This window comes from Pseudomonas sp. P4_B4 (assembly GCF_056402255.1).
This window is the reverse complement of record NZ_JBFUHS010000008.1, coordinates 57,672-114,930: the sequence shown is the minus strand read 5'-3', so window position 1 is coordinate 114,930 and position 57,259 is coordinate 57,672. Positions and strand designations below refer to the sequence as shown.

Below are 57,259 nucleotides of genomic sequence, written 5' to 3'. Positions count from 1 at the left end.
GCCACAGTTGTTCAAGGCCGATGTCAGCCTGCTGCTCGATGGCGATGAAGTGTTGCAAGAGGAAGTGTTCGGTCCGACCACTGTGGTGGTTGAAGTGGCGGATCCTGCACAACTGACGGCCGCCTTGAACGGCCTGCACGGCCAGTTGACCGCCACCGTCATTGGCGAGCCGGAAGACTTCGAGCAGTTCGCCGGGCTGACGGCGTTGCTGGAACAGAAGGTCGGACGCATCCTGCTCAATGGCTATCCGACGGGCGTGGAAGTCTGCGATTCGATGGTCCACGGCGGGCCTTACCCGGCAACATCCGATGCGCGCGGTACGTCGGTGGGCACACTGGCCATCGATCGTTTCCTGCGCCCGGTGTGCTTCCAGAACTACCCGGACAGCTTGCTGCCGGATGCGCTGAAGAACGGCAATCCGCTGCGTATCCAGCGACTGGTGGATGGGCAATCGTCCCGCGAGGCGCTTTAACTGTCAGTCACAATCCCACAGGTTGGTCATTCCAACCGAGGGAAATGGGGTGCTATGAGCTATCATTGCGTCTTTCTCATTCAAAGACTGATTGCCATGACTGCCCCAACCGACACCTTGCTCAATGCCCTCGAACACTGCGGAATGGTCGAAATCGACGGGCTGCATGCCTTCGAATTCGCCCTCGACGAGTTCGATAACCTGCACATTGAATGCATGGATGGCCGTGCGGCCAAACACTGGGAGTTCACCCCGGCGCAGATCCAGGCCGCGACCTTCGACACCACGCTGCAAAGCTGGTTGATCACCGGTGACTCGGGTGAACACCGTTTGGTGTGCCTGGGTGATGTCGTCAGCGGTGACAACGAAGATGACGACCAGGACGATGCGTAACCTCTGGCCACTGTTGATGGCCGGCAGCATCGGCGCCATGGGCGTCCAGGTCGCATCCGCCGATGACTATCAACTGCTGGTGGGCTCCTACACCGCCGGTCAAAGCCAAGGCATCTACCGCCTGGCTTTCGACAGCAGCACCGGGCAGATCGATGCCAGCCCCCTGCAAGTGATCAAGAGTGAAAACCCGTCGTGGCTGACCCTGTCGAAGGATCAGCGACACCTGTTCGTGGTCAACGAAAACGGCCCGGGCCAGACGGACCCGGTAGGGCGCGTCAGCAGTTTCGCGATCGATCCCAAGACCCATGCGCTGAGCCTGGTCAGCCAGGCCCAAAGCCTGGGCAACGAGCCGACCCATTCCAGTCTCAGCGCCGATGGCAGCCATTTGTTTGTCAGCAATTACTCGGTGGCCGAAGACCCGGGCGGCACCCTTGCGGTATTGCCGGTGGCGGCCGATGGCAAGCTCAAACCGGTGGTGCAGATGAGCAGCCACCCGGCGAGCCGGGTCAATCCCGAGCGCCAGGCCTCGGCCCACGTGCATTCGACCATCCCGTCACCGGATGGCAAATACGTGTTCGCCAATGACTTGGGCGCTGACAAGGTGTTTGCCTACCGCTTCGACCCCAAGGCCAATCCGGAACGGCCGTTGACCCCGGCCACCCCGGCATTCGTGCAGCTGCCGCCGGGCAGCGGGCCGCGCCACCTGCTGTTCAGCGCCGATGGCAAACACGCCTGGCTGACCATGGAAATGAGCGCGCAAGTAGCGGTGTTCGATTACCACGACGGCCAACTCAAACAGACGCAGATGGTCGATCTGGCTGCTGGGCAACCTGTCTCGGACAAGGCTGCGGCGGCGTTGCATGCCTCGGCTGACGGCAAGTTCCTCTACGTCAGCAACCGTGGCACGGCCAATCAACTGTTGGTGTTTGCCATCGATCCGGCGACCGGCCACCTCAGTGAGCTGCAACGGCGGGCGGTGGAGGGCGATCATCCGCGGGAATTCAGCCTCGATCCGAGCGGCAAATTCCTGTTGATCGCCAACCAGAAAAGCAACCAGATTGTCGTCGTCGAGCGCGATGCCAGGAGCGGTCTGCTGGGCAAGACCGTGCAAAAACTGCCGATGGACGCCCCGAGCGACCTCAGGTTTCTGCTGCGTCAATAAGCCGCAGGCCCCGGTTGATGGGGCCTGCCTGCTTTTATCAATGACGCTGATATCTGGTACTGCTACAAAGCATTTCAAGGCACGAACCCTCGAGGGTTAAGTTTGCTTCACGGCCCCACCGGGCAAGCAAGCCAACTGAATCCGAGGAATACCGCCATGAACTTCAACATCTTCTCTGTCATTGCCGCTTCCGCCATTTCTGCCACCGTTGCGCTGCCAGCCAGTGCCAACGTTGAAATCAGCGACAAAAAAGCCCACACCCAGAGCTACACCCAGAAGTACCTGCAACAGAGCGCCAACTTCTACGCCGCGCTGGATCACAAAACCCAAGCCTGAACGTTCAACCCTGCCTTTATGCAGGAGCGAAGTCACTGATGATCGAAGACCCTGATGTTGAAACACGGGTGTTGAAAACGATCAGAGTGATGTTGCTCCTGCATAACGCATTTGCGACAGTATCAGTTTGCCATCAATGTCGCGCTTGATATCACATAGCCATACGTTTAAATTGACGCTGATTCTTTGACTCCCCCTCACGGCAAGGATCGGCAGCATGGTGACGCGTCTGGCATTGGTTCTTCTGTTTCTCTATTCCACTCCCATTCTGTCGGCAGCCGACCCTGTCCCAGGTGAGCCGGAGGCTGCGCGCGAGCGCTTGATAAGTTTTATTGAAGACTGAAATAGTCTGGCTTAATGATCAATGAGGTTGATGGTCACTATGGATAACCCTGAGTGGTTACCCAGGCTTTTTTGATCGATTCTGTGGGCATTGAAACATGCCTGCGGAGAACATCATGGCCAGCACAATTCTCACTTCTGCCAAACACGGCGCCTATGTGGCGATCGGTCTTTACCTTGCCATGGTGCTGGTGGTCAGCCTTTCAGCGCAGTCGCAATCCACCTTTGAAGCGCCGATCCAGGTTGCTTATCCCGGCATCCAGTTTGAACACCGTGCGCAAAACGCGGACGTTGATCAGGCTGAACTCGCAGGAGTCGTCGGCGCATGAAAGGGCACAGACTCTGGGTCATCGCCTTCCTGGCGTTCATGACCAACGGATCCTCCCTGTTGGGGATCGGCCAGGGCTCGGCGGGCTCGGTGGCACGGGCCATCGAAGCCAACCACAACATTGCCCGCAGCATCGAAAACGCCAATGCCCAGGGGATGTTGGCCGGCAATCCGCCGATCAGGAATGAAGGGGTGGTTTTCGGGCCGTTCCAGGTGGATTGCACGGCGATCGGGATGTGTGAGGTGTTGGTCTGAAGCCTGCTGTCGATGAAGGGCTTTTGTGGCGAGGGAGCTTGCTCCCGCTCGGCTGCGCAGCAGTCGCAAATCGCCTAACGCGGTCTGCCTGGAAAAACCAACCGCCTGACATTGGGGCCGCTTCGCAGCCCAGCGGGAGCAAGCTCCCTCGCCACAGTGTCGGTGTTTTTACTTGCGCATCACACCGGTAAACAAGTCCGACTCCAAAAACCGCTGCAACCAATCCTGCAACCGCCGATACGGCGTCTGCGCAAACCAGTCGCGGTCTACATGGGCGAACTGCCGCACGAAGGGCATCAACGCCGCATCGGCCAGGCTTGGATGATCGGCCAGCAAGTAGTCGCGTCCCTCCAGCAACTCATCCAGCCTTTGCAAAAACACCTCGCCCTCACCGCGATAAACCTCCATCGGCTGCTCGGGATAACGCTCGGCGTACTTGTAGCGATTCAAGTGCACCTTGAACACCTGATCGTTCTGTTCGATCAGGGGGGCGATTTGCGCCGCTGCGGCAGGATCGTCCTTGAGCAGCCAGTCCTGCGGATCGTTCTGTGCCAGGGCCCAGCGCATGATGTCGAGGCTTTCGTCGATCACCCGGCCATCGGCGCTCAGCACCGGCACCGTGCCTTTACTCGACAGCGCGAGCATCTCGGCGGGCTTGGCCTTCAGGCTGACTTCGACAATGTCCACGGCCACGCCCGAGTAGCGCAGGGCCATGCGTGCGCGCATGGCGTACGGGCAGCGGCGGAAGGAGTACAGCGTGTTCATTTCACCTCCAGGGTGCTCAGGCCGTTGCCCTGGCGTTGGACCTGAATCTGCACCGGAATCCGTTCATGCATTTCCTGTACGTGGGAAATCACCGCGACCTTGCGGCCCTGGGCCTGCAAGCCGTCGAGGGCGTCCATGGCCAGTTGCAGGGATTCCGGATCGAGGCTGCCGAAGCCTTCGTCGATGAACAACGACTCGATTTTCAATGTGCTCGACGCCATCGACGCCAGGCCGAGGGCCAGCGCCAGCGAGACCAGGAAGGTCTCGCCACCGGACAGCGAATGCACCGAGCGCAGTTCGTCGCCCATTTCGGTGTCCATCACCAGCAAGCCGAGCATGCTGCCGCCGCGCTTGAGGCGATAGCGGCGCACCAGTTGGCGCAATTGCACGTTGGCGTGGTGCACCAGCAGGTCGAGGTTGTAGGCCTGGGCGATCTTGCGGAAGGTGTCGCCGGTGGCGGAACCGATCAACGCATTCAGGCGCGCCCAGCGTTGATACTCGTTGTAGGCGTCGGCAATCCGCTGCGCCAGGGCCTGATTGGCGTTCTGCCGGCGCTGGTCCTCGGCCTGCTCGGCGCGCAGTTCAGCGCAGTGTTGCTCGCTGGTGGCGGCGAGGTTTTGCAGGTCGATCAGCGCACTGGCTAACTGCTCGGCATCGAGGTTGCCGTTGTGTTGCGCCTGGTGATCGAGCAGGCGCTTGTCGCGCTCCTGCACCAGGACGCTGGCCTGTTCGATGGCTTTTTCGCTGTGCTGCAAGCGCTGGCGCAGTTCGCTGACCTGGGTGTCGTCGACGCGCAGCAGGTCTTCGAGGCCGCCGTCGTCCAGTTCGGGATGGCGGGCGCGCCAGTCGCCGATCTTGCCGGCGAGTTCACGGTCCTCGTTTTCCAACACGTGCAAGTGCTGTTGCTGGGACTTGAGCTCGGCGGCGATTTGCACTGACTGCGTGAGGACGTTCTGCAGGGCCTGGCCGGTAGTGGCTTCGGCGCTGCGCGCCTGTTCCACGGCCTGTTCCAGTTGCTGCTGCCAATGCTCGGCGCTGCTGTGTTCGCCGAGTAATTGCCCGAGCGTGTGCTGGCTCGCCTGTTGCTGCTCGGCCAGTCCAGTGAACTGCTGTTCGGCGGCGTGCAATTGCTGCACGCGGCTGTGCTGGCGATCCTGTTCCTTCTCCAGGTTTTGCTGGCGCTGTTGCTGCTCGGCCAGTTCTTCCTTTTGTTGCTCGAGTTGCGCCAGGCGTTCGGCGATCTGCCGGTCGAGCTGCATGAAGGTCGCGGCCGGTTCGACGCGCAGTGCTTGCAGGGTTTCGGCCGGCAGCAGGTTGGCGAATGCGCTGAGTTCTTCGTCCAGGCGCTGGCGGTCGTTGCCCAGCTCGCGCTGTTGATTGCTCAGGTGCTGGGCCGCTTGCTGGTGCGCGGTTTCGGCATGGCGCAGTTGCTGGGTCAGGCGTGCGGCATCCTGTTGCAGGGTGAGCAGCGCGCTCTGCCGTTGCTCGTCCTGGCTGATGCTCTGGTTGAGCTGACTGTTTTGCTGGATGAGCCAGGCATCGCGTTTGGCGGCATCCTGATTCAGCAGTTGGACAGCCAGCGGATGCGCTTCCAGGCTCGGGGCGAGGGCCTGCTGCTGGGTCGCCAGTTGCTCCTGTTGTTGCAGCAGTTCCTTTTGCTGGGCGATCAGCCCGCCGACCTCAGCTCGCAAGTCAGTGAGTTTTTCCTTGAGCAGGTCGACGGCCTTTTGCGCGTTGGCCTGTTCGCTTTCATCAAAACGGCCGAGGCTCTGCAGCAGGGCTTCGGGCTGATGATAGGGATGTTCGTTACTGCCGCAGACCGGGCAAGGCTGGTCGTCCTGCAACTGCGCGCGCAGCTCTTCGACACTGGCACTGCGCGCCAGACGCTGACGCTCCAGCAGTTCGCGCGTAACGTTGAGGGTCTGTTCGGCAACGCTCAGATCAGCCTTGGCCTTGACCCCGTCCTGGGTCAGGCGTTCGCGTTCCTGCTGCGCGGTGAGCTGGCGCTGTTGCAGCTCGGCGCCGCGCTTGTCCAGGTCCTGCTGGCTGGCCCACAGGCGTGCAAGGTCTTCGACGGCGCGCAGTTGCTTGCGGTTGTCCTGCAACAGGCTGCCCAGAATGCCGATCTGCTCGGCGACAGCGTCCGGTTCGGCACCAGCCTCCTTGAACAGCAGCTCCAGTTGCTGTTTGTGCGCGGTGAGTGCCTGGTCGGTGCTCGCGGCGTTTTGTTCGAGGCTGGCCAGTTCGGCCTGGCCCTGATTCAACCGGTTGCCGATCAACATCAACTGTTGCAGGCGATCACGGTAGGCATTCCAGGCATCGCTCAACGGAGCCAGATGCGTGCTTTGCTCCAGCCCGGTGGCGATGCGCTGCAAGTCCCCGGCGCCACGTGTTTGCTGATCGAGCAAGGTCTGAATCGTGCCCTGGCCCTGAGTACAGGCTTGTTGCGCCTGTTGCCTGGCTTCGGCGCTGAGGGCGGTGTCCTTGGCCAGGCGGGCGAGGGTGCTTTGCGCTTCGAAGGCCTGACGCAGCAACGGCGTGCTGTCGGCTTGTCGTTGTTGGGTTTCGCTCAAGGCGATCCGGGCGCTGCTCAGCAGTTGCTCAAGCTGTGTCTGGCGCTCGCCGAGTTCGCCGTGCTGCTGCGCATGCAAGGCAATTTGCGCCGCCAAGGGTGTCAGCAGCGCATCGACCTCGGCCTTACGGGCGAACTGGTGCCGTTGTGGGGCCAGCTGTTCGAGGCGGGTGAACCTCAAACGCTCGCTGGCCAGGGCTTCCCAGTGGGTCTGCGCCGATTGCAGTTGTTCGCTGGCGGCCAGATGTTCGTCCTGCAATCGACGCAGGTCCTTGAGCCAGGTGTCCTGCAGTTCAAGCTGTTTGAGCTGCGCCTGTCGGGTCTTGAGTTGTTGCTGCGCCTGGTTGAAGCGCTCATCCAGTTCTGCGCGGGCTTCGGGTGACAGCGGCGTCACACCGCTGGCCTGATCCTGCAGCAGCTTGTGCGCCTCGCGAGCCTCCTTGGTCTTGTCGAAGGCCCGACGACCGAGGCGGGTGTAGAGCGCCGTGTCGGTGAGTTTTTCCAGCAGTTCGCTGCGGTCGTTGTCATCGGCCTTGAGGAATGCGCTGAACTCGCTTTGCGCCAACATCACCGCGCGGGTGAACTGCTCGAAATTCAGCCCCAGCGCGGCTTCGAGCTGAGTCTTGTATTCGCCTTTCTGGCTGGCGAGCAATTGATCCTGATCGATATCACGCAAGCTCTGGCGGCTGGCCTGCAGCTTGCCAGCGGCCTTGTCCCGGGCGCGATTGGCTTCCCAGCGGGCACGGTAACGACGGCCGTCGACACCAACGAAATCCACTTCCGCATAGCCTTCACCCGTGCCGCGACGCAGCAGGGTGCGCGGGTCGCCAGTAGCGATTTCGCCGTCGGCGTCCGGCACCTTGGCATCGCGGCCGGTGTTGTTCAGGCGCGGTACGGCGCCAAACAGCGCCAGGCACAGGGCATCGAGCAAGGTGCTTTTGCCGGCGCCGGTGGGGCCGGTGATGGCGAACAGTCCGGCACTGGCCAGGGGTTCAGCGGTGAAGTCGATTTCAAACGGCCCGGCCAGGGAGGCGAGGTTTTTCAGGCGGATCGCGAGAATTTTCATGGTTGTTCGCTCTCCATTTGCACGTCCTGCAACAGCTCGGCAAAGTCCTTGAGGGTCTGCTCGTCGACCTCGCTGCCGTAGTTGTCCTGCCAGGCGCGGCTGAACAGTTCCTGAGGCGTGAGCTGGTCCAGTTCGATCAGCGTGTTGCCGTCCTCGACGCCGTCACGGCCGCCGTTGCCGGCGTACTCGGCGGCGATGCGCACCAGGCGCACGGCCTTGCCTTGCAGGGCGTTTTCCATTTGATTGCGCAGGTCGGGCTGCGGCTCGTCGAGGCGCACCCGCACCTCCAGCCATGGCTGGCGCTGGATGTCGGCCAACAGGTCGATGTTCGGCAGGTCCGCCAGTTGCAGCAGGATCTCGCTCAATGGCGCCGGGCCGATGCGTTGCAGGTTGACCGCGCGGGGGATCAGTTTCGGCTCGACGCTAAGCAGGGTTTCGCCGTCGAGCTTGATGTCGAGAATCTGGTGCTGATAGCTGATCTCGGAGAATGACAGCGGAATCGGCGAGCCGCTGTAGCGGATGCGCTCCTCGCCGTTGACCTTCTGCGGCTTGTGCAAGTGGCCGAGGGCGACGTAGCTGATGCTCGGCCCGAACAGGCTGGCGGGCAGGGCTTCGGCGTTGCCGATGATCAGGCTGCGCTCGGAGTCTTCCGACACCGAGCCGCCGGCCATGTGCGCGTGGCTGATGGCGATCAGTGCCTGACCCGGCTGGCGCTTGGCGTTGGCCGCTTCGATCAGCGACTCGTGCACCTGACCGATCCCGCGCAGGTAGTTGTCGCCCAAGTGCGCGCCGGTGACTTCCGCCGGGCGCAAGAATGGCAGCGCCAGGCACCAGCCGGCGATTTCACCACTGGCATCGGGCAAGGGCAGCAACAGGCGTTCGGCGTCCAGTTGACCGTCGTCGAGCCACAACACACGACCGAGGGCATGAGTGCGCAAGCGACGCATCAACGGCGCGGGCAGTTCGATCCGCGAGCCGGAATCGTGGTTGCCGGCGATCATCACGATGGTCAGCAACGGCTGCTGTTCGTGGGCGCTAACGATGAAGTCGTAGAGGCGTTCCTGGGCTTTGACCGGCGGATTGACCGTGTCGAAGATATCGCCGGCAATCAACAGCACATCCGGTTGATCCAGTTTCAGCTGGCGCAGCAGCCAGTCGAGAAAACAGCCGTGTTCGAAATCGCGATCCTGGCCGTGCAGGTTCTGCCCGAGGTGCCAGTCGGAGGTGTGAAACAAGCGCAAGGCGGACTCCGCTACAAAATAGGTAATGGCCGCGGGAAAAATGAAGGCGGCGAAAGGGGAGAGAGTTTACTGGTTTAAATGCCCGGTCGCGCAATGGAATGCTTTGTGGCGAGGGAGCTTGCTCCCGTTGGGCCGCGAAGCGGCCCCAAGTTTTTTCTGGTACACCGAGTTGCCCGGATTTACGGCCGCTTCGCGACCGAGCGGGAGCAAGCTCCCTCGCCACAGGCAATCGCCCTCGCCACAAGGGTCGGTGTTTATTTGGGGTAAAGCGGCGGCAACCCACTGTCACCGACCGGGTCCTGCGCCCGTTCGGCAATCGGGATCGCCTTGATCGCCCGCCACAACTCGTCACCCTGCCAGTACTGGCCGGTTTCGCTGTACAGCGCGCCGTTCAGGCCGTCGAGGGCGTCGGATAGAGGCACAAAGCGGGCGGCCATGTCGGCCAGGGTTTCCGGCTGTTGGCGGGCCCAGGCGTCGAGGGCCTGGCGAGTGGCGTGGGAGTCGTTGGCCTGGCAGGCGCGCTTTAGGTCGTCGAGCACGGTGCGCGGGCTAGGGCCGGTTTGAGCGACACGCGCCACCGCCGGTTGCCAGCGGCCACGCCACCAGAGGCCGAAGCCGAGCAGGGTGGTGCAGGCCAGGATCAAAGTACTGAGCTTCCAGCGCCAAAGTGCTTCGCTGTCGGCGCTGGCATCGATCGGTGAGGCGCCGGACGGGGTGTCGACCATCAGGCTCGGGTTGGCCGCCACGTGCAGCGTGCGGGCAGGCAGGCTGCTGTGTTCCAGATGGTCTTCGAGGGTGTTCCACCAGACTACGTCGACGGTGGGTAACTCGATGGCGCCGGTCCGTGTAGGCACCAGGGCTTCTCGGTCTTCACGGCTGCCGACCAGGCCGCGTTCGCTGTTCTGGTTGCCGAGCACCGGTTGATCCGGGTAGCGACGCAGACCGCCGACTTCGGTGCCGGGCAGCGGTGGCAGTTGGGTGCTGGACAAGCCTTCGGCTTTCACCGTCAGGCTGCGGGTCAGTGAATCGCCGACCTGGGCGTGATCCGGTTCCGGGTTCCAGCTTTCGCTCAGGGTCAGGCTGCGTGCAGGGAGCCAGGGCGCGTCGGCCGGATAGGTGATGGGTTTGGCCTTGACCGTCAACAGCAGTTCGGTCGAGGTGACGCGCATCAACTTGCCGGCTTTCGGCCCCTGGGCGGTGTCCTGTACCGGTTGTGCGTCGACCAGCGCGGCGTTGAAGACCTGCGCCGGAATGATCAGTTCGCCACTGTGTTGCGGGTAGATCGCGTAGCGCATTTCGATCACGCCATGGCGCTGGCCGTCGATGTCTTTTTCGTAGGTGCGTGATTCGCCCAATTGTTCGATGCGTGCGTCAGGTATCTGCAAGGGCGGCAGGCTGCTGTCGTCGTACAGCGACACCGAATGGTAGATGCGCAGGGTCAGGACTGCCTGAGCCTGAACGTAGACGCTGGTTTGATCGAGGCTGGCATCAATGAACACCGGGGCCCGCTTGTCCGGGTTGTCCGGTGTTTCGCTCTCGACCACTTGCAGGGTGATCGGCTGGCTCTGCAGTTCACCCAGTTGCAGTGACGGAATCACCACGCTGCCGTTTTGCCGGGGCAGGAGGGTGACGATCCAGCGGGTAGTGGCCTGGTTTTCACCGCTCAGGGTGTTCAACTGGTTGACCTGGCGTGTGCCGCGCACTTCGAACAACGGCTCCAGCGCTGTCAGGTCAGGTTTGCCGAACTGAGTGACATCGCTGGATTCCAGGGTCAGTTCGACCGTCTCGCCCGAGCTCAGGCGACTGCGATCAACACTGGCGACCAGTTCTGCTGCCTGTGCCTGAACCGTGCAGAACAACAGGCCATGCAGCAGCGCGAGCAATAAAACGGTGAAGCGGGTCATCGAGTTTCTTCCTGATCCTGATGTTGTTGCTGTTCGTACCAAAATTTGCGCCTGAGCAGTTCACCGGGGTCATCCGGGATCTGTCGCAGCCACTGCTCCAGTGCCTGGCGCTGTTCACCTTCGATGCTGTCGGTGGCCGGGCGCAAGGGCGGTGTGGTGTGTTGTTCGTCATCCAGTTCGCTGCCCGGTACTTTGTTGGTCCCCGGTTTTGGCGGTGTGGTGGGCGATTGTTCTTCTCCCGGGCGGGGCGGTTGCCCCTCGGTTTTCGGTTCGCCGCTGCTCGAGGGTTGGGCGGCGGCGCCGGGCGGTGGCTCCTGGGATTCGGCTTCGGGTCGGGCGTTGCTGGCTGCGTCTGGCTCAGGAGCGGGTGGCGTGTTTTTCTCCTTGAGCAGACGTTCGACCAGCGCCTTGTTGGTCAGTGCCGGACGCAAATCCGGTTGACGTTCCAGTGCCTGTTCGTAAGCGTCCAGGGCTGCCTCCAGCTCACCGCTTTTGGCCAGGGCATTGCCTCGATTGTAGTGGGCGTGGGCATTGTCGCCTTCGGCAAACCGCTCGGCGGCGCCTGCGTAGTCGCCGGCCTCATAGAGCGCCACGCCTTGCCACTGATGGTCTTCGAAGCGCCGGGAGGCCTCCGCCGGACGCTTCTGTCTGAGTAAGTGCACGCCTTGTTGATCAGGACGCAGCCACAGGTCCGCGAGGTCGAAGGCGTAGCTCGGTTGAGGCAGCGCCAATAGCAGCGGCAGGCACAGCAGCCAACCGCGACGTCCCGCGCAGGCCGCGAGCAGCAACAGTGGCAGCAGCAACCAGTAACCCTGATCGGCCCAGGTGTCCAGGCGCAAGGTCTGACCGTCATTGCGCAAGTTGCGTGGACCGTCGAGCAGGCCAAGGGCGTGCAGGTCGCTATCGTCCAGGCGCGCCTGGCGATAGCGACCATCCAGGTCGTTGGCAAAACTTTTCAAGCCAGGCTCGTCGAGGCGCGGCACGAGAATGGCGCCTTGTTCATCCTTGAGGAAGCTGCCGTCCTCCTGAGTGATGGGCGAGCCTTCGGCGGTGCCGATGCCGAGCATCAGGAATTGAGTCGATTTGCCGTTCAGCGCGCGACGGATGCCCAGCCGCTCTGGTTCGGTCAGGGACGAACCAATCAGCAGGATCCGGCCGTCGCCCAAAGCCGCCTGTTCGAGCAGCGCCAGGGCCTTGAGCACCGCCAGATCGGCGCGATGACCGGCCTCTGGCATCAATGACGGTTTCAGTGCATCCAACAGGTTGCGGCTGGTGGAAAGATCATCTGACAGCGGTACCAGCGTGTGGGCACTACCGGCGTAGACGACGATGGCGGTTTGCGCGTCGCTGCGGATCTGCAGCAGGTCAAGCAGCTTGCGTCGTGCCTGTTCGAGTCGGTTGGGCGTGACGTCGGTGGCGAGCATTTCCGGGGTCAGCTCGAGAATCACCACCAGCGGGTCGGCAGGCTTTTGACTGGTCTGCTCGACACGCTGCCAGCCCGGACCCAGCAGGGCGAGCACGGTCAACAGCCAGGCGAGGCCGAGGGCGATCCAGGGCAATTTACTGTCACGTCCACTGCCACCGCTGAGCAGTGCCGTGTGAAAGGCTGGAGGTAGAATCATCTGCCAGCGTCCGGCGCGCTTCTTGCGGTGCCAGAGTTGCCAGAGCAACCAGCCAAGCACCGGCAGCAACAGTAGCCACCAGGGGCGGAACCAGTAGGGCCACAGCGCACTCATCGGCGCCTCCGCAGGCGCAGGCGTTTGAGACGCTGGCGCCAGTCGGGCAGCAATTGCGTTTGCAAATACAGATCCTTGGTAAACAGGCGTTGCAACGGGTTGTCCGGCCAGAGTACGGGGGCCAGCAGCAGCATGCTCAACCACAGAGCCAGGGCCAGCGGCCAGTGATACAAGGCTTGGGTCGGGCGGGCCTGGGTCGGTTGCTGGGCCACGGGCTCCAGTTGGTCAAGGGTGTCCTTGATCGTCTGCAGTTCCTTGCCGTCGCGCGCACGGAAGTACTGGCCACCCGTGGCCTCGGCGATTGCCTTGAGGGAAGGCTCGTCAAGGTCCAGGCTCGGATTGACGCCGAGAAAGCCGACCGTGCCGCTTTGCTCCGGATCGGCACCGATGCCGATCGGGTAGATTTTCACGCCTTCCTTGGCCGCCAGCCGCGCCGCGGTGAGCGGGTCGATTTCGCCGCCATTGTTGGCGCCGTCGGTGACCAGTATCAGCACGCGGCTTGTTGCCGGACGCGAGCGCAGGCGCTTGAGGGCCAGGCCGATAGCATCGCCGATGGCGGTGTTTTTGCCGGCAATGCCGATGCGTGCCTCATCGAGCCAGACGCGCACGGTGTGGCGGTCGAAGGTCAGCGGTGCCTGCAGGTAGGCCTGGCTACCGAACAGGATCAGGCCGACCCGGTCACCTTCGCGGCTTTCGAGAAAGTCTCCGAGCAGATGCTGGACCAACGCCAGTCGGCTCACATCTTCGTCCTGCCACTGCATGTCAGGGAAGTCCATGGAACCGGAAACGTCCACTGCCACCAGCAGATCGCGGCCACTGGCGGCAATCGGCAAGGGTTCGCCGAGCCACTGCGGGCGCGCCGCCGCGACCAGCAGCAACATCCACAGCAGTATGAACGGTGCCTGCTGACGCCATGCCGGCAGGTTGGCCCGGGCGCGACGCCCGGCGAGGCCTTCCAGGTCGCTGAGGAAGCTGACCTTGAGCGCCGGTTCGCCACTGTCGGCCACCGGCAATACGATGCGCATCAGCCACGGCAGCGGCAACAGGGCAAAAATCCACGGCCAGGCGAACTCAAACATGCTTGCGAATCCATGTTTCGACGGCCTGGGTCAGGCCGGCGATGGCCTTGTCGTCGAGTTTGCATTCGGGTTTGTAGGCGCCTTCGACCAGCACCATCCAGCGGGTCAGCCCGGCTGCCGGGCAGCGATTGTCGAGGAACGCCAGCCACTTGCGCCCGTTGAGGGTGTGGCTCTGACTGTAGGGATAGTGGTTGCGGCACAGGCGCTTGAGCAAGCCATTGAGTTGCTGCAGCCAGGCACCGGCTGGCGCACCGTCGTAGGGTTTGGGCATCAAGGCCAGCTCTGCCAGGGCGGCCAGGCGCACCGGGTCAAGCGGTTGTTCGGCGCGTACCACGGGGCGTTTGCGTGGAATGAAGCGCCACAACTTCCACAGGCCCAAACCGATCAGTGGCACCAATAGAAGCAGCAACCACCAACCCGGTGCCGGAGGCCAGAATTCCACCGGTGGCGGGGATATCAATGGTTGCAGTTGATCAAGGCTGCTCATCGACCTTTCCCCGGTTTCTGTGGGTTCAGGTATTCGCGCAATTGCTCGACCATCTCGCTCTGGGTACTCAGGGGCATCATCAACACCCGCAGTTTCTGTGCGAGCAGCTCCCAGCGCGCGATGCGTGCTTCGGCCTGTGCCCGGTAAGCCTGGCGCAGGTCGAAATTCAGCGTGTCGAGTTCCAGTTTCGCACCGCGTTCGGCGAAACGTAAAAGGCCAGCAGCGGGCAGGGCATGATCCAGCGGATCGGACACCGGCAGCAGCAGCAGGTCGCAATGACGCGATAACAGGCTCAGCTGTTGCTCGGCGCTTTCCGATAGCGCGCGTTCATCGCAAATCACAATGACAAGGCTGCCCGGGCGTGACACCTCCCGCGCTCGGCGCAAGGCAATGCCAAAGGCGTCGCGGTCCGGCTCGCCTTCGGTGGTCAGCGACTGGTTGACCCGCACCAGCCGGTTGAGCAACTGCAGCAGGCTTTGTTTGCTGCGCCGAGGCTTGATTTCGTAGTGCACATTGTCGCCATACACCAGGCCGCCGACCCGGTCGTTGTGCCCCAGGGCTGCCCAACCGATCAGGCTCGCGGCCTGGGCGGCGAGCACCGACTTGAACATCAGGCCCGAGCCGAAAAACAACCGGCGGCTTTGTTCGACCATGATGAAAATCGGCCGCTCACGTTCTTCGTGGAACAGCTTGGTGTGGGGTTCCTGGGTGCGCGCAGTCACGCGCCAGTCAATGGTGCGCACATCGTCGCCGGCCTGATAGACCCGCACCTGATCGAAGTCGACACCACGCCCGCGCAATTTTGAATGGTGCAGGCCGATCAGCGGGCTGCGTTGGCTCGGCGTGGAAAACAGCTGCACTTCGCGCACGCGATGGCGCATCTCGATCAGGTCGGCGAGGCTGACACGGATGCCCGGCTCGGGCGGCAGGCTGGCGTTCATCGGGGTCAAGCGACGGCTACGACGTCGAGAATCCGCTGGACCACCCGGTCCTGATCGATGCCAGCGGCTTCGGCTTCAAAGGACAGAATGATGCGATGGCGCAGCACGTCGAACAGCACGGCCTGGATGTCTTCCGGGCTTACAAAATCACGCCCGGCCAGCCAGGCGTGGGCGCGGGCGCAGCGGTCCAAGGCAATCGAACCGCGCGGGCTGGCGCCGTAGGCGATCCACTCGGCCATCTCCGGATCGAACTTGGCCGGGGTGCGGGTGGCCATGACCAGCTGCACCAGGTACTCCTCCACAGCGTCGGCCATGTACAAACCGAGGATTTCCTTGCGTGCGACAAAAATCGTCTGTTGAGTAACCCGACGTTCAGGCTTCGCTTCGCCGTTCAGGGCTTCTCCACGGGCTTGCTGCAGAATCCGGCGCTCAACAGTGGCATCGGGAAAGCCGATTTTCACGTGCATCAGGAACCGGTCAAGTTGGGCTTCTGGCAGCGGATAGGTACCTTCCTGCTCGATGGGGTTTTGCGTGGCCATCACCAGGAACAGCGGCGACAGCTCATAGGTGCTGCGCCCGACGCTGACTTGTCGCTCGCCCATGGCTTCGAGCAAGGCCGACTGAACCTTGGCCGGTGCGCGGTTGATTTCGTCCGCCAGTACCAGGTTGTGGAAGATCGGGCCTTGCTGGAACACGAAACTGCCGGTTTCCGGGCGGTAGATTTCCGTACCGGTAATGTCGGCCGGCAACAGGTCAGGGGTGAACTGGATGCGGTGGAACTGAGCTTCGATGCCTTCGGCAAGTTCTTTGATGGCCTTGGTCTTGGCCAGGCCAGGGGCGCCTTCGACCAGCATATGGCCGTCGGCGAGCAGGGCGATAAGCAAGCGCTCGATGAGCTTTTCCTGGCCGAGAATCTGCGTTGAAAGAAAGGTTCGCAGCGCTAATAGCGCTTCACGATGTTCCATCGATGACTGTTCCTGCAAAAGGGTGGCCGAGGACGTTCGAAGTACGCCAAGGCTGGGGGCGTTACTTTAATCCATCGCGGGGGGCGGCGACTAACGGCATTTTGCGCAAAGTGCGGGAAATGGTTAGCAATAGTTGTAGGGATTTTCTACAGGTCACAGGGTGGCGGTGCTCTCTCGGGCCTCTTCGTCGGAACAGACACTGAGAACTCAGAGCTGACTGATATAGGTGCCAGTACCCTTAAGAATGTTCTGCAACGTTTCTTCTACTTCCGCCAGATCACCCGCATCGGTGCTATGGGTAATTTCCAGCACATCATCCCCATTCAACGCATCAGCATCCGCCGCCGCAATTTCAATCTTCAGCAGGGAAGGGCTGAGGGTGACTTTCACGCCATCCAGGGTCGAAGGCTCGCCGTCCAGAGTGATTTCCAGCTCGTCTTCATCCGGGTAGCGGCTCATCAGGAACATGTCGCCCTGGTCGCTGTGGCAGCAGAGCATGGCCATGTTGTCTTCTTCGTCGTCGCAAGGGTTGACGATCAAGAGGGCGGTTTTCATTTTCATGGGAAATTCCTGGCTCGACGGGCGTGGTAAACGCAACAAAGGGCGATTCTGCCAGCCCGCGCACATTTCTGCTCGTCCGAGTGTCGACGAGCGGGTCGTGGGCGGCCAGAGTGTTACTGGTCATTTCTGGTACGAATGTCCCGTAAAACCGGACGGAAAACCGTCATTTTCCTGTGCGAATGCTAGTGTTGTTCGATGCGCATGCCTTGAGCTGCGTACCGATGACCGAATATGTCGCAGCACCGCAAGCACGGGCCTTGCCGCACTGGTTAAGCTGCGCAACGGATGAGCACCCGTAAAGACATTGCGCTGCATGTGGCCCAGTCGTTTTTGCAGATGCCCATTCACGGAAGGTGAATGTGACCTGAGTGTCTCGTCCAGCTTCACCCACCTGTCACCCTGTTTCCTCTGCCCGAGAATCAGGACCAGGGTGACGGGTAGCCCCGAACAGGGGTTTTGCACGCGACGCTTCCATCAATAACAAGCCCAAGCGGAGTACCACAGATGGCGTTCTTCACCGCAGCCAGCAAAGCCGACTTCCAGCACCAACTGCAAGCGGCACTGGCGCAGCACATCAGTGAACAGGCACTGCCACAAGTGGCGCTGTTCGCTGAACAATTCTTCGGCATCATTTCCCTTGACGAGCTGACCCAGCGTCGGTTGTCCGACCTTGCTGGCTGCACCCTTTCTGCGTGGCGCCTGCTTGAGCGCTTCGATCACGCGCAGCCGCAAGTGCGCGTCTACAACCCCGATTACGAACGCCACGGCTGGCAGTCGACCCACACCGCGGTCGAAGTGCTGCACCACGACCTGCCATTCCTGGTGGACTCGGTGCGTACCGAGCTGAACCGCCGCGGCTACAGCATCCATACCCTGCAAACCACCGTGCTGAGCGTGCGTCGTGGCGGCAAGGGCGAGTTGCTGGAAATCCTGCCTAAAGGCACCCAGGGCGACGACATTCAGCAAGAGTCGCTGATGTACCTGGAAATCGACCGCTGCGCCAACACCGCCGAGCTCAATGTGCTGAGCAAAGAGCTGGAGCAGGTGCTCGGTGAAGTCCGCGTGGCCGTCGGCGATTTCGAGCCGATGAAGGCCAAGGTCCAGGACATCCTGACCATGCTGGACAACAGCCAGTTCGCCGTCGATGGCGACGAGAAGAACGAAATCAAGAGCTTCCTGGAATGGCTGGTGGGCAACCACTTCACCTTCCTCGGCTACGAAGAGTTCGTGGTCAGCGATGAAGCCGATGGCGGCCATATCGTCTACGACAAGGAATCCTTCCTCGGCCTGACCAAGCTGTTGCGTGCCGGCCTGACCTACGATGACCTGCGCATCGAAGACTACGCCGTGAACTACCTGCGCGAACCGACCCTGCTGTCGTTCGCCAAGGCTTCGCACCCAAGCCGTGTCCACCGTCCGGCTTACCCGGATTTCGTGTCGATCCGTGAAGTTGACGCCAACGGCAAGGTCATCAAGGAATGCCGTTTCATGGGCCTGTACACCTCGTCGGTGTATGGCGAGAGCGTGCGGGTGATCCCGTACATCCGCCGCAAGGTCGAGGAAATCGAACACCGTTCCGGCTTCCAGGCCAAGGCTCACCTGGGCAAGGAACTGGCGCAGGTGCTCGAAGTGCTGCCGCGCGACGACCTGTTCCAGACCCCGGTGGACGAGTTGTTCAGCACCGTGATGTCGATCGTGCAGATCCAGGAACGCAACAAGATTCGCGTGTTCCTGCGCAAAGACCCGTACGGCCGTTTCTGCTACTGCCTGGCCTACGTACCGCGTGACATCTATTCCACCGAAGTGCGCCAGAAGATCCAGCAAGTGCTGATGGATCGCCTGAAAGCGACCGATTGCGAGTTCTGGACCTTCTTCTCCGAGTCCGTGCTGGCTCGCGTGCAGCTGATCCTGCGCGTCGACCCGAAAAACCGCCTCGATATCGACCCGCTGCTGCTGGAAAAAGAAGTGGTGCAGGCCTGCCGCAGCTGGCAGGACGACTACGCCGCCCTGACCATTGAAAGCTTCGGTGAAGCCCACGGCACCAACGTGCTGGCTGACTTCCCGAAAGGCTTCCCGGCCGGTTACCGCGAGCGCTTCGCAGCCCACTCGGCTGTGGTCGACATGCAGCACCTGCTGAGCCTCAACGAAAAAAATCCGCTGGTGATGAGCTTCTACCAGCCGCTGGGCCAGGTTTCCGGCCAGCGCATGCTGCACTGCAAGCTGTACCACGCCGATACCCCGCTGGCGCTGTCGGACGTGCTGCCGATCCTGGAAAACCTCGGCCTGCGCGTGCTGGGTGAGTTCCCGTATCGCCTGCGCCACAACAGTGGCCGCGAGTTCTGGATTCACGATTTCGCGTTCACCGCCGCCGAAGGCCTGGAGCTCGACATCCAGCAACTCAACGACACGCTGCAGGACGCATTCGTCCACATCGTGCGAGGCGATGCCGAGAACGACGCGTTCAACCGTCTGGTACTGACCGCGGGCCTGCCATGGCGCGACGTGGCGCTGCTGCGTGCCTACGCCCGTTACATGAAGCAGATCCGTCTGGGCTTCGACCTGGGCTACATCGCCAGCACCCTGAACAACCACACCGATATCGCTCGCGAGTTGACCCGGTTGTTCAAGACCCGTTTCTACCTGGCGCGCAAGCTGACCGGCGACGATCTGGACGACAAGCAGCAACGCCTGGAACACGCGATTCACAGCGCCCTGGACGACGTCCAGGTACTGAACGAAGACCGCATCCTGCGTCGCTACCTGGACCTGATCAAGGCCACCCTGCGCACCAACTTCTACCAGACCGATGCCAACGGCAATAACAAGTCGTACTTCAGCTTCAAGTTCAACCCGCACTTGATTCCCGAACTGCCAAAGCCGGTACCGAAGTTCGAAATCTTCGTTTACTCGCCGCGCGTCGAAGGCGTGCACCTGCGCTTCGGCAACGTGGCTCGTGGTGGCCTGCGCTGGTCCGACCGTGAAGAAGACTTCCGTACCGAAGTCCTGGGCCTGGTAAAAGCCCAGCAAGTGAAGAACTCGGTGATCGTGCCGGTGGGTGCGAAGGGCGGCTTCCTGCCGCGTCGCCTGCCACTGGGCGGCAGCCGTGACGAGATCGCGGCCGAGGGCATCGCCTGCTACCGCATCTTCATTTCGGGCCTGTTGGACATCACCGACAACCTGAAAGACGGCGCCCTGGTACCACCGGCCAACGTCGTGCGTCATGACCACGATGACCCGTACCTGGTAGTGGCGGCGGACAAGGGCACTGCGACCTTCTCCGACATCGCCAACGGCATCGCCATCGACTACGGCTTCTGGCTGGGTGACGCGTTTGCGTCCGGTGGTTCGGCCGGTTACGACCACAAGAAGATGGGCATCACCGCCAAGGGCGCGTGGGTTGGCGTACAGCGCCACTTCCGCGAGCGCGGCATCAATGTCCAGGAAGACAACATCACCGTGGTGGGCGTCGGCGACATGGCCGGTGACGTGTTCGGTAACGGCTTGCTGATGTCCGACAAGCTGCAACTGGTCGCAGCGTTCAACCACCTGCACATCTTCATCGATCCGAACCCTGAACCAGCCAGCAGCTTCGCCGAGCGTCAGCGCCTGTTCGACCTGCCGCGTTCGGCCTGGTCGGACTACGACACCAGCCTGATGTCCGAAGGTGGCGGCATCTTCTCCCGTAGCGCGAAGAGCATTGCGATTTCCCCGCAAATGCAGGAACGCTTCGACATCAAGGCCGACAAGCTGACCCCGACCGAACTGCTGAACGCCTTGCTCAAGGCACCGGTGGATCTGCTGTGGAACGGCGGTATCGGTACTTACGTCAAGGCCAGCAGCGAAACCCACACCGATGTCGGCGACAAGGCCAACGATGCACTGCGCGTGAACGGCAACGAACTGCGCTGCAAAGTCGTGGGCGAGGGCGGTAACCTGGGCATGACCCAACTGGGTCGCGTCGAGTTCGGCCTCAATGGCGGCGGTTCCAACACCGACTTCATCGACAACGCCGGTGGTGTGGACTGCTCTGACCACGAAGTGAACATCAAGATCCTGCTGAACGAAGTGGTTCAGGCCGGCGACATGACCGACAAGCAACGTAACCAGTTGCTGGCGAGCATGACCGACGAAGTCGGTGGTCTGGTGCTGGGCAACAACTACAAGCAGACTCAGGCCCTGTCCCTGGCAGCCCGTCGCGCCTTGCCGCGGATTGCCGAATACAAGCGCCTGATGAACGACCTGGAAGGCCGTGGCAAGCTGGATCGCGCCATCGAGTTCCTGCCGGCCGAAGATGCCATCAACGAGCGCATCGCGGCTGGCCATGGCCTGACCCGTGCCGAGCTGTCGGTGCTGATCTCGTACAGCAAGATCGACCTCAAGGAGCAGTTGCTGGGCTCCCTGGTGCCGGACGACGACTACCTGACCCGCGACATGGAAACCGCTTTCCCGCCAACCCTGGTGAGCAAGTTCTCCGCGGCGATGCGTCGTCACCGTCTGAAGCGCGAAATCGTCAGCACCCAGATCGCCAACGATCTGGTCAACCACATGGGCATCACCTTCGTTCAGCGACTCAAAGAGTCGACCGGCATGAGCCCGGCGAACGTGGCTGGCGCTTATGTGATCGTGCGTGACATTTTCCATCTCCCGCACTGGTTCCGTCAGATCGAGAACCTGGACTACCAGGTCTCCGCCGACGTGCAATTGGAGCTGATGGATGAGCTGATGCGTCTGGGGCGTCGAGCCACGCGCTGGTTCCTGCGTGCCCGTCGCAACGAGCAAAACGCTGCACGTGACGTCGCGCACTTCGGTCCGCACCTGAAGGAGTTGGGTCTGAAGCTCGACGAGCTGCTCAGTGGCGAGATCCGTGAAACCTGGCAGAGCCGTTATCAGGCTTACGTCGAAGCCGGTGTTCCGGAGCTTCTGGCGCGTATGGTGGCTGGCACCTCGCACCTGTATACCCTGCTGCCGATCATCGAGGCTTCCGACGTGACTGGCCAGGACCCGGCAGAGGTGGCCAAGGCCTACTTCGCCGTGGGCAGCGCGCTGGACATCACCTGGTACATCCAACAGATCAGCGCTCTGCCGGTTGAAAACAACTGGCAGGCCCTGGCCCGTGAAGCGTTCCGTGATGACGTCGACTGGCAGCAACGCGCGATCACCATCTCGGTCCTGCAACAGGGCGACGGCACCCAGGACGTGGAAACACGGCTCTCCCTGTGGATGGCACAGCACGAGAGCATGATCGAACGCTGGCGCGTCATGCTGGTGGAAATTCGTGCCGCCAGCGGCACCGACTACGCCATGTACGCGGTGGCCAACCGCGAACTGCTGGACCTGGCGTTGAGCGGTCAAGCGGTAGTGCCTGCCGCTGTCGCCGCCGAGCTGGAACCGGCGGCCTGATCAGGCGCTGAATGAAAAAGCCCCGCATCGAGAGATGCGGGGCTTTTTTTTGCGTTCATTGTTGCTTCATGCGCAGTAGATACAGTTCGCGTTCTGAGTGATCGGCCCAGGTTTCAGGGCACAAGCGCTAGCTCCCTCGCCACGGGTTTCTCTCTGACTGAAGACACGCTTAAGTGAACAGCATTACCGTGAGCGCGGGGCCTTTTTGAGTTTCTGTGGTGACTGATCGGGCCTCTTCGCGAGCAGGCCTTCAGTTTCAATAAAACTTTTGGCCTGATTTTTTATCAAGCATCGACACATTACTTGTCGGGCTGGTCAGTAAATTACTGAGCGACTGGTCAAACTTTTGCAGCGCCCTGACTTGTACATTTTGTTGTTCGTTAATGTCCGCAACTATCTCTTCACTGCGTTTATAGTCGGCCCAAACCGGACTAAGTGCTTTGGCGTCATGCCCTTGTGCAGTACCGATGTAGTTAAAGTTCTTGTCGTAAAAATCCGCACTGACATCTGCCTGGATGTCTGAACTGCGCGAGGTCATCAGTTGGCTGCGGGTGTCGATTACCGCCATCACATCCGGTTTCGCCGCCCTGAGGCTCTGCATGTCCGGGTATACCGTGACCGAGCCGAATTGCCGCTGCAGGGAGGCCTTGACCCAATCCACGGCCATGTCCGGCCTGGAGGTGGCTACGTAGGCGTCATGAATCGGCTGCACCAGCAGGCTCTGGCCGAAACCGGTGCCGGCGTTGGCCTGGTAGTCCTGAAGATAGGCGCGGTTGGCCTGGGTATTCTGGCTGTAGACAATGCCCAGCGAGACATGGCTGCCGTTGGTAATGCTGGTGGCACCGCTACGGCCTACCGGCTCGGTGAAGATACCGTTCAGCGAAGAGACCGCCGTCGGCGCAGTGGGAATCGAACAGCCGGTTAAAACAACAGCCATGGTCAACGTACTGGCAAGCGCAAGTTTCATGGTGTTTCTCCAGTGAAACAACTTCAGAAGAAAGTTAAAGTTGCCGGTGTTATGCCGGCGGTGAGTCAAGACTAAACCCTGGATGATTTATTTAAATAGCCAATATCCACACTTGTCAGTCGACCAATAGTTTTGTTTGGTTTAAAAGTCTTCGGTTAATTGCGTGAGGAAATAAAAAGGCCCGAATCCGCGATTCGAGCCTTTTTATTTATAGCTGTACGTTCAGCCATCAGTGTTCCAGTGGGATCAACACTTTCTGGTCGGGGGCCAATACCATGAACACCAGCAACTTGGCCGGCTTGGTTGCGCTGGCGTTTTTCGACACCATGTGTTCCGAACCCGCCGGCTCATACCAGAATTCTCCGGGCTTGTAGGTTTTCGCTGGCTGGCCCTTCACCTGGGAGGTGATTTCTCCGGAAATGACATAGGCCATGGTGGTGCCATCGTGTTTGTGGGCGATGGACGACTGACCGGGTTGGTAATCGACTTCGATCATCAGCGCTTTTTGGCCAGGGACGTTCTTCAGCATTTCGTCCTGCAAAACGGTGACCTTTTCCGAAGGGTCATGGGCAAAGGCCGATGCGGACACAATCAGGGCCAGGGCGGCAAGGGGGGCAGCACAGAAGCGCAACATGTTCATGGTTTTTTACCTGCGGTGGTTGGTTGTTGCAAACCACAGTAGTGCGCAAGCAGTAGCGGTTAAACAGCCAATATTCTGGAAGGCGGGGGGACCAATTGCAGAAGGGCCAACGGAGAAAAAATGATGGTGAGGGAGCAAGCTCCCTCACCACAGGAAATGGTTAAACGATCGGAAAACTGTTGAAGTCCACGGCATTGGCCAGTTGGCTATCGATCAGGCTGATGAAGCCCTGAACCTGCGGGCAGTTGAAATGCGATCGCATGGCCGCTTCCGATTGCCAGTGGGCGCTGACGGTCCAGCGATTGGTGTCCTCGGGGCAGCGGTCGACCATATAGGATTCGCAGCCGGGTAGTTCACGCAGGGTTTCGACGATCTTCTGCAGTTGCTTGCCCAGTTCATCCGAGCGGCCGGCGACGGCCTGCACCTGTACGGTATTGATCACTTCATGGGACATTGCTCACACTCCTGAATCAGGCCGGACGAATCCTGCTCATTGAGGGATAACGCCTATGCAGGATAGGCCCGGCCCCCGGGACCGCCAATAGCCAATTGCCGGATAAAGCCGCAGGCCAATCCGTCAGGCCACCTGCTGCAGGATGTCGCGCAAACGGTCCAGGGCGATGTCGATGTCGAGGGTTTCGATGGCGCCAAAACCGAAGAAAAGCCCGGCCCTGGGCGCTTGCTGATAGAAAAAGCTGTCGATGGCATAGAGCCCGACTTCGACTTTTTTCGCCAGTTCGATCACCAATGGAATATCCATCGACACTTTACACATCACCACCATGTGGAATCCGGCAGTGGATGGCACCGCCTCCAGCCAGGGCGAAAGATCGCCCGCCATGCGCGTCAGGATCCGTTCGCGACGCCCGGCATAGACCGTATGGCAGCGCCGGATGTGCTTGAGCAGGCAGCCTTCGGCGATGAACTTGGCCAGCGCCCATTGCGGCAGGGTCGAGGTGTGCAGGTCGGTGAGCTGTTTGGCGCGCACCACGGCCTCGAGGATCGCCGGCGGCAGGATGGCATAGCCGAGCCGCAGTTCCGGCAACAGGGTTTTGGAGAACGTCCCGACGTACGCGACGATCCCCCGTTCATCCATGCTTTGCAGGGAATCGGTGGGGCGGCCTTCATAGCGGAATTCGCTGTCGTAGTCGTCCTCGATGATGATCGCACCCAGCTCATGGGCCTTGACCAGCAGTGCTTCCCGGCGCGCCTGGCTCATCGGCATGCCCAGCGGGAACTGGTGCGACGGGGTGACGTAGATCAGGCGCGTGCCGCGAGGAATCTGGTCCACCACAATGCCTTCGGCGTCCACTGGCACGCCAATCACCGTGGCGCCGTGGGTGCCGAACAGCAGGCGCGCCGGCGGGTAGCCGGGGTCCTCCATGGCGACCAGGCTGCCCGGGCTGATCAGCACCCGGGCGATCAGGTCCAGCGCCTGTTGCGCGCCGTTGCACACCACCACATCCTCATCCTGACAATTGACCCCGCGGGAGAACGCGATGTGCTGCGCAATGGCGTTACGCAGCGCCGGCAAGCCCTCGGGCAAGCTGTATAAGCCCTTGGAACTGGAAATCTGGCGCAGTGCATGGGAGGTGCAGCGCCGCCAGTCATCCTGGGGAAACTGGCCCTTGCTGGTGGCGCCACCAATGAAGTCGTAGCGCAGCGAGCCTTCCAGGGTCGGATGACGCAGAAACACCGGCAGGTTGCGCCAGGACTCGATCACCTCGAAGCCGCCCAGCTCGGTATGGCTCTGTTTACGCTGCACCTTCGACGAGCGCGCGTTGACGTAGGTACCTTTGCCGACCACCCCGGTGAGGAAGTTTTCGTAGGTCAGCTGGGCGTAGGTGTCGGAAATGGTCTTGCGCGAAATACCCAGTTGTTCGGCCAGCAAGCGGCTGGGCGGCAGTTGCGTTCCGGCGGTCAGGCGACCGGACTCGATGGCGCTGCGCAGTTGGTTGTACAGCTGGCCGGCCAGGTCCTTGCGGCCGTTGATGACAACATGTAGTTCCATACCGGCGAGGCTCCGGGGTTGTTGAGGCGCGTGTGCGTCGCGCAAGATTACCCTTATCCGCTCGTGGTACAGAAGTTGTGCAGTGGAAAAACCGTCGATTGGTCTGGTGGCGGTGGTCCCCGGGGAAATCGCCCGATTGGATCTGTCATGCCTGCGCGCCAGCGACTACCGTGAAGTTCACCTAACGGTTGCACGAGATCGATCCATGAACCCCCGTCTGGATTACTACAGCGCGTCCCCCAAGGCGATGAAAGCCATGATCGCCATGGAGGCCCTGACCAGCAGCCTGAGCATCGAGCAGGGCCTGCTGCACCTGATCAAGATTCGTGCTTCGCAGCTCAATGGCTGCGCCTTTTGCACCGACATGCACTCGGTGGATGCACGGCGCCTGGGCGAAAGCGACCGGCGTCTGTATTCCATTGTGGTCTGGCGCGACAGCAACTTTTTCAATCCCCGGGAAAGAGCCGCGCTGGCCTGGACCGAGGCGGTCACCTTACTCTCCGAAAGCCATGTGCCGGACGATGTCTACGTGCAAACCCGGGAGCAATTCAACGAAAGCGAAATGGTCGACCTGACCATCGCCGTCACCACCATCAACAGCTGGAATCGCCTGGCCGTGAGCTTCCGGCAGACACCCAGCGCCTGAGTCATTGTCACAGCAGCTTCATGAACGATCCGCAGGATGCACCTGTCTGTGTCAGATCGACAGGGAGTCCTCAATGTCATTCATGGAAGCCAGCACCCACCAGGGGGCTGCGGAGTATCGTGTCACTTTCGATAAAAACGCGTCCTGGCGCCAGTTGGCGGCGGGTATCGACCCCGAACTGGCGCTGTGTTTCACCGTCAGCGCCCGTTGCGGTTGCTTCATGCAGGCCGCCCGCAGTCTCAACATCAAGGCCACCCGCCTGCGCCGGCAACTGGTGCTGCTGGAAACGCAGCTCCGGTGTTCGCTGTTCAACCCTTCCGACAATGGTTTCAGCCTCAGCCGCGATGGCTTGCGCTTGCACGCACAATTGATCGCCCTGGCCCATGAGCGCAATTTGCCAGTGATCGAGCAGCCGTTGATTCGCCTGGCGGTGGCGGATTCGATCCTGCATGACATTCTCGGACGTGACCTGGTTGCACTGCTGCGGCGCAACGCCAGCGTGCGCCTGGACATCATCACGCTCGACAGCGAGTTGGCATTGCAGGCGGTCAGCGCCGACGTGGTGGTGTGGCTGGGTGAAACCGGATCGCCGTTACCGGGGCCAAGCTTTGCCACCACCGAACCCCGTCGTCTGGCGCAACTGGAATACCTGCCGCATATTGCCAAGCGCTACTCGCGGGTCGCTTCCAGGCCGGAATGCCTGGATGAACTGGCCGATTTTCTCTTGGTGCAATGGCGACAGGACAGTCAGGTTGAAAGCTTCCGGCCTTGGAATGCACTGGTGGATCAACGCCTGGCGGGGGCGGTGCAACTGCAATCCTACGGGCTGATGCTGGAGATGATCCGATGCAGCGCCTGCATCGGCCTGCTGCCGCACTACATGAGTCACTTCGACCGCGGGCTGATTGCCTTGCCGGGTTTGTTTGACCAGCCAATGCGGCGTCAGGTGTGGATGGCGGTCAATGCCTATTCCGGGGACGACGCGCAGGTGCGGATGATCGTCGAGTTGATCGAAAACACCTTCAGCGAGCGCCGGGAGTGGTTCGAATGAAGATAGCTTGAATAGACTGCAAGCCCCCTCGCCACAAAGGTTTTGTTCGTTATAGAGTGAACGGCCATGTCTGCTTCAAGGATGATTCACCCATGCCAACCACCGAACCCGTCATCACCCTCGAACGCTTCAACGAATCCCATATCGAAGGCATTGCGGCGCTGTACAACGATCCGGCAATCGCCCGTCAAACCCTGCAAATGCCGTTTCAGTCCTCCGAGCTCTGGCGCAGTCGCCTTGCGCTGGATAACGAACGCTTGGTGAAAGTGGTGGCCCTGCATCAGGGCACGGTTATCGGCAACATTGGCCTGGAGCAGTTCTCACGCATACGCCGCAGCCATGCCGGCAGTTTCGGCATGGGCGTTGCGGTGGCGTGGCAGGGCAAGGGCGTAGGGTCGAAGCTGCTCGCAACAGCATTGGATATTGCCGACAACTGGATGAATCTGCAGCGCATCGAGCTTTCGGTGTATGCCGACAACGAAGCGGCCATTGCCCTGTACTGCAAGTTCGGCTTCGAAACCGAGGGCCTGTTCCGTGATTACGCCGTGCGCGACGGCGTGCTGGTGGACACCTTGAGCATGGCGCGCCTGCGCCGCCCGCCCAAGGCCGGTTGAGTCAGTCGCCCAGGGCGAACGCCACCGCAGCTTGCGCATGCAGCTCGGTGGTGTCGAGCAAGGGCAGGGCACTGTGTTCGGGTTTGATCAGCAAGCCAATTTCCGTGCAACCAAGGATGATCGCCTGGGCGCCGCGCTGTGCCAGTGATGCGATGACCTGCTGATACACCCGGCGAGAGGCTTCGCTGATGACGCCGACGCACAACTCGTCGTAGATGATCCGGTGCACGGCCTGACGCTCCTCGGTCTCCGGTACCAGCACGGTCAAGCCCCGGGCGGCGAGGCGTTCCTTGAGGAAGTCCTGTTCCATGGTGAACGCGGTGCCCAGCAAGCCCACCTTCAATGCACCGGCCTCGACCGCGGCCTGAGCGGCCGGATCGGCGATGTGCAGGAAGGGAATGTCGATGGCCGCCTGAATCTGCCCGGCGACCTTGTGCATGGTGTTGGTGCACAACACCACGCAATCGGCTCCGCCCGCCTGCAAGCGCTGCGCGGCATCCACCAGGATCAGTGCCGCATCGTCCCAGCGACCGGCGTGCTGGGCCTGTTCGACAGGGCCGAAGTCGACGCTGTACATGAGCAATTTCGCCGAACGCAACGGCCCGAGGCGCTCGCGTACCTGCTGGTTGATCAGGCGGTAATACTCGGCGCTGGACTCCCAGCTCATGCCGCCGATCAGGCCGATGGTGCGCATATCGTGCTCCGTTTGTCAGGTGAAGTGCGCACCTACAGTGCCCGCGATTACGCGACGGTGCAAACTGTCGTCAGGTTTTAGTCGTACGCAGCGTGCGGGCATCTGCCATGCTCCAGGTCCGCAACACCGGTCTATTCAGGGAACACCGCTATGGACGATGTACAGCAACTGGGCGAAATGCTTCGCCACTACGCCGAAAGCGAAGCGCACAAAAAGCAAGTGTTCGAGTCGCAATCGGCCGAGTGGGCGAAGCGCATTGGTGCGCTGTTCGAGCAGATCCAGCAGTGGCTGGAACCGGTCAAGGCACCTAACCTGCTTGAAGTGAACCGCGAAGTGTATGTCGCGTCGGGGCCGAGTGTTCCGGTGGAGACCTCTGCATTCAAGACCGAAAAGCTGAGCATCCTGATCGCTGGCAAACCGGTGGAATTCGTGCCGGAGGTGATGGGTGTCGGCGGGCAGATTTCCGTGGCGGTGATGGGCTTTACAGCAGCACGTTATGGCAGCGTGTCACTGGTGTGCCTGCCGCCATCCACTGGCTGGCAGTGGCGCAAGACCAATGGCTTGAAAGACCCGGACACTTTTGAGTTCGATGCAAACTTCCTGGCGCAACAACTGCAAAGCCTGATTCCCCGGGAGCGTACCTGAAATCTCGACATACAACCCTGTGGAAGCGAGCTTGCTCCCACAGAAATCGGTGCTACATCAAATATCCAGGGTTCCCCAATCCGGTTTCGCCTCTTCCGGCGGCAGTGTTCTAACGGTTTTCCCGGTCGCCAATTCCACCCGCCGCGCCACTTCCGGGTCATCCGCAAACGGGATCAGGCTCGCATCGTCCAGGCTCTCGGCGGTCTGGTGGCGCAGACAATACTCGATGGCGAACCACAAAAATGCCACACCCAGAATGTTCAATATGACTTCAATCATCAGGCTAACCGCGCCTCGCGTTCGGCCATCGCCACGTCCGTTACCCGCACCGTGCGCCACACGTTGTAGGCCATCAGCAGCATGCCACTGAGGAAGAACACCCCGCCGGCAAAGCGCACGACGAATCCCGGATGGCTGGCCTGCAAGGCTTCGACGAAGGAGTAGGTCAGCGTGCCGTCATCGTTGATCGCGCGCCACATCAGGCCCTGGGTGATGCCGTTGACCCACATCGAGGCGATGTACAGCACGGTGCCGATGGTTGCCAGCCAAAAGTGCAGGTTGATCAGCGGCGTGCTGTGCATCTGATCGCGTCCGAATACCTTCGGCACCATGTGATAGGTCGCACCGAAGGTAATCATCGCCACCCAGCCCAGCGCCCCGGCGTGCACGTGGCCGATGGTCCAGTCGGTATAGTGGGAGAGAGCGTTGACGGTCTTGATCGCCATCATCGGCCCTTCGAAGGTCGACATGCCGTAGAAGGCCAGGGACAGCACCAGGAAACGCAGGATCGGGTCGGTGCGCAACTTATGCCAGGCACCGGACAGGGTCATCATACCGTTGATCATCCCGCCCCAACTCGGCGCCAGCAGGATCAGCGACATGGCCATGCCCAGCGACTGCGCCCAGTCCGGCAGCGCGGTGTAGTGCAAGTGGTGCGGGCCGGCCCAGATGTACAGGGTGATCAGCGCCCAGAAGTGCACAATTGACAGGCGATAGGAATACACCGGCCGGCCCACCTGTTTCGGCACGAAGTAATACATCATCCCCAGGAAACCGGTGGTCAGGAAAAAGCCCACGGCGTTGTGCCCGTACCACCATTGCACCATGGCGTCGGTGGCCCCGGAGTACAGCGGATAGGACTTGAACCAGCCGACTGGAATCGACAGGTGATTGACCACGTGCAGCATGGCGATGACCACGATGAATGCACCGAAGAACCAGTTGCCGACGTAGATGTGTCTGGTCTTGCGTTGCACTACGGTAGTAAAGAACACCACGGCGTATGCAACCCAGACCACGGTCATCCACACCGCGCCGGTGAATTCGATTTCGGCGTATTCCTTGGTGGTGGTGTAGCCCAGCGGCAGGGTGATCAGCATCACCACAATCACCGACTGCCAGCCCCAGAACGTGAAGCCGGCGAGTGTGTCCGAGAACAGCCGCACCTGGCAGGTACGCTGCACCGCGTAATAGCTGGCGGCGAATTGCGCGCTGCCGGCGAAACCGAAAATCACCAGGCTGGTGTGCAGCGGGCGCAAGCGGCCGAAGGTGGTCCACGGCAGGTCCAGGTTCATCTGCGGCCACACCAGTTGCGAGGCGATCCACACGCCCATCGCCATCCCCACGACACCCCAGATCACGGTCGCCACGATGAATTGGCGGACGACCTTGTAGTTATAGGCCTGTCCGATAGTTGTCGTGCTCATGATCGATGCTTCCACGGTTGCAATGACGTGCACTGTAAAAACCGTGGCGAAAACAAAACAGGCTCAGGAATATTTCATTTGTGCGGATCAGATAAGTTGCGCTGCTGCGGCGATCTTAAACGCTCTGATACGGTTTTTAACGATTCAGGTGAATCTGTAACACGCTGCACCGCTGGCGCATAGTCGCTCTTATGAACGAGCCACAGAGCCCGATGCCCCGCAATCCTGATGAGGTAGCTATGTATCAATACGATGATTACGATCGGGCACTGGTGCTCGAACGGGTTGCGCAGTTTCGCGATCAGGTCGAGCGCTTCATGGCCGGTGAGCTGAACGAAGAAGAGTTCCTGCCGTTGCGCCTGCAGAACGGCCTGTACATGCAAAAGCACGCCTACATGCTGCGGGTGGCGATTCCCTACGGCACGCTGAGTGCACGGCAGATGCGTACGTTGGCGAGCATCGCCCGGGATTATGATCGCGGCTACGGTCATTTCACCACCCGGCAGAACATGCAGTTCAACTGGATCGAACTGGCTCAGGTGCCGGACATCCTCGAACGCCTGGCCGAGGTGGAAATGCATGCGATCCAGACCTCCGGCAACTGCGTGCGCAACATCACCACCGAAGCCTTTGCCGGGGTTGCGGCCGACGAAATGATTGACCCGCGACCGTTGGCGGAAATTCTGCGGCAGTGGTCGACCATCAACCCGGAATTCCTGTTTCTGCCGCGCAAGTTCAAGATCGCCATCTGCTCGGCCGAGCAGGACCGCGCGGCGATCATGATGCATGACATCGGCCTTTATCTTTACCCAGGTTTCGAAGGACACATGCTCCTGCGAGTCATGGTGGGCGGCGGTCTGGGGCGCACGCCGATCCTCGGCTTGCAGATCCGCGAAGGCTTGCCGTGGCAGCACCTGCTGTCTTACGTAGAGGCGGTGCTGCGGGTGTATAACCGCCATGGCCGGCGGGACAACAAGTACAAGGCGCGAATCAAGATTCTGGTCAAAGCCTTGGGTATCGAGGCCTTCGCCCGGGAAGTGGAGCAAGAGTGGCAGTACCTCAAGGACGGCCCGGCGCAACTGACCCTTGACGAGTTCGAGCGTGTGGCCAGTGCGTTCGTCGCACCGCCATATCGTGATCTGTCCGACACCCATCTCGATTTCGGCACGCACCTGGCCGAAAACCCGGCGTTCGCTCGTTGGGTGCAGCGTAATGTGCAGCCGCACAAAATATCGGGCTATGCCAGCGTGGTGTTGTCGACCAAGCCCGGCAGCGCTGCGCCACCGGGCGATGTCACTACCGGACAGATGGAGGCGGTGGCCGAGTGGTCCGAACGCTTCGGCTTCGGTGAAATCCGCATTGCCCATGAGCAGAATATCGTCCTTCCTGACGTGTCCAAGGCCGATCTATTCACCCTGTGGCGCCTGGCCTGCGGACACAATCTGGGCAGTGCCAACGCCGGATTGCTCACCGACATCATCGCCTGCCCCGGTGGCGACTTCTGCGCGCTGGCCAACGCCAAGTCGATCCCCATCGCCAAGGCTATTGCCGCACGCTTCGAAGACCTCGACTACCTGCACGACCTGGGCGACATCAGCCTCAATATCTCTGGCTGCATGAATGCCTGCGGTCACCATCACATCGGCAACATCGGCATTCTGGGGGTCGATAAGAACGGCGCCGAGTGGTACCAGATCACCCTCGGCGGAGCCCAGGGCAAGCACAGCGCGTTGGGCAAGGTCATTGGCCCGTCCTTCAGCGCCGCCGAAGTGCCCGAGGTGATCGAGCGCATCATCGACACCTTCGTGCGTTATCGCGAGAGCGAAGAACTGTTCGTCGACGCCTTCCAACGGATCGGGCTAGAGCCGTTCAAGGAGGCGGTATATGCGAAAGTGCTGGAGGTGTCGGCATGAACAATCTGTTGCGGCTGGAAGAGGGCATGGCGCGGATTGTCGCGGATGATCCGTGGAAGCTCGTGCGCGACCCGCAAGCACCGCTGCCCGTGGGTGCCGCGATTCTGCCGCTGAGCCGTTGGCTGGAAAACCCGTCGCAAAGCGGCGTGTGGCTGGGGCCGGACGATGAAGTGGAAAGCCTTCAGCCATGGTTTGCTCAACTGCCCTTGATCGCCCTGGATTTTCCGAGCTTTCGCGATGGCCGCGGGTACAGTCAGGCGTATCTGCTGCGCACGCGATTGGGCTGGGCCGGCGAGTTGCGCGCCATCGGCGATGTCTTGCGCGATCAACTCAGCCACATGCGCCAATGCGGTTTCGACAGCTTTGCCGTACGTGAAGACAAATCCGCAGAAGATGCATTGAAGGGATTGGCGGGGATGAGCGTGTTGTACGGGCGTTCGGTGATTGAGCCGCGGCCGTTGTTCAGGCGCCGCTGAATTCGGTCCCTGTAGGAGCGAGCTTGCTCCGGGCGGCGCTCCGACGATGGACGTCAACGAAAACGCGATTTTTTTGGATAAACGCGTCGCCTGTAACGCCATCGCGAGCAAGCTCGCTCCTACAAGAATCTCCCGTCACTTCAACGCCGGATCCCCCATGTTCATTTTCTTCCAGCCCTGCAACAGCACTTGCGCCTTGGGTTCCTGGCCGTTGTCCAGGTAGTACTGGATCAGCGACAGCCGTGCATTGCGGTTGGCCGGTTGTTCTTTCAACAGCCGTTCCAGTTCTGCGCACGCCTGGTCAATCTTGCCGCTGTCATGCAGGGCCACCGCCAGCACGTAACCGAACTGTCCGCTCTGCGGTTCCAGTTGCGCGGCCTTGCGCAGGTACGGCATGGCTTGAGCGGCCTGGCCCGCACGAATCAGCGCCAGGCCCTGGGTGTGTTGCAGCAGACCTGAGTCGGGGTGGTCCTTGAGGCTTTGCGCCAGCAGGGCATGGGCTTCCTGACGGCGACCGTTGGCCTCCAGCCATTGCACCAGGGTGACCAGCGCCGGGTAGAAGTCCGGATCGCGCTGCAGGGCGGTACGCAGCAAAGCTTCGACTTCTACGCTGCGGCCATCGGCCTGATAGAGCATGGCCAGGTTCAGGTTGGCCTCGGCACGTTCGGGCAGGCTCTTTTGCACCGCTTCATATTCGGCGATGGCGGCATTCCAGCTGTCCTGGGCGCTGTCCAAACCATTGCGCGCCACGCTGAGCAGGTCCCGGGCGACGGCGATGCGCACGGCCCGCACCGGGTCGCTCAGCAACGGCGTGAGCAATGGCGCGCGCTCCGCTGGCGGCAGGAACGCACTGACTGCCCGCACCGCGCTCTCGCGGACCTGTGGCGCCGGGTTGCTCAGGTCCTTGGTGGCCAGTTTCAACGCCTGTTCGCTCGGGTATGCCGGCAGTTCGGCCAGCAGCGTCGCCCGTTGAATCGCTGGCAGGTTGCTGCGTTGCAGTTGCTCGAACAATGCCTGGGCGGCGCCGGCCTGACCGTTGCGAATCAGCCACAGGCTCTCGTCGTAGCGAGGGGCTTGTACCGCGCTGGCGTTGGCGGTGTTCCACAGCTTGAACTGCTCGGTGACCTTGTCGCCGGCCTTGCCTTGGTGGCAGGTCAGGCAGGCGTCAGGCGTCCCCAGCTTTTTCGCCCGCTCAGGGTTGGGGATGCTGAAGCTGTGGTCATGCCGGAAGTCGTTGCCCATGTAGAACTTGCCGGGCATGTGGCAATCCACGCACTGCGAACCCGGCTGGCCCACGGTGTGGCGAGTGTGTTCGATGGAATCGTAGTTCTTCGCTTGCAGGCCTTTGTCGTCGACACCTTCCACAGTGGTTTTGCCGGCGGTGTTGTGACATTGCAGACACACGCCATTACCTGGCGCCTTTAGCTGCGTGCTGTGCGGGTTGTGGCAATTGCTGCAACGCACGCCCTTGTCGGACATTTTGCTTTGGGCAAAGGAGCCGTGTTCGAACACTTCGTCCTTGATCTTGCCGTCCAGCGCGTACAGTTCGCGGGTCAGGACGCTCGGCAGGTAGTCGTCCATCAGCCGCTTGCCGACCGTGTAGCCATCGTCCAAGGGGGCGCGGCGCGAGTGGCAGCGGGCGCAGGTTTCGATTTCGACGCTGGCGTTCTTGTCCTTTAGATCGACGGCAAAGCCGGCATGGATCAGGTCGGTTTTCTTCGCGGTCCATTCCAGGTGATTGGACGCCGGCCCGTGGCAGGCCTGGCAGCCGACACCGAGGCTGTTCCAGTGGCTGTCGAAGGTGTTTTTCGCCGCATCGAAATTGCGCTTGTAACCGGTGGTGTGGCATTCGACGCACATGAAGTTGGCGTTCTGGCTCGGCTTGCTCCAGTGCAGCGGGTTCTTGAAGGTCACACCCTGGCCCGGATAGAGGTGAAACCAGCGGTGCTTCTCGGTATCCCAGGCCACGGCGAGGGCCTGTAGCCGGCCTTCGCCGACTTCGATCAGGTATTGCTGCAAAGGGGCGATGCCAAAGGTGTAGGCGACCTTGAAATCGGCATTCTTGCCATCGATACCTGGCGTGTTGACCCAGAATTCGTCGCCTTTGCGCGAGAACACCGTGGTCTCTTTTTCGGCCTTGAAGGTGACGTTGTTGAAGTCGCCGAGCAGGGTGTCCGCGTTGGCTTGCTGCATCGCCAGTTGGTGATGGGAGCCTTGCCAGTCCTTGACCTGCTCGCCGTGGCAGCCCTGGCATTGTTGCTCATCGACCATTTTCGCCGGCTTGACAGCGACCGGTTGCGGTTTGGCCGGTTGCACGGCAGGGGCGCTGACGGGGACTGGCTTGAGCGGCGTCGGTGTACTGCCCAGCAAAAACCAGCCGATGCCCGCCACAGCCAGCAGCAGGATGCCGATGGTGACAGGGAACAGATAACGGTTGATCAGGGTCGGTTGCGAATCAGGGTTTGGGGTTGCAGCTTTATTTTTATGGTTCGGCATTGCGACTTCCATGGTCCAGGTGCGTTTGCCTTGCGGCGCGCGATGAAGCTTGATGCAGCTTTGTCGGATGGTCGGCGTCTGTCAAATGGCAGATCCTGTGAAGCTGATGGCCCCTTCGCGGGCTTGCCCGCGAAGGCGATCTATCAGGCACCCAATCACTCCCCGACAAACCACCGGTAATACGGATTCCCCGCATCCCCGCGCATCACCTCGCGCATATCCCTGGCCCAAGCGTCACGGTTTCCGTCGTAGGCATACAGGCTCGCGCGATAGAACTGCATCAGGCGTTGTTGCTGGGTGTTCATGCGCTCGATGAACCCGGCGTCGGCGTTCAACACGGCTGGCGGCTGATGCAAGTCGAGCAGGGCGGGCAACACACGGCTGATCTCTTTCGAGCGAACCCAGGGCGCGTATTCGATCCTCGGCTGATCGTCCGTCACCGGTTGCGCATCGCCGGCGAAGCGTTCAAGCCCCGCACGGTCAGTCACCCAGGTGGCGAGCAACGCCGCGGCCGAACCGACACCGACGTCCTGCAAGGTGCTGCGCACGCTGTCCTGCTGGAAGCGTGCGTTGATCTTCGCCGCATCCAATTCAATCGGCTCCATCGAGCCCACCAGCAACATCTCGTGGAATTCGCTGGTCCACAGGGTCGCGTACGGGAACACGTCGAGGAAGCTGCGCACCAGTGAGCGCGAGTCGTCGATGTTCTGCGTCGGCAGCGGCAGCCATTGGGCGACCAGGCCTTGTTTGTGCAAACGGCTGGCGGCCAGTTGGTAGAAGTCCCGGGAATACAGGTTGACCACGCCGGCAGCGGAGGGCGGCGGCGGTTCGAGGGTGATCAGGTCGTAGCGCTGCGGGTTGCGCAGCAGTTCCTGGCGACCGTCACGCAAGCGCACATCGACGCCCGGATCGGCCGCGGCATTGAAATTGCCCTTGAACAAAGGTGCTGCCTTGATCACCGAAGGCAGCAGTTCGGCGACCACGCGATGTTCCAGGCCGGGGTAGCGGGTCAGGGCGCCCGCGGTGATGCCGGTACCGAAGCCGATCACCAGTGCCGAGCGCGGCTCACCGTTGTGGATCAACAGGGGCAACAGCGCCTGGATCCGCATGTAGCGCAGGGACGGCATCGCATCGCCGGTATTGGACACGCCCTGAATGTACAAACGCTGGAACGCTCTTTCGCCCTTGCCCTGGGTGACCACGGCGACGGTCCCGCCACGGCCTTCTTCGTAGAACGTCAGCGTGCCATTGCGCGCCCCCGGCAGCAGGCTGGCGAGCTTGTTGACCGGCGTGAACACGGCGAGTGCCAGCGACACCAGGCCAATGGCAACCACCGCCTGACGCTGGCCTTTCTTCACCCCATGGCCCTTGCGCACGGCGAGGTATGCGATACCGGCGGCGATCATCGCCAGCAGACCCAGAGTCCGCACCAGACCCAGCATCGGGATCAGGACAAAGCCGCAGAGCATCACGCCGATGATGCCGCCAAGGGTATTGAACGCGACGACTTCGCCGACATGGCGCCCCACCTGTTCACCGCCGACGCTCAAGCGCAGGGCCAACGGGAAAGCCGCACCCAGCAACAGGGTCGGTACAAACACGATGCTCAAGGCGGCCACTGCAAACCGCGTGCTCATGCCCGACAGTTCACTGCCGCCCAATGCCAATACCCAGGATTCGGCCAGGGTTTGTGCAAGCACCAGCCAGCGTCCGAGCAACGCCACTTCCAGCAAAGCAATCACTCCGGCTGCGGCAATCAGCAAACCGAACACCCCCCAGGGATCGCGCAGGCGATCGACCCGACGGGCCAGCAGCATGCTGCCCAGGAACAACCCGGTGAGGTAAGTGGCCAGCACCACGGCAAAGGCGTAGGTACGGGTGCTCATGAACTGCACGATCGATTGCGACCACACCACTTCGTAGCCCAGGGCCACACCGCCGGCAATGGAGTACAGCCACAGGGCCAGGCGGTCGGGGGCTTTTTCACTGTGATGTTTCACCGGGGCATTGACGGGTGTCACGCGCTGGCGCTGGAGCCACAAGGCCCCTGCGGCAGCCAGCAGGTTCAGCATGGCGGCGGCCAGCGCGCTGCCGCGCACGCCGAGGGTAGCAATCAGCACGAACGCGGCGAGCAGGGTGCCGGCAATGGCCCCGGCGGTGTTCGCCGCATACAGTTGCCCGCCGGCCTTGCCCAGGTGTTGCGGGTCAGTGGCCAGGGAACGAACCAGCACCGGCAAGGTGCCGCCCATCAACAGCGCGGGAATGCCCACCAGCGCGAACGGCAGTACCCAAGCCAGCAAACCCACGTGTTCTTCCAGCCAGGCAAAGGGGCTGGCCGCCAGGCTCATGGCGAACGTCGCGCCGACACCGAGTATCGCCACCAGCACTTCCAGCCCGGCGTACAGCACAACCGGTTGCTGCATCCGGTCCGCCCAGCGGCCGAACAGCAAGCCGCCCAGGGCCAGCCCGGCGAAAAACGCGCTGATCCCGGTGGTGATGGCATAGACCTCGACGCCCACCACCAACGACAGCTGCTTGATCCACAGCACCTGATACACCAGCGCGGCGGCGCCGGAGACAAACAGCAACAGGGCGGGGATCAACAGCGCCGGGGAGGTGACTTGAGGGGCAGGTATGGCCGACGACTTGCTGGCGACACGTGAGGTCATTGCGGATTGCCTTGTTCCGGTACGTAAAAACAATGACTGATGGATCTGAGTCAGTCAGATAATTTCAAACCTTACAAACCTATTGTGGCGAGGGGGCTTGCCCCCTCGCCACAGAGTCCAGTGTTCGCCATGAATAAGTCCGCTCGCCAATGAAGGCGAGCGGTGGTCCAGCGGTCTTACTGTGCAGCTTTCATTTTTTCAGCGATTTTGGCGTCTACCGCAGCACGGATCTGGTCGATGCTGAAGCTGGCCGGTTTCTGGCTAGGTGGATAGTCGATGAAGGTTTGCAGGAATGCCGCCGATTTGCCCACGGCAACCGCAGCCAGGTAGACGTTCTTGGTTTGCCAATCGTAATACTGATCGGAAACCACGTCGGCCCGCTCGTACGGGTCCATGCGCAGGTTGAAGATCTTCGGTACGCGCAGGCAAACGAACGGTTCGCTCCAGACCTTGAACCCGCCCGGTGCGCGCTGCTCGCAGAACACGGCTTTCCAGTTGTCGAAACGCATGGAAACCAGCATGCCGTCGTCGTTGAAGTAGTAGAACTCCTTGCGCTCGCCTTTAGGCTGTTGGCCGGTCAGGTAAGGCATTTGGTTGTAGCCGTCCAGGTGAACCTTGAAATTGCTGCCGCCAGACGTTGGAGCCCAGCCCTTGAGCAGTTTTTCCTTTACCTCGGCATCACCTGCCGCCGCGAGCAAGGTCGGGAACCAGTCAAGCCCCGAGAACATCTCGTTCGAGACCTCACCCGGCTTGATCTTGCCAGGCCAGCGAATCATCGCCGGAACCCGGTAGGCACCTTCCCAGTTGGAGTTCTTCTCGTTACGGAACGGCGTGGTCGCCGCGTCCGGCCAGGAGAACTGGTTCGGGCCGTTGTCGGTGGTGTAGACGACGATGGTGTTGTCGGTGATCTTCAGGTCGTCGAGGGTTTTCAGCAGTTTGCCGACGTCGCCGTCGTGCTCGATCATGCCGTCGGCGTAATCGTTGCCGGGCATGCCGCTCTGGCCCTTCATCGACTCGCGCACGTGGGTGAACAAGTGCATGCGGGTGGTGTTCATCCAGACGAAGAACGGTTTGTCCGCCTTGGCCTGTTTCTCGATGAACGCTTGTGCGGCGGCGGTGGTTTCGTCGTCGATGGTTTCCATGCGCTTGGTGTTCAGCGGGCCGGTGTCTTCGATCTTGCCGTCAGCGAAGCTATGGATCACGCCACGCGGGGTGTTGGCCTTGACGAAGGCAGCGTCGTCCTTGGGCCAGTACGGGCGTTCAGGCTCTTCTTCAGCGTTGAGGTGGTACAGGTTGCCGAAGAACTCGTCGAAACCGTGGTTGGTCGGCAGGTATTCATCCTTGTCGCCCAAGTGGTTCTTGCCGAACTGACCGGTCGCATAGCCCTGTGACTTGAGTGCCTGGGCAATGGTGATGTCACGCTTTTGCAAACCCACCGGAGCACCCGGGATGCCGACTTTCGACAAGCCGGTGCGCAATGGTGTCTGGCCAGTGATAAACGATGACCGTCCGGCCGTGCAGCTGTTCTCCGCGTAATAGTCGGTGAACATCATGCCTTCTTTGGCGATGCGGTCGATGTTCGGAGTCTTGTAGCCGACCACGCCCATGGAATAGGCGCTGATGTTGGTCTGGCCGATATCGTCGCCGAAGATCACGAGAATGTTGGGTTTTTCGGCGGCCCCGGCAGTTGCCGAAATCGCCATGACCGACGCTGCCACAAAGGCGAGTTTCGGTATCCACTTACGTATGCGAGTCATCTGACTGGCTCCTTATGCTCACTTGCGTCGCGTACTGCGACAAACGTTTTTTGCGGTCCTGCATTACGTCTTTTTATTGCACTTGCTCAGGTGTGGCGGCATCGAACGGATAGATCCGACGCCATTCGGACGCCATATCGACGACCGTCCAGCCGCGTTTGTTTGCTTCGTCCAGGGCTTTGTCCAGACGACCGATCTGTGACTGCCGGTCGTATGCCCATTCACGTTTGGCGTCGGTGTGATGCACCAGGCCCATGAAGCGTTTGCCAGGACCGGCGGCGGTCCACTGGAGCATTTGCAGATCGCCGTCGGAGTTGCCGAAGGCGAGGATCGGCCGACGACCGATCACCGCGTCGATGCTTTCCGGTTTGCCCGGGCCATCGTCGTTGTGGGCCAGTTTGGGCGTGCGCAGGATCGACGCCTTGCCGTCCTTGAACTGATACGCGGTGATGAAGGTGGTGCCGATCACTTGTTCAGGCGGGATGCCGTAGACCTTCTCGGCGAAGGCGCGCATGAACCCGGTGTCGCCACCGGAGACGATGTAGGTCTTGAAGTCCTGGCTGCGCAGGTAGTCGAGCATCTCCAGCATCGGCTGGAAGATCATCTCGGTGTACGGCTTGCCGGTTTTCGGATGGCGGGCCTGGCTCAGCCAGGTCTTGGCGTAGTCATCGAAGGCTTCGGTGGTCATGCCAGTGTGGGTCGCGGCGAAAATCTTCAGCAGGCCCTCCATGCCGGTGGCGGCCAGCGCCTTGTGATCGTTTTCCAGCACCGCCTGGAACGGCTGGGTGGTTTTCCATTCCGGATGATGCGATGCGGTGCGTTTGACTTCGTCGAGGGCGAACAGCAACTCGAAGTACATCGGCTGCTCACTCCACAAAGTGCCGTCGTTGTCGAACACGGCAATGCGGTCCTCGGGCTTGACGAAGTCCTTGCTGCTTTGATCGGTGACCGTCTGTACGAACTCGATGATCTGCTTTTTCGACGGCCCGTCGTTCCACGAAGGCAGCGGCTCGGCGGCCTGCACCAGCAACGGCAGGCTCAAGGCCAGGGTCAGCAGGAAACTGAATGCGCGATGATGGCTCAGCGATATCGAACTCGTCATGGGAAATCCTTCTCGTGAACGGGGTTGAGCGGATGCAGTGCAGAAGAGACTGATTCTCTGTTGCGCTCGGACTGACTATGCAGCGTAGACAAGGATTCCCCGATTTGGCGCAGGGCCTGCTCTTTGTCCGGTTCGCGGCCATAACAGGCCCGCAGGAAGGTTTGCAGGCGCGGGCCGAGGCCGGTCAGTTTCAGGCCGTGGCGGCTGCGTCGGGTCCACAGGTACAGGGCGCTGAGTTGCGCCGGTTTGCCCTCGATTTGTGCCGGGATCTGCCGCCACGCGTAGTCGGCGGACTCGAGCCAGGCGGCGTGTCGGGCGCGGCGTCGGGCTTGCCACTTGAGGTGCGCGCGGCGTACGAGCGGGCGACTGAACCTACCGAGTGCCACCACCGCCAATACCAGTGCCAATAGTCCGAACCAGTGCCCGGAAAGGTGCAGGCGATTCTGCTGGCCGAGTTTTTTCAGGTCTTCGGTGATTGAAAACACCGGCTTGTAGGCGCTGTTGGCCGCCGCGTCGAAGGTCACGGCAGACACTGTGGCCGTGCGGGTTTGCTGGCTGCTGGCATCCCACCATTTCAGTTCGACGGATGGCAGGGTGTAGTGGCCTTCCTGGTCGATTCGGTAAGTCACGCTGTCGATGCGCTGGCCGCCATTGAAGTTGCCCCGCCCGTCATCCAGATTGCGGATTTGCGGGGCTTTCGGGTAGCGGCTCAGGCCCTTGATGTCGTCCAGCGTCGGTGTCGGCAGTGACATGGCCAGGGCACCGTCGGCCTGCAAGGTCAGTTCCCGGGTGATGCTGTCGCCGACCTTCAGCGGTGTGGCCGAATTGACGGTCTTCTGGGTAAACCGCAGCCCTTGGGCCACCAGCACCGCCTCACCGGGCTGGAACCCTGGTGGTTGCGCGGCGTTGAAATGCAAAGGCTGGCTCTGGGCGCTGAGTTCGTGGCTGGCCTGACCCGGTGTGGCTTGTACCGTCAGTGCCGGAATGTCGAAGCCCTGGGCCAGGTTCGGGGTGATCAGGTAGCTGTAGCGCATGCCGCTGAAGGATTGGCCGTCGAAGGTCTGGTTGATGTGCTGGGCATGGCCGTCCGGTGGCATCACCAATGCGCCGGGCAGTTTCAGGTCGGGCAGGGTGGGGGCGCTGGTGAACCAGGAGTCGGTGAAGACATCGAGTTGCAACTCGACCAGGCTGCCGACCATGACTTGGGTGGTGGGTTGCAGGGTGGCCTGGACTTTCAGCTGAGGGTCGGCGGCGAATGTGTTGAGGCTGATCAGGCCGATGAGCAGGGCGCCGAGTGTTGTGGTGATTGATCTGGCCCTTTCGCGGGCAAGCCCGCTCCTACAGGGGATCGGTGGCGCACACAAATCCAGTGTGGGAGCGAGCCTGCTCGCGATGACGGCGACTCGGTCTTGAAGGTAGCTCATGGCTTGGCCCCCGCCTGATCCTGCAAGCTGAATTTATGCTTGAGGAATTTCGCCGGGGATGTGGTGAGGTTCTGTAACCATTGCTCATCCGAGGCCGCTTGCTGGGTCTGCACCTTTTTGCTTTGGCCTTTACCCGGTGCCTTGTCCATCTTGATTTCGTCGGGTTTGACCTCTGGCGTGTTTTTCTCGGCGCTTTCGGTGTCTTTCTGCAAGGCAATGGCCAGGGCCAGATTGGCCGAGGCTTGCGGGAACTGCGGCTGCAACTTCAGCGCCTGGGTATAGGCCGCGATGGCCTGATCGAACTTGAAGCGCCGCACATAGATGTTGCCCAGGTAGAAATATGCCTGCGGTGTATTGAGCCGCGCGAAACTGGCCAGCGCCAAGTCGAAATCGGCCGCGTGGTAGGCGGCAACGCCTTTCCAGTACGGATCGACAAACAGCGCCGCCGCCTGAGGGTAGTGCTCATGCTCGAAGGCCCAGCGGCCTTGCTGGTCGCGAGTGAAAAAGGCATCGGTCAGCGCGTTGGCCTGTGCCGGCGCCGGTTGCAGGCCCAGKCCCAGGCCCACCGCCAGCAGTAGTGCGGCCATCCAGTTCAGGCTCCAGCCCCTGCGTACGCTGAAGAAGGCGATCAGCAACAGCGGCCAGCACAGCCAGTAACCGGCGTCTTTCCAGTGCAGTTCGCGCTGTTCGTCGCTGGCTGACTGGAAGTGCTGCTCGGCGTGCAGTTCGATCCAGTCCAGGTCGTCATCGTTGAGGGTCAGGCTGCCCAGCGGGGCATCCAGCGTTGAGGCAAGCTGCTTGAGGGCGTCCTGATCGAAACTGCCCATTTGCGGGCGACCGTTGCTGTCGGTGCGTGGCTGGCCGCTGGCATCGCGGATGATCCAACCGTCGGTGCTGCCAGCCGCCAATATCAGCACTTGCAGCGCACTGTCCGCCAGTTGCTTGTCCAGTCCGGCCAGCGCCGAGGTGTCGGCGCCATCGGTGATCACCAGCAGGGTGCCGGGCGTTTTCTCGGCGGTGAGCAGGCGCTTGGCCTGATCGATGACCGCGCCGACATTTTTCCCCGGTTTGTCGATCAGGTCGGTACTCAGGGCCTGAATGAACGTATCGAGCAGCGCCGGGTCGTCGGTGGCGGGCAACACCAGGTGCGCGCTGCCGGCGTAGGCAATCAGGGCGTTGCGTGAACCGGCGCGGCGCTGGATCAAGTCGTGGAGCTTGTGCTTGACCGCTTCCAGACGACTGGGGGGAACGTCGCTGGCGTCCATGGAGGGCGACAGGTCGACGGCGATGATCAGCGGCGCACGATTTTCCAGAAAGTCCGGTCGATCCTGCTCCCAGGTCGGCCCGGCAGCGGCGATGGCGCCCAGTACCAGCAGCGCAGACACCAGATGCACCGGACGCAGACGTTGCCGGTCTTGCGGGGTGATCAGCAGATGCGGCAGCAGGTGCGCGGCGATGTTGCTGCGCAGGCGCCGTTGCAGGTCCTGGTTGCGCCGCCACAGCAACGGCAGTAGTGCACCGAACACCGCAAGCAACAGCCACAAAGGGCGCAGGAAATGGAAGTCGCTGAGGTTGATGTCCATGTCATGCCTCCTGCCGTTGACGGGCGAGCATCAGCCGTGGAAGCAGCAGGGCGCCCAAGTGATAAATCGCCAGCAGGGCAATGGCCGCGCCCAGCGGCCACCAGAACAGATCGCGTTTGGGCTGGTGGCTGAGGGTTTTCACCTGATGCGGAGTGAGTTTGTCGAGGGTGCTGTAGACCTGATCCAGGGCGTTGCGGTCTTCGGCGCGGAAGAAGCGTCCGCCCGTGGCTTGGGCAATCTCCTGCAAGCCTTGCAGGTTGACCTTGGCTTCGCCCTCGGCATTCGGGTCGCCGATGCCGATGGTGTGAATCACCACGCCTTTGGCCGCGGCCATGGCGGCCGCGTGATCCGGGGTGATGGCGCTGCTGGTGTCATTGCCGTCGGTGAGCAGGATCAGCACTTTTTCCTGCTCGTGGGCCTGATCCAGCAGTTTCAGGCTCAGGCCGATGGCGTCGCCAATGGCCGTGTTGGGACCGGCCATGCCGATGCCGGTGTCGTCCAGCAGCAGTGACAGGCTGGCGTGGTCGAGGGTCAACGGTGCCTGCGGATAGGCACCGGTGCCGAATACGATCAGTCCGATTCGATCGTCTTTACGTTTGTCGATGAACCCGTGCACCACTTCCTTGACCGCGGCCAGGCGATTGATCTTCTGGCCGTTGGCGTCGGTGAAATCGGTGGTTTCCATCGACTGGGAAATGTCGATGGCCAACATCAGATCCCGCACCGGCTGCTGGCGTTCGATGGGTTTTTCCACCAACACCGGCCGACTCGCTGCCACCAGCAGCAGCGTCCAGACCAGCAGGTTCAGGAGCAATTGCCAGCGGTTGCTGCGGGTGCCGGCCTGGCTCGGGGCCTGGCCGACAGCACGGCTCATCGCCGCGAAAAACGGTACACGCACGGCGCTGCGCGCCTCGCGGTAATCGGGCAGGTATCGATAACCGAACCACGGCAGCGGCAACAGGATCAGCAGCCAGGGGTAATCAAGCTGCCACATGATGACGCTCGACCCAGGTTTTGCAGGTGCTGAACAGCTGTTGGCGCTGTTCAGTGGGCATGGCCTGCAATGTTGCGTCGGGGGCGTAGGCCAGCAGCGAGAGTTGTTGGCTGAAGTCGGATGGCAGGGGGTGTTCAATGTGCCGCTGCAAAAACACCTGCCAGTCCTCTTTCCCCAACGCCGCAGGCGATCCCTGTGGGAGCGGCGGTGCGACGATTCGACTTGCTCGCGAAGGCGTCCGGTCAGTCGACATAGATATTAAGTTTAAGGCCCTCTTCGCGAGCAAGCCCGCTCCCACAGGGGATGTGGAGGGCATCGAGAGGGCCACGCGCTTGAGCAATTCGGGAAGCTCACGCAACGCGCTCAGGTCATTACTGCGCTGCTGCAATTCCTCCAGCCGCACTAACGCCTCGCGCCGATAGCGGTCGCGCCGCCATTGCCAGTATCGCCGCGCACCCATCACCAGCAGCGTAACGATCAGCAGCGCCAGCAACGCCCACCAACCCCAGGTTTGCGGTGCATAACTGACCGGCGCCGGCAGTGCCATTTCCTTGAGTTGGTCGATGCTCGGGATCGCGGGGTTCATCGGCGCCGTCCGGCAAACTTGCCCAGTTCGGCGCGCAGTTGTTCGTGGGCTTCTGTAGCGGTGCTGAACATCATCAGCGGCACCTGGCTGCGGCGCAGCAGGGTAGCGACGTCCTTGAGCCGCCCGCTGAGGAAATCCCCGAGCGGCTGGTGCACCTGTTGCCGATCCACCGCCAGCTCCACCTGCAATTGCCCTTGGGTGACCTGCACGCGGCCGTTTTTCGGCAGGTTCAGCGCCAGCGGGTCGTAGACCTGCATGGCAATCACATCGTTGTGCGCCGCCAGTTGCCGCATCAGTTGCAAGGTGCGTTCGCCGGCACCGGCAAAGTCGCTGACGATGCAGATCAGGTGATCGTGACCGGCCACCGCCAGGCAATGCTGTAGGACCTTGTCGAGCTGGTCTTCGCCTTCGGCGTCCGGGTTGGCGGCATTGAGTGCCTGGTTCTGCCGGGCGATGCGGCTGCACAGCGCTTCGATCCGTTTGCGGCTGCGCAGCGGGGCGACGCTGTCGATGCGTTGATCGTTGAAGACCAGTCCACCGACGCGGTCGCCGGCGTTGAACACCATCCACGCCGCCAGGGCGCCAAGCTCTGCGGCGACGGCGGATTTGAAGCTGCGTTGCGAGCCAAAGAACATCGACATGCGCTGGTCCACGAGGATCAGGGCCGGGCGGTCGCGCTCTTCGGTGAACGTGCGTACCACCGGTTTGCCGGTGCGCAGGGACGCGCGCCAGTCGAGGTGACGCAAATCGTCCCCCGGCTGATAGCGGCGCAGTTCATCGAAGTTCAGGCCCCGGCCACGCAAACGCGAAGCGTGGTTACCGGCCAGGATGCTGCCCTGGGGCTGACGCGCCAGAAAACTCAGGTCACGGGCCTTGAACTCCAGGGCCATCAACTGCGCCAGAGAGACATACACCAGGCCGTCGACGCTGTTCATGGACATCAGGCCGCAATCGCCACTTTATCGAGCAGACGGTCGAGCACCTGATCGGCGCTGACGCCATCGGCCACCGCGTCGTAGCTCAGTTGCAGACGATGGCGCAGCACCGGGTGCACCACGGCGCGGACGTTGTCCGGAGAAACGAAATTCTGGCCCTGCAACCAGGTGTCGGCCCGGGCACAACGGTCCAGGCCGATGCCGCCGCGGGGGCTGGCGCCGATGCTGATCCAGCGCCCGAGGTCGGCGTCGTAATCGGCCGGGTGGCGAGTGGCGTTGATCAGGTCGATCAGGTAGCGGTCGATGGCCGGAGAGACGTGCACGGCACTGACTTCCCGGCGCGCGGCGAAGATTACGTCCTGAGACAAGGAGAAGCCCTGCACGGCAGAGGTCTTGGCACCGAGGGCCTGTTCTTCTTCGCGCAACAGGCGCAGCACCTGGCTTTCGTTTTCCGCGCTCGGGTAATCGAGCAGCACTTTCATCAGGAACCGGTCCATCTGCGCTTCCGGCAGCGGATACGTGCCTTCCTGTTCGATCGGGTTCTGGGTGGCGACCACGATGAACAGTTCCGGCAGCGCATGGCTGTTGCCGGCCACGGTGATCTGGCGTTCTTCCATGGCTTCGAGCAACGCCGCCTGGACCTTGGCCGGCGCACGGTTGATTTCGTCGGCGAGGATCAGGTTGCCGAACAGCGGACCGGGCTGGAAGCGGATTTCGTTCTTGCCTTCGACCTGATGCAGCACCTCGGCACCGGTGATGTCCGACGGCAGCAAGTCCGGGGTGAACTGGATGCGGCTCATCTTTGCGTCCAGGTGTCTGGCCAGTGACTTGACCGTGCGGGTCTTGGCCAGGCCGGGCAGGCTTTCGAGGAGCAAATGCCCGTTGGCGAGCAAGCCGACGAGCATCTGTCGGATCACCTGGTCCTGGCCGAGCACCGCTTCGGCGATGCTGGCTTGCAGGGCGTTGAGGTCGTTGAGTGCGCTCATGGAGTCTCCTAGAAAAACGCCAGGGTCATGTTGACGCTCAAACCATTGCCTTCAGGGCGGTTCTTGGTGTCGAACTCCGGCACCCAGCGCGCATTGAAGTTGGCCTGGGCGTCGGCGAACTTGCCGCTCCAGCCCACTGTCGGGCCGGCACCCACCGAACGTCCACGGAAGCCGCTGTCGGCACCCGACCCCGAGTCATCGGTGATTTGCTGGATGTAACCGGCTGCGATACCGGCGTTCCATCCGTTGCCAAAGCCGTGGGTCCACAGCGCATCGAGGGTGTAGATGTTGCCGTTGCGATAATCGGTGGCGTCGTTCTCGGTGTAGAACTCCAGGCCGCTCGACAGCGTGAATTCGCCGCCCTTGCCGTCCAGATGAGTGAACGCCACGGTAGGCATGAAGGTGTAATTGTTCTGCCCGGGGTTGGCCAGGCGATCGACGTTGTAGGCACCGGTGGGCACGTAGATCGGCAGTTCGAACGCGATGTGATTGAGTTCGTCGAAGTGGTAGCCGGCGGCAATCGGTGTCACCAGCATGTCGGCGAACTGGGTGCCGGTGTCCGAAGAGCCTAGGGTTCTGCCGCGAGGGCCGGTGACGCTCGCGGTGATGTCGGTGTACTGCACCGGCACGCCGATGGCCGAGGCGTAGTTCCAGCGACCCTTGCCGGTGTCCCAGACATGGGTGAAGTCGGCCATGGTGTAGGACACTTTCATGTCCAGCCCGGTACTCAGGGCACCCACGATCGGCACCTGGGCGTTGCCCTTGAGGTTGCCGTCGTACCAGATGCTGGTCAGGGACATGATCCAGCCGGGTTCGGGCGGCACGATCCCGGCATTGGAGATCACTTGCTGGCCGGTAATCGGCCGTCCGACACCACCCTCGGCCGCCAGTACCAACGGACTGCCGCTGACCATGCACAGCGCCAACAGGGGGCGCACTACGAAAGGCCTGATCATGACTGACTCCACTTATTGTTTTTGAGTGACGGGGTTCAACAGCGGCATTTTCCATTCGCCGTTGCTGACTTCCGGTTTTGGCAAATACAGGCGCAATATCCCGTAGAACGGTCCATTCGGAGCGGGCAGCCAATTGCTTTGCAGGTCTTTGGCCGGCGCTTTGTGCTGCACGTACAAAGTCAGGCCGCCATCCGCATCGAGCTTGAGGTCAGGCAGCATGCGCGAGTTGATCAGGTAGCGATTGAGCGGGTTGGCCACCAGCAGCTTGTTCTTGCCGTCGTACATGGTCAGGGACCAGAACGCATCGGCCGGGGGCAGGGCGCCCTTGTCGAAATGCAGGGTGTAGTCATTTTTCGAGGCATCGACCGGTTTGCCGTCCTTGTCGACGAAATAACCGATGTAGTTCGCCTCTTCGGCGGAGTTGCCGAAAATCCCCATGTTGGCACCGGCATAGCGGTACAGGTAATTGCCCTTGAGGTGATCGCGGGTGCCGAAGAAATCACCGCTGGTGATTTCGTGGGTATCGACTTTGGTTTTCTTGAACTCGGCAAACCCGGCCTTGGCGTCGCTGATGCCGTCTTCCAGCGCTTTGCGCTGCTCGGCGCTGAGTGTGTTCACGTTGAATGGCTTGCCGGCCTCGACACCGATCCTGGCAAAGCGCGCCAACAGGTCTTTTTCCACGTCCTGGGCCGGGGCGAACGCCAGCATGAAATTCAGGTAGCGGAACAGGTCCGGGGTTTCGCTCATGGTCGGCGTGGGTTTTGGCCAGGCGATCTTCGGTGCGGCCGCCGGCGCTTTGTGTTTGTCGTAATGACTCAGGGTTTCAACCTTGTAACCCTTCTGGATCTGCTTGACCTTGGCCAGATCCTTCTCATCGAACAGTTGTGTGCGGTACAGCGCATAGGCGATGTTGCTTTCACTGCGCAGCAAACGGTCGATGTTCAGCGGTTGCTGGCCCTGCCAGTTGGGCCCGGCGATCATGAAATGCCCGCCATTGTTGCCAGTGCTGCGGGTGCCCAGGTACGCAAAGTTCTGCGTATAGGCGTCGATCAGTTGCACCGAGTAATAACGATGCTCTTCGATGGGCGGCAGGGTCAGTACCAGTGGCTCGGCGCGCAAATCCATCCAGACAAAGGAGTAGGGCGTGTCGGCGTTCGGCGTGACAAACGCAGTGTCCTTGGCAGTGAAGGCCTTGGCGGTATTGCCGATCTGGTTGAACGGCGCCTTGAAGTTCGGGCTCTTCTTGTCCACGGCCTGGGTGTAGAGCGTCTTGTACATCTCCACCACCGGAAAGCCGTACAGATAAGCTTCCCTGGCAATGGCCCGGGCTTCGTCCGGGGTGGCGGTGAAGTCGGCCCAGGCGCTGGTGCTGAGGGTCAGCGCAAGGCCGGTGAACAAAGTGCGGTGATTCATATACATCCCTTATTGAACGTTCGGCGTCATTGCACAGCCGTGATGTCGTCGAGTTTCCAGCTCTTGTCGAAATAGGCTTCTGTCGGCGCATACAGACGGAAGTAGCTGAACCAGTGTTTACCCGGCAGGGTTTGCACCCAGTTGTCCTCGAAACCTTTTGGCGCGGTCGGGCCGAAGTACAGGTCCACCGAGCCGTCGGCGTTTTTCTTCAAGTCCTGACGGGACGACAGGTCGGCCTTGCGCTGCGGGTTGTCGATCAGGCAGCGGCTGTCGATGTCGTATACGGTCATCGACCAGAACTGCCTGGCCGGCGGGTTGGCGTCGACGTGCAGGCGATAGCTTTTGCCGCCGTCGAGCCAGTTGCCCTTGCTGTCGGTGTAGGCACCGAGGTAGGTCTGGCCCAGCCCCGGGGTTTTCGAGACCATGCCTTTGGTGTTGGTCACCGCCTCGTAGAACCAGGCGCTGCGCTCCCACAACTGGTCGTAATAGGCCACGCGCTGGGACGGATCGGCGATGTTCAGCACGCTGTCCCATTGCCGGTCCGGCCAATACTGGGCATTGGGGAAACGCTTGGCGAAGGTGTTGGCCTTGGCGATCAGTTCACCGACCTGTGCACCCTGTTCCAGGGCCGCGCGTTGCTTGTCATTGGGGTTGAACGGCTTGTCCTTCTCGATACCCAGGCTGGCCAGCATGGCCATGTAGAAACGGTCGCGCTCGTTGACCGGTTCCTTCTGGATGATCTGGTGCAAGCGCTCCCAGTACGCCAGGCCACGAGGCTGGGTGCCGGACCAGGCTTTACCACCGGGAGACAGCAGTCTGGTTTTGGCAGGTTCCGCTCGCTTGGCATACGGGTACATCTTGAATTGCTCGACTAGCGCCTTGCCCTTGGCCGGGTCCGGATCCAGCACACGAAAGCCCACCAGCACGTTCATGGTTTCGGATTTGGCCAGGTAGTATTTATGGGCATCCGCTGGCGGCTCGGCACCCGGTGGCAATACCAGGTACTTGCCGCCCTTGCCTTTGTCCGGGCCGGTCTGGCCCATGTCGATAATCGCCCGCTGCCAGAAATCGCCCACACCGCCAGCAGTCGGGCCAGGTGGTAGTTCAATCACCAGCGGCCCGGTTTCGTTGAGATCGACAAAGCCCAGGATGTACGGCGTGGTGGCGTTGGCCGTGATCACCCCGAGCTTGTCTTCGTAACTGTTGAGCACCATCAGGTCGCCGTTATGGGCACCCAGTTTGTCGCGGAATTCTTCCTGCCACTGGGCGTAGGACACCAGTGGCAAGGCCCATAGATAACTCTGGGTGGCCTGCTGGAAATCCAGTTCGGCGTAGAGCCTGGCGATCGACTCGTGGGCTGGCAGTTCGCCTTCCATGGCAATTTTGCCGATGCGGGTATCAAGTTCCTGGGCGCCCACGCCGCAACTGGCGAACAGGGCCATCAGGCTGAAACCGGCTGTGCGAATTGCTCCGTGCATATATGAGTCCTTATTTACCGAAGGTGACGTTGATCCCGGCGTACAGCGTGAACTGTGGCAAGCCGTCGCCTTTGCGGTCCACGGTCCACTGCGGCTCGACAAAGGCGTTGAGGATATTGGACCCGGATTTCCAGGCTTTGCCGCCACCCAAACCGAGTGGGATGTAATGGGTGTTGTTCTTCAGGTCGAACGTCCAGGTGCCTGTGGAACGCAGGTACCAGCCTTTTTCCAGGTTGTGGATGATGAACGGCTGGAAGGTGGCGGATTCCACGTGAGGACGGTCGTGATCACCGGCGAATGAACTCTGGTACTGCACCAGTGCGCCGAGCAGCCCGCGTGGCGAGGAGTCGATGGCGATGGCGGAAAGTCCGGCCTGCCATTTGCCGGTTCCCAACTCATCCTGCTCGGCGGTAGGCGCGGTAATTTGCGGGCCGACGCCCAACTGCACGCCTTCGGTCTTGAGCAGGAAAATATCAAACACATTAAGGTCGCCGATGCCGGTGCTGTAACCGTTATGCGGATCGGGACGAGTGCTGACGGGGAGCGTGACGCGCAGTAATTGCGGGACACCGATAAAGTCATTCGGGGCCATCGGCAGCGCACCGCGCAACAGCGCATCGTTGGTGTGCGCGTTGGTATCGAACAGTTTGGGTGTGTAGTAATCCTGAAGGTTGACGCCAGGCGCCAGATTCAGCGGGTTGTTGCTTTTGTTGGCCGTCTCGGCGTTATCCGCGTGAGCACAAAAAGCGGGTGCGAGCGAAGTCACCCAGACAAAGGCGTACTTCCCCAATTTCTTAGACATTATTCCCCCGGTTCCTTGGTGGCTGATTGGGCATACGGCCGTTATGTTTGGCCGTAACTGCGTAATCCCTTTCCGATCAAGCCTGTAGGACTCGTCGGATGAAGTTAGCAGTTAACCACGGGTTATCCAGTTGAATGGCTTAATTCTTTCGTTTTGTGTGCAAATTTTTGTTAATTTCTTGTACTAATAAGTTAATACAGATCAATGGCTTGCCCGAACAATTTAAGCTGCTATCTAGCCAATGTGGGAGCGAGCCTGCTGGCGAAGTCGGCCAGTCAGTCAACATAAGTGTTGAATGTGACGAGCTCTTCGCGAGCAGGCTCGCTCCCACAGGAAACTGAAGCAATAGCCGGTCCAGTCAACGTCAGTTCTTCTTCGCCTGCTCCCAAACCCGCTGTTCCTGCTCGCGCAGTTCAGGTGTGAACTCGGCACCAAAATCTTCGGCTTCAAATACCTGGCGAATCTCGATTTCGGCTTCGGTGCCCGGCATCGGGTTGGGGCAGCGCTTGACCCACTCGATGGCTTCTTCCCTGGACTTCACTTTCCACAACCAGAAACCGGCGATCAGTTCCTTGGTTTCGATGAAGGGGCCGTCGATCACCGTGTGTTTGTCACCGGAAAATTTTACCAGTGCGCCTTTGCTGCTCGGGTGCAGGCCTTCACCCGCGAGCATGATGCCGGCCTTGACCAGTTCCTCGTTGTAGTTGCCCATGGCCGTTAGCAGTTCTTGGCTGGGCATGACGCCGGCTTCGGAATCCTGGCTGGCCTTGATGATGATCATGAATCGCATGGTCTCGTCTCCGTTGCAGTTGAGTGGCTCGATTTATAGTCGAACGACGGTGGAGCAATTCGACAGAGTGTTAACAAAAGTGTTCGTCGATTACGTGTCGCGTGCCTTTCGTCATGAACATCGGGCGGCGGCGGGTGAGGGCGTACTCTGTACTTTTGCCGACTCGTTCGGCTAACACACGAACCCTGTGGGAGCGAGCCTGCTCGCGATGGCGTCAGGTCAATCACCAGCGATGTTGAATGACATTGCGCTTTCGCGAGCAGGCCCGCTCCCACAGGATTGTGGGTTGTATCCAGTTTTGTGCCCTGTTACATGACAATTTATGTTTGACCGTAGGTCGTAGGACAATTTCATGGTTAACTTCGGCCTCGTCAAAATTCTCCACCACAACGTTCAGAAGGACTCCGTTCATGGCTCAAGTCACTCTTAAAGGCAACCCGGTTCAAGTCAACGGTCAACTGCCCCAAGCCGGTTCCAAGGCGCCAGCCTTTTCCCTGGTTGCCGGCAATCTGTCCGACGTCACCCTCAAAGACTTTGCCGGCAAGCGCAAAGTACTGAACATCTTCCCAAGCATCGACACTCCGACCTGCGCCACCTCCGTGCGCCAGTTCAACGCCAAGGCCGGCAGCGTCGACAACACTGTCGTACTGTGCATCTCCGCTGACCTGCCGTTCGCCCAGGCGCGTTTCTGCGGCGCCGAAGGCCTGGAAAACGTACAGAACCTGTCGACCCTGCGCGGTGCCGAGTTCATCGAGAACTACGGCGTTGCCATCGCTGACGGCCCGCTCAAAGGCCTGACCGCTCGTGCCGTCGTTGTTCTGGACGAAAACGACAACGTGCTGCACAGCGAACTGGTTGGCGAAATCGCTGACGAGCCGAACTACGAAGCGGCACTTGCTGTTCTGAAATAAGCGTAGCTTTACAATGTTTAACGGCCTGGCCCTGTCCAGGCCGTTTTCATTTGTGCTTCAGTGTCTTACACAAAACTCCTGTTACGTAAGCCAAAGGTAAATTGCCGGTAAAGGCGCTTTGCTTAAAACCCGCCAGTGCTTATCGTTCAGCCTCATGTAAAAAAGCCCACGCGCCCAATGGTTGATCACTCAATGCAATCCTCCGCTTCCCGTAGTCCTCGTCGCTGGCTGTTCGGCCTGCTTGTCCTGTTGGTCATCGCTGGCCTGTGCTGGAAATTCTGGCCCGGCAGCGCTGCACCCAAAGAGGCTGCGGGGCAGAAAGCCGTCGCCGGGCAAACCGGCAGGTCGGGCGGGATGCGCCCTGGATTCGGTGGCGCGTCCGGGCCGGTACCAGTGCGTGTGGCGCCGGCGGTCAAGGGGGATTTCCCGCTGTATTTCAAGGCGCTGGGCACGGTCACGGCGCTGAACACCATCAATGTGCGCAGCCGCGTCGGTGGTGAACTGGTCAAGATCTATTTCGAAGAAGGGCAGATGGTCAAGGCCGGCGACCTGCTGGCCGAAATCGATCCGCGCCCGTACCAGAATGCCTTGCTTCAGGCCGAGGGCACCTTGCTGCAAAATCAGGCGCAGCTGAAAAACGCTCAGGTCGACGTCGAGCGCTATCGCGGCCTGTACCGCGAAGACAGTATTGCCAAGCAGACCCTGGACACCGCCGAAGCGCTGGTCGGTCAGTTCCAGGGCACGGTCAAGACCAATCAGGCGGCGGTCAACGACGCCAAGCTCAATCTCGAATTCACCCGGATCCGCGCACCGATCACCGGTCGCGTCGGCCTGCGTCAACTGGACGTCGGCAACCTGGTAGCAGCCAACGACACCACGGCATTGGCGATCATCACCCAGACCCAACCGATCAGCGTGGCCTTCACCCTCCCGGAAAACAGCCTCGACACCGTACTCGCCCGTTATCGCAGCGGCGCCAAGCTACCGGCTGAAGCCTGGGATCGCGGTGATACCAAATTGCAAGCCACTGGCGTGCTGCAGAGCCTGGACAACCAGATCGACGTCACCACTGGCACCCTGAAATTCAAGGCTCGTTACGAGAACCGCGATCAGTCGCTGTTCCCCAACCAGTTCGTCAATGTGCGCCTGTTGGCCGACACCCTCAAAGACGTAGTACTGGCGCCTTCCGCCGCGATCCAGTTCGGCACCAACGGCACGTTCGCCTATGCCCTGGACGGTGACAAGAAGGTCAAGATCCGTCAGCTGAAAGTCGGCGCCAGTGACGGCGTGAACACCGTGGTCACCGAAGGCCTGTCCGCGGGCGAGCGGGTCGTGCTGGAGGGCACCGACCGCCTGAAGGACGGCAGCGACGTGGAGGTGGTCAACGACAGCCAGGACGTGCCGACCACGCCAACCGAACACCTGCAAGGCAAGTCGGCGGTCAATGCGGCTGAGCCTGCGACCACCGACAAGGCGAAAAAGGGCGGCGCATGAATCTCTCGCGGCTGTTCATCCTTCGCCCGGTAGCCACCACGCTGAGCATGCTGGCGATTATCCTGGCCGGCGTCATCGCCTATCGGTTGCTGCCGGTTTCGGCGCTGCCCCAGGTCGATTACCCGACCATTCGCGTCATGACCCTGTATCCCGGCGCCAGCCCGGATGTCATGACCAGCGCGGTGACCGCGCCGCTTGAGCGGCAATTCGGGCAGATGCCCGGCCTGACGCAAATGGCTTCCACCAGCTCCGGCGGCGCGTCGGTGCTGACCCTGCGTTTCAGCCTCGACATCAACATGGACGTGGCCGAGCAACAAGTGCAGGCGGCAATCAACGCCGCGACCAACCTGTTGCCCAAGGACCTGCCGGCACCGCCGGTGTACAACAAGGTCAACCCGGCCGATACGCCGGTGCTGACCCTGGCCATCACCTCCAAGACCATGCTGCTGCCCAAGCTCAACGATCTGGTCGATACGCGCATGGCGCAGAAGATTGCCCAGATCAGCGGCGTCGGCATGGTCAGCATTGCCGGCGGTCAACGCCAGGCTGTGCGGATCAAGGTCAATCCGGAAGCGCTGGCCGCCAATGGTTTGAACCTGTCAGATGTGCGCACTCTGATCGGCGCCTCCAACGTCAACCAGCCCAAGGGTAACTTCGACGGACCGACCCGGGTCTCGATGCTCGATGCAAACGATCAACTGACGTCGCCCAAGGACTACGCCAACCTGATCCTGGCCTACGCCAATGGCGCACCGTTGCGGCTCAAGGACGTGGCGGAAATCGTCGACGGCGCCGAGAACGAGCGTCTGGCCGCGTGGGCCAACGAGAACCAGTCCGTGCTGCTGAACATCCAGCGTCAGCCCGGCGCCAACGTGATCGAGGTGGTGGACCGGATCAAGGCCCTGCTACCGAGCATCACCGACAACCTGCCGGCCGGCCTCGACGTGGTGGTGCTGACCGACCGTACCCAGACCATCCGCGCCTCGGTCAAGGACGTGCAGCACGAATTGCTGATCGCCATCGCCCTGGTGGTCATGGTCACCTTCCTGTTCCTGCGTCGCGCCAGCGCCACGATCATTCCGTCGGTGGCCGTGCCGCTGTCGCTGATCGGTACGTTCGGCGTGATGTACCTGGCAGGCTTCTCGGTGAACAACCTGACCCTGATGGCCCTGACCATCGCCACCGGTTTCGTGGTGGACGATGCGATCGTCATGCTGGAGAACATTGCGCGCTTTATCGAGGAGGGCGACAGCCCGCTGAACGCGGCGCTCAAGGGCGCCAAGCAGATCGGTTTCACCCTGATCTCCCTGACGTTGTCGCTGATCGCCGTGCTGATCCCGCTGCTGTTCATGGCGGACGTGGTCGGGCGGCTATTCCGCGAATTTGCCATTACGCTGGCGGTGGCGATCCTGATTTCCCTGGTAGTTTCCCTGACCCTGACGCCGATGATGTGCGCGCGGTTGCTCAAGCGTGAACCCAAGGAAGCAGAGCAGGGCCGCTTCTACCGTGCCAGCG

49 protein-coding genes (2 of these 49 only partly in view) are annotated in these 57,259 nt (G+C 61.2%); 17 read left to right on the top strand and 32 right to left on the bottom strand.

The window, feature by feature from the left end:
• The 7 genes from AC1DVE_RS11950 to AC1DVE_RS11920 all read left to right on the top strand — a co-directional run.
• Positions 1–472 carry the final stretch of an aldehyde dehydrogenase (NADP(+)) gene (locus AC1DVE_RS11950; protein ID WP_223460978.1) on the top strand. Its footprint begins 1,109 nt before the window's first position, so only the last 472 of its 1,581 coding nucleotides appear in the window; its start codon lies off the left edge, out of view; it ends in the stop codon at positions 470–472.
• Positions 473–526: 54 nt separating this feature from the next.
• Positions 527–865 (top strand): DUF5629 family protein, encoded by a 339-nt coding sequence (locus AC1DVE_RS11945; protein ID WP_223460979.1) that lies wholly within the window; start codon positions 527–529, stop codon positions 863–865.
• Positions 858–2,027, top strand: a complete 1,170-nt coding sequence (locus AC1DVE_RS11940) for a lactonase family protein (protein WP_223460981.1) — start codon at positions 858–860, stop codon at positions 2,025–2,027. Before AC1DVE_RS11945 ends, AC1DVE_RS11940 begins: the two co-directional genes overlap by 8 nt.
• A gap of 156 nt (positions 2,028–2,183) precedes the next feature.
• Positions 2,184–2,363, top strand: a complete 180-nt coding sequence (locus AC1DVE_RS11935) for a hypothetical protein (RefSeq protein WP_007979950.1) — start codon at positions 2,184–2,186, stop codon at positions 2,361–2,363.
• 217 nt (positions 2,364–2,580) lie between these two features.
• Positions 2,581–2,706: a hypothetical protein gene (locus tag AC1DVE_RS11930; RefSeq protein WP_259674415.1), complete on the top strand. Its 126-nt coding sequence runs from the start codon at positions 2,581–2,583 to the stop codon at positions 2,704–2,706.
• A 115-nt stretch (positions 2,707–2,821) separates the two neighbouring features.
• The gene (locus tag AC1DVE_RS11925) at positions 2,822–3,034 is read left to right on the top strand and encodes a hypothetical protein (RefSeq protein WP_223460982.1); all 213 of its coding nucleotides are present in this window, start codon (positions 2,822–2,824) and stop codon (positions 3,032–3,034) included.
• Positions 3,031–3,288, top strand: a complete 258-nt coding sequence (locus AC1DVE_RS11920) for a hypothetical protein (RefSeq protein ID WP_223460985.1) — start codon at positions 3,031–3,033, stop codon at positions 3,286–3,288. The genes AC1DVE_RS11925 and AC1DVE_RS11920 overlap by 4 nt, the downstream gene beginning before the upstream one ends.
• A gap of 168 nt (positions 3,289–3,456) precedes the next feature.
• On the opposite strand, the gene AC1DVE_RS11915 is transcribed toward AC1DVE_RS11920, so the two are convergent.
• From AC1DVE_RS11915 to AC1DVE_RS11870, 10 genes are all read right to left on the bottom strand, one after another.
• Positions 3,457–4,053, bottom strand: a complete 597-nt coding sequence (locus AC1DVE_RS11915) for a glutathione S-transferase (protein WP_223460987.1) — start codon at positions 4,051–4,053, stop codon at positions 3,457–3,459.
• Positions 4,050–7,691 (bottom strand): AAA family ATPase, encoded by a 3,642-nt coding sequence (locus AC1DVE_RS11910; protein ID WP_223460989.1) that lies wholly within the window; start codon positions 7,689–7,691, stop codon positions 4,050–4,052. Before AC1DVE_RS11910 ends, AC1DVE_RS11915 begins: the two co-directional genes overlap by 4 nt.
• On the bottom strand, positions 7,688–8,932 hold the full coding sequence (locus AC1DVE_RS11905) for an exonuclease SbcCD subunit D C-terminal domain-containing protein (protein WP_223543636.1): 1,245 nt from the start codon (positions 8,930–8,932) through the stop codon (positions 7,688–7,690). The genes AC1DVE_RS11910 and AC1DVE_RS11905 overlap by 4 nt, the downstream gene beginning before the upstream one ends.
• Positions 8,933–9,186: 254 nt before the next feature.
• Positions 9,187–10,836, bottom strand: coding sequence for a BatD family protein (locus tag AC1DVE_RS11900; protein WP_223460993.1), 1,650 nt, complete (start codon positions 10,834–10,836; stop codon positions 9,187–9,189).
• Entirely contained in the window at positions 10,833–12,572 is a 1,740-nt protein-coding gene (locus tag AC1DVE_RS11895; protein WP_477783947.1) for a VWA domain-containing protein, read from the bottom strand. The genes AC1DVE_RS11900 and AC1DVE_RS11895 overlap by 4 nt, the downstream gene beginning before the upstream one ends.
• Complete coding sequence (locus tag AC1DVE_RS11890; protein ID WP_223460997.1) at positions 12,569–13,651, bottom strand: vWA domain-containing protein; 1,083 nt, start codon at positions 13,649–13,651, stop codon at positions 12,569–12,571. The genes AC1DVE_RS11895 and AC1DVE_RS11890 overlap by 4 nt, the downstream gene beginning before the upstream one ends.
• On the bottom strand, positions 13,644–14,138 hold the full coding sequence (locus AC1DVE_RS11885; RefSeq protein WP_223460999.1) for a DUF4381 domain-containing protein: 495 nt from the start codon (positions 14,136–14,138) through the stop codon (positions 13,644–13,646). Before AC1DVE_RS11885 ends, AC1DVE_RS11890 begins: the two co-directional genes overlap by 8 nt.
• Entirely contained in the window at positions 14,135–15,079 is a 945-nt protein-coding gene (locus AC1DVE_RS11880) for a DUF58 domain-containing protein (protein WP_046037168.1), read from the bottom strand. Before AC1DVE_RS11880 ends, AC1DVE_RS11885 begins: the two co-directional genes overlap by 4 nt.
• Before the next feature lie 5 nt (positions 15,080–15,084).
• Positions 15,085–16,044 (bottom strand): AAA family ATPase, encoded by a 960-nt coding sequence (locus AC1DVE_RS11875; RefSeq protein WP_057715002.1) that lies wholly within the window; start codon positions 16,042–16,044, stop codon positions 15,085–15,087.
• Between the two features lie 207 nt (positions 16,045–16,251).
• Complete coding sequence (locus AC1DVE_RS11870; protein WP_223461001.1) at positions 16,252–16,605, bottom strand: hypothetical protein; 354 nt, start codon at positions 16,603–16,605, stop codon at positions 16,252–16,254.
• A 504-nt stretch (positions 16,606–17,109) separates the two neighbouring features.
• Between AC1DVE_RS11870 and AC1DVE_RS11865 the strand changes: the two genes are divergently transcribed.
• Entirely contained in the window at positions 17,110–22,005 is a 4,896-nt protein-coding gene (locus AC1DVE_RS11865) for an NAD-glutamate dehydrogenase (RefSeq protein ID WP_223461003.1), read from the top strand.
• Positions 22,006–22,261: 256 nt separating this feature from the next.
• Here AC1DVE_RS11865 and AC1DVE_RS11860 read toward each other — a convergent pair whose 3' ends face one another.
• The 4 genes from AC1DVE_RS11860 to pdxR all read right to left on the bottom strand — a co-directional run bounded on the left by AC1DVE_RS11860 (position 22,262) and on the right by pdxR (position 25,623).
• Positions 22,262–22,972: an ATPase gene (locus AC1DVE_RS11860; protein WP_223461005.1), complete on the bottom strand. Its 711-nt coding sequence runs from the start codon at positions 22,970–22,972 to the stop codon at positions 22,262–22,264.
• A 229-nt stretch (positions 22,973–23,201) separates the two neighbouring features.
• Positions 23,202–23,612, bottom strand: coding sequence for a cupin domain-containing protein (locus AC1DVE_RS11855; protein WP_223532066.1), 411 nt, complete (start codon positions 23,610–23,612; stop codon positions 23,202–23,204).
• Between the two features lie 160 nt (positions 23,613–23,772).
• Positions 23,773–24,066 (bottom strand): antibiotic biosynthesis monooxygenase family protein, encoded by a 294-nt coding sequence (locus tag AC1DVE_RS11850; protein ID WP_223461009.1) that lies wholly within the window; start codon positions 24,064–24,066, stop codon positions 23,773–23,775.
• 123 nt (positions 24,067–24,189) lie between these two features.
• Complete coding sequence (pdxR, locus tag AC1DVE_RS11845; RefSeq protein WP_477783946.1) at positions 24,190–25,623, bottom strand: MocR-like pyridoxine biosynthesis transcription factor PdxR; 1,434 nt, start codon at positions 25,621–25,623, stop codon at positions 24,190–24,192.
• 205 nt (positions 25,624–25,828) lie between these two features.
• Here pdxR and AC1DVE_RS11840 point away from each other — a divergent pair, with 205 nt between their 5' ends.
• The 3 genes from AC1DVE_RS11840 (at position 25,829) to AC1DVE_RS11830 (ending at position 27,934) form a co-directional block, all read left to right on the top strand.
• A complete protein-coding gene (locus tag AC1DVE_RS11840; RefSeq protein WP_477783945.1) occupies positions 25,829–26,269 on the top strand; it encodes a carboxymuconolactone decarboxylase family protein in 441 nt (146 codons plus the stop codon).
• 73 nt (positions 26,270–26,342) lie between these two features.
• Positions 26,343–27,320 (top strand): LysR substrate-binding domain-containing protein, encoded by a 978-nt coding sequence (locus AC1DVE_RS11835; RefSeq protein ID WP_477783944.1) that lies wholly within the window; start codon positions 26,343–26,345, stop codon positions 27,318–27,320.
• Between the two features lie 92 nt (positions 27,321–27,412).
• Positions 27,413–27,934 (top strand): GNAT family N-acetyltransferase, encoded by a 522-nt coding sequence (locus AC1DVE_RS11830; RefSeq protein ID WP_223461014.1) that lies wholly within the window; start codon positions 27,413–27,415, stop codon positions 27,932–27,934.
• Between the two features lies 1 nt (position 27,935).
• Here the strand turns inward: AC1DVE_RS11830 and AC1DVE_RS11825 are convergent, their stop codons facing one another.
• Entirely contained in the window at positions 27,936–28,628 is a 693-nt protein-coding gene (locus AC1DVE_RS11825) for an aspartate/glutamate racemase family protein (RefSeq protein ID WP_223461016.1), read from the bottom strand.
• Between the two features lie 150 nt (positions 28,629–28,778).
• Here AC1DVE_RS11825 and AC1DVE_RS11820 point away from each other — a divergent pair, with 150 nt between their 5' ends.
• A complete protein-coding gene (locus AC1DVE_RS11820; protein WP_223461018.1) occupies positions 28,779–29,273 on the top strand; it encodes a hypothetical protein in 495 nt (164 codons plus the stop codon).
• Positions 29,274–29,330: 57 nt separating this feature from the next.
• On the opposite strand, the gene AC1DVE_RS11815 is transcribed toward AC1DVE_RS11820, so the two are convergent.
• Both AC1DVE_RS11815 and ccoN read right to left on the bottom strand, forming a co-directional pair.
• On the bottom strand, positions 29,331–29,552 hold the full coding sequence (locus tag AC1DVE_RS11815; RefSeq protein ID WP_223448729.1) for a cbb3-type cytochrome c oxidase subunit 3: 222 nt from the start codon (positions 29,550–29,552) through the stop codon (positions 29,331–29,333).
• Positions 29,552–30,979, bottom strand: coding sequence for a cytochrome-c oxidase, cbb3-type subunit I (ccoN, locus tag AC1DVE_RS11810; RefSeq protein ID WP_477783943.1), 1,428 nt, complete (start codon positions 30,977–30,979; stop codon positions 29,552–29,554). The genes AC1DVE_RS11815 and ccoN overlap by 1 nt, the downstream gene beginning before the upstream one ends.
• Positions 30,980–31,218: 239 nt before the next feature.
• Here ccoN and AC1DVE_RS11805 point away from each other — a divergent pair, with 239 nt between their 5' ends.
• Both AC1DVE_RS11805 and AC1DVE_RS11800 read left to right on the top strand, forming a co-directional pair.
• Positions 31,219–32,892 (top strand): nitrite/sulfite reductase, encoded by a 1,674-nt coding sequence (locus AC1DVE_RS11805; RefSeq protein ID WP_223461022.1) that lies wholly within the window; start codon positions 31,219–31,221, stop codon positions 32,890–32,892.
• Positions 32,889–33,368, top strand: coding sequence for a DUF934 domain-containing protein (locus AC1DVE_RS11800; RefSeq protein WP_223461024.1), 480 nt, complete (start codon positions 32,889–32,891; stop codon positions 33,366–33,368). Before AC1DVE_RS11805 ends, AC1DVE_RS11800 begins: the two co-directional genes overlap by 4 nt.
• Positions 33,369–33,503: 135 nt before the next feature.
• Here the strand turns inward: AC1DVE_RS11800 and AC1DVE_RS11795 are convergent, their stop codons facing one another.
• The 15 genes from AC1DVE_RS11795 to AC1DVE_RS11725 form a co-directional block, all read right to left on the bottom strand.
• The gene (locus AC1DVE_RS11795) at positions 33,504–35,864 is read right to left on the bottom strand and encodes a tetratricopeptide repeat protein (RefSeq protein WP_223461026.1); all 2,361 of its coding nucleotides are present in this window, start codon (positions 35,862–35,864) and stop codon (positions 33,504–33,506) included.
• Between the two features lie 155 nt (positions 35,865–36,019).
• Positions 36,020–38,533 (bottom strand): fused MFS/spermidine synthase, encoded by a 2,514-nt coding sequence (locus AC1DVE_RS11790; RefSeq protein WP_223461028.1) that lies wholly within the window; start codon positions 38,531–38,533, stop codon positions 36,020–36,022.
• Between the two features lie 176 nt (positions 38,534–38,709).
• Positions 38,710–40,290 (bottom strand): arylsulfatase, encoded by a 1,581-nt coding sequence (locus tag AC1DVE_RS11785; protein ID WP_223532057.1) that lies wholly within the window; start codon positions 40,288–40,290, stop codon positions 38,710–38,712.
• 73 nt (positions 40,291–40,363) lie between these two features.
• The gene (locus AC1DVE_RS11780) at positions 40,364–41,392 is read right to left on the bottom strand and encodes an HAD family hydrolase (RefSeq protein ID WP_223461032.1); all 1,029 of its coding nucleotides are present in this window, start codon (positions 41,390–41,392) and stop codon (positions 40,364–40,366) included.
• Positions 41,389–42,816 carry a BatD family protein gene (locus AC1DVE_RS11775; RefSeq protein WP_477783942.1) on the bottom strand — a complete coding sequence of 476 codons (1,428 nt, stop codon included), beginning with the start codon at positions 42,814–42,816 and terminating at the stop codon, positions 41,389–41,391. The genes AC1DVE_RS11780 and AC1DVE_RS11775 overlap by 4 nt, the downstream gene beginning before the upstream one ends.
• Positions 42,813–44,399 (bottom strand): VWA domain-containing protein, encoded by a 1,587-nt coding sequence (locus AC1DVE_RS11770; protein ID WP_223461036.1) that lies wholly within the window; start codon positions 44,397–44,399, stop codon positions 42,813–42,815. Before AC1DVE_RS11770 ends, AC1DVE_RS11775 begins: the two co-directional genes overlap by 4 nt.
• A 1-nt stretch (position 44,400) precedes the next feature.
• Positions 44,401–45,393: a vWA domain-containing protein gene (locus AC1DVE_RS11765; protein WP_223461038.1), complete on the bottom strand. Its 993-nt coding sequence runs from the start codon at positions 45,391–45,393 to the stop codon at positions 44,401–44,403.
• Positions 45,380–45,979, bottom strand: a complete 600-nt coding sequence (locus AC1DVE_RS11760; RefSeq protein ID WP_223461040.1) for a DUF4381 domain-containing protein — start codon at positions 45,977–45,979, stop codon at positions 45,380–45,382. Before AC1DVE_RS11760 ends, AC1DVE_RS11765 begins: the two co-directional genes overlap by 14 nt.
• Complete coding sequence (locus tag AC1DVE_RS11755; RefSeq protein WP_411741666.1) at positions 45,976–46,920, bottom strand: DUF58 domain-containing protein; 945 nt, start codon at positions 46,918–46,920, stop codon at positions 45,976–45,978. The genes AC1DVE_RS11760 and AC1DVE_RS11755 overlap by 4 nt, the downstream gene beginning before the upstream one ends.
• A complete protein-coding gene (locus AC1DVE_RS11750) occupies positions 46,920–47,900 on the bottom strand; it encodes an AAA family ATPase (protein ID WP_477783941.1) in 981 nt (326 codons plus the stop codon). Before AC1DVE_RS11750 ends, AC1DVE_RS11755 begins: the two co-directional genes overlap by 1 nt.
• A gap of 8 nt (positions 47,901–47,908) precedes the next feature.
• Positions 47,909–48,856 carry a SphA family protein gene (locus tag AC1DVE_RS11745; protein ID WP_223461044.1) on the bottom strand — a complete coding sequence of 316 codons (948 nt, stop codon included), beginning with the start codon at positions 48,854–48,856 and terminating at the stop codon, positions 47,909–47,911.
• A gap of 12 nt (positions 48,857–48,868) precedes the next feature.
• Positions 48,869–50,269 (bottom strand): DUF1254 domain-containing protein, encoded by a 1,401-nt coding sequence (locus tag AC1DVE_RS11740; protein WP_477783940.1) that lies wholly within the window; start codon positions 50,267–50,269, stop codon positions 48,869–48,871.
• Positions 50,270–50,295: 26 nt separating this feature from the next.
• The gene (locus AC1DVE_RS11735; protein WP_223461047.1) at positions 50,296–51,747 is read right to left on the bottom strand and encodes a DUF1254 domain-containing protein; all 1,452 of its coding nucleotides are present in this window, start codon (positions 51,745–51,747) and stop codon (positions 50,296–50,298) included.
• A 10-nt stretch (positions 51,748–51,757) separates the two neighbouring features.
• A complete protein-coding gene (locus tag AC1DVE_RS11730) occupies positions 51,758–52,549 on the bottom strand; it encodes a hypothetical protein (RefSeq protein WP_223461049.1) in 792 nt (263 codons plus the stop codon).
• 364 nt (positions 52,550–52,913) lie between these two features.
• Positions 52,914–53,339, bottom strand: coding sequence for a YciI family protein (locus AC1DVE_RS11725; RefSeq protein ID WP_223461051.1), 426 nt, complete (start codon positions 53,337–53,339; stop codon positions 52,914–52,916).
• A gap of 410 nt (positions 53,340–53,749) precedes the next feature.
• Between AC1DVE_RS11725 and tpx the strand changes: the two genes are divergently transcribed.
• The 3 genes from tpx to AC1DVE_RS11710 form a co-directional block, all read left to right on the top strand.
• Positions 53,750–54,250, top strand: coding sequence for a thiol peroxidase (tpx, locus tag AC1DVE_RS11720; protein ID WP_223461053.1), 501 nt, complete (start codon positions 53,750–53,752; stop codon positions 54,248–54,250).
• A 177-nt stretch (positions 54,251–54,427) separates the two neighbouring features.
• Positions 54,428–55,744, top strand: coding sequence for an MdtA/MuxA family multidrug efflux RND transporter periplasmic adaptor subunit (locus tag AC1DVE_RS11715; RefSeq protein WP_477783939.1), 1,317 nt, complete (start codon positions 54,428–54,430; stop codon positions 55,742–55,744).
• Positions 55,741–57,259, top strand: partial view of an MdtB/MuxB family multidrug efflux RND transporter permease subunit gene (locus tag AC1DVE_RS11710; RefSeq protein ID WP_223543631.1) — the beginning only. It continues 1,586 nt past the right edge of the window; only the first 1,519 of its 3,105 coding nucleotides appear in the window; the start codon lies at positions 55,741–55,743; its stop codon lies beyond the right edge, outside the window. Before AC1DVE_RS11715 ends, AC1DVE_RS11710 begins: the two co-directional genes overlap by 4 nt.

Excerpts from the sequence above, each read along its gene's own strand:
- AC1DVE_RS11785 (WP_223532057.1), bottom strand. The coding sequence starts at position 40,290 with ATGACTCGCATACGTAAGTGGATACCGAAACTCGCCTTTGTGGCAGCG.
- AC1DVE_RS11775 (WP_477783942.1), bottom strand. The coding sequence starts at position 42,816 with ATGAGCTACCTTCAAGACCGAGTCGCCGTCATCGCGAGCAGGCTCGCT.
- AC1DVE_RS11725 (WP_223461051.1), bottom strand. The coding sequence starts at position 53,339 with ATGCGATTCATGATCATCATCAAGGCCAGCCAGGATTCCGAAGCCGGC.
- AC1DVE_RS11835 (WP_477783944.1), top strand. The coding sequence starts at position 26,343 with ATGTCATTCATGGAAGCCAGCACCCACCAGGGGGCTGCGGAGTATCGT.
- AC1DVE_RS11915 (WP_223460987.1), bottom strand. The coding sequence starts at position 4,053 with ATGAACACGCTGTACTCCTTCCGCCGCTGCCCGTACGCCATGCGCGCA.
- AC1DVE_RS11940 (WP_223460981.1), top strand. The coding sequence starts at position 858 with ATGCGTAACCTCTGGCCACTGTTGATGGCCGGCAGCATCGGCGCCATG.
- AC1DVE_RS11880 (WP_046037168.1), bottom strand. The coding sequence starts at position 15,079 with ATGAACGCCAGCCTGCCGCCCGAGCCGGGCATCCGTGTCAGCCTCGCC.
- AC1DVE_RS11800 (WP_223461024.1), top strand. The coding sequence starts at position 32,889 with ATGAACAATCTGTTGCGGCTGGAAGAGGGCATGGCGCGGATTGTCGCG.
- AC1DVE_RS11945 (WP_223460979.1), top strand. The coding sequence starts at position 527 with ATGAGCTATCATTGCGTCTTTCTCATTCAAAGACTGATTGCCATGACT.
- AC1DVE_RS11900 (WP_223460993.1), bottom strand. The coding sequence starts at position 10,836 with ATGACCCGCTTCACCGTTTTATTGCTCGCGCTGCTGCATGGCCTGTTG.
- AC1DVE_RS11735 (WP_223461047.1), bottom strand. The coding sequence starts at position 51,747 with ATGCACGGAGCAATTCGCACAGCCGGTTTCAGCCTGATGGCCCTGTTC.
- AC1DVE_RS11860 (WP_223461005.1), bottom strand. The coding sequence starts at position 22,972 with ATGAAACTTGCGCTTGCCAGTACGTTGACCATGGCTGTTGTTTTAACC.
- AC1DVE_RS11755 (WP_411741666.1), bottom strand. The coding sequence starts at position 46,920 with ATGTCCATGAACAGCGTCGACGGCCTGGTGTATGTCTCTCTGGCGCAG.
- tpx (WP_223461053.1), top strand. The coding sequence starts at position 53,750 with ATGGCTCAAGTCACTCTTAAAGGCAACCCGGTTCAAGTCAACGGTCAA.
- AC1DVE_RS11895 (WP_477783947.1), bottom strand. The coding sequence starts at position 12,572 with ATGAGTGCGCTGTGGCCCTACTGGTTCCGCCCCTGGTGGCTACTGTTG.
- AC1DVE_RS11760 (WP_223461040.1), bottom strand. The coding sequence starts at position 45,979 with ATGAACCCCGCGATCCCGAGCATCGACCAACTCAAGGAAATGGCACTG.
- AC1DVE_RS11875 (WP_057715002.1), bottom strand. The coding sequence starts at position 16,044 with ATGGAACATCGTGAAGCGCTATTAGCGCTGCGAACCTTTCTTTCAACG.
- AC1DVE_RS11745 (WP_223461044.1), bottom strand. The coding sequence starts at position 48,856 with ATGATCAGGCCTTTCGTAGTGCGCCCCCTGTTGGCGCTGTGCATGGTC.
- AC1DVE_RS11795 (WP_223461026.1), bottom strand. The coding sequence starts at position 35,864 with ATGCCGAACCATAAAAATAAAGCTGCAACCCCAAACCCTGATTCGCAA.
- AC1DVE_RS11855 (WP_223532066.1), bottom strand. The coding sequence starts at position 23,612 with ATGAACATGTTGCGCTTCTGTGCTGCCCCCCTTGCCGCCCTGGCCCTG.
- AC1DVE_RS11765 (WP_223461038.1), bottom strand. The coding sequence starts at position 45,393 with ATGTGGCAGCTTGATTACCCCTGGCTGCTGATCCTGTTGCCGCTGCCG.
- AC1DVE_RS11730 (WP_223461049.1), bottom strand. The coding sequence starts at position 52,549 with ATGTCTAAGAAATTGGGGAAGTACGCCTTTGTCTGGGTGACTTCGCTC.
- AC1DVE_RS11870 (WP_223461001.1), bottom strand. The coding sequence starts at position 16,605 with ATGAAAATGAAAACCGCCCTCTTGATCGTCAACCCTTGCGACGACGAA.
- AC1DVE_RS11850 (WP_223461009.1), bottom strand. The coding sequence starts at position 24,066 with ATGTCCCATGAAGTGATCAATACCGTACAGGTGCAGGCCGTCGCCGGC.
- AC1DVE_RS11885 (WP_223460999.1), bottom strand. The coding sequence starts at position 14,138 with ATGAGCAGCCTTGATCAACTGCAACCATTGATATCCCCGCCACCGGTG.
- AC1DVE_RS11740 (WP_477783940.1), bottom strand. The coding sequence starts at position 50,269 with ATGAATCACCGCACTTTGTTCACCGGCCTTGCGCTGACCCTCAGCACC.
- AC1DVE_RS11820 (WP_223461018.1), top strand. The coding sequence starts at position 28,779 with ATGGACGATGTACAGCAACTGGGCGAAATGCTTCGCCACTACGCCGAA.
- ccoN (WP_477783943.1), bottom strand. The coding sequence starts at position 30,979 with ATGAGCACGACAACTATCGGACAGGCCTATAACTACAAGGTCGTCCGC.
- AC1DVE_RS11920 (WP_223460985.1), top strand. The coding sequence starts at position 3,031 with ATGAAAGGGCACAGACTCTGGGTCATCGCCTTCCTGGCGTTCATGACC.
- AC1DVE_RS11865 (WP_223461003.1), top strand. The coding sequence starts at position 17,110 with ATGGCGTTCTTCACCGCAGCCAGCAAAGCCGACTTCCAGCACCAACTG.
- AC1DVE_RS11815 (WP_223448729.1), bottom strand. The coding sequence starts at position 29,552 with ATGATTGAAGTCATATTGAACATTCTGGGTGTGGCATTTTTGTGGTTC.
- AC1DVE_RS11890 (WP_223460997.1), bottom strand. The coding sequence starts at position 13,651 with ATGTTTGAGTTCGCCTGGCCGTGGATTTTTGCCCTGTTGCCGCTGCCG.
- AC1DVE_RS11715 (WP_477783939.1), top strand. The coding sequence starts at position 54,428 with ATGGTTGATCACTCAATGCAATCCTCCGCTTCCCGTAGTCCTCGTCGC.
- AC1DVE_RS11805 (WP_223461022.1), top strand. The coding sequence starts at position 31,219 with ATGTATCAATACGATGATTACGATCGGGCACTGGTGCTCGAACGGGTT.
- AC1DVE_RS11825 (WP_223461016.1), bottom strand. The coding sequence starts at position 28,628 with ATGCGCACCATCGGCCTGATCGGCGGCATGAGCTGGGAGTCCAGCGCC.
- AC1DVE_RS11925 (WP_223460982.1), top strand. The coding sequence starts at position 2,822 with ATGGCCAGCACAATTCTCACTTCTGCCAAACACGGCGCCTATGTGGCG.
- AC1DVE_RS11830 (WP_223461014.1), top strand. The coding sequence starts at position 27,413 with ATGCCAACCACCGAACCCGTCATCACCCTCGAACGCTTCAACGAATCC.
- AC1DVE_RS11910 (WP_223460989.1), bottom strand. The coding sequence starts at position 7,691 with ATGAAAATTCTCGCGATCCGCCTGAAAAACCTCGCCTCCCTGGCCGGG.
- AC1DVE_RS11930 (WP_259674415.1), top strand. The coding sequence starts at position 2,581 with ATGGTGACGCGTCTGGCATTGGTTCTTCTGTTTCTCTATTCCACTCCC.
- AC1DVE_RS11790 (WP_223461028.1), bottom strand. The coding sequence starts at position 38,533 with ATGACCTCACGTGTCGCCAGCAAGTCGTCGGCCATACCTGCCCCTCAA.
- AC1DVE_RS11750 (WP_477783941.1), bottom strand. The coding sequence starts at position 47,900 with ATGAGCGCACTCAACGACCTCAACGCCCTGCAAGCCAGCATCGCCGAA.
- pdxR (WP_477783946.1), bottom strand. The coding sequence starts at position 25,623 with ATGGAACTACATGTTGTCATCAACGGCCGCAAGGACCTGGCCGGCCAG.
- AC1DVE_RS11780 (WP_223461032.1), bottom strand. The coding sequence starts at position 41,392 with ATGACGAGTTCGATATCGCTGAGCCATCATCGCGCATTCAGTTTCCTG.
- AC1DVE_RS11935 (WP_007979950.1), top strand. The coding sequence starts at position 2,184 with ATGAACTTCAACATCTTCTCTGTCATTGCCGCTTCCGCCATTTCTGCC.
- AC1DVE_RS11840 (WP_477783945.1), top strand. The coding sequence starts at position 25,829 with ATGAACCCCCGTCTGGATTACTACAGCGCGTCCCCCAAGGCGATGAAA.